Origin of the sequence: Streptomyces sp. NPDC017979 (assembly GCF_044328175.1) — a bacterium.
Classification (GTDB): Bacteria; Actinomycetota; Actinomycetes; order Streptomycetales; family Streptomycetaceae; genus Streptomyces.
Window position 1 is genome coordinate 786,079 of sequence record NZ_JBIRGU010000002.1, and the last position, 44,864, is coordinate 830,942.

Consider the following 44,864-nt stretch of genomic DNA (forward strand, 5'->3'; position numbering starts at 1 on the left):
CCCGCAGGGAAGCGGCGGGTAATTCGGGGGCGCTGGGGGTCCCTCCATGCCCTCATAGGGGGCGGAACTGCGCGAACAGCCCACCACCGGGCCGCACAAGCCAACGCTCCCGCAGGGAAACCGCGGCTTCGCCCGGAGGCGCATGGCCGCGTGGCCTACGGCGACGGGACGGGGCGCGGACTCACGATGCCCGGCTCCCAGCCGCGGTTCGGGGGCGTCTGGGACTCCTCCAGGAGGCGGAGCGCCAGCGCCTTGCGCTGGGCGTCGGCCTCCGCCGCGTTGCCGGCGTCGAAGGGGGGCCGGGGGTCGTACTCCAGGGCGAGTTGGATCGCCTCGGCCGTCACGTCGTCGGCGAGGAGGGACGCCAGGTAGAGGGACATGTCGAGCCCGGCGGAGACCCCCGCGGCGGTGATGATCCGGCCGGAGCGCACGTAGCGCTCGGGGAGGTACGTCACGTCGAACGTGGCCTCCAGGTACGGCGCGGACGCCCAGTACGTCGTGGCGTCCCGGCCGTCGAGCAGCCCGGCCGCCGCCAGGACCAGGCTGCCGGTGCAGACGGAGGTCGTGAAGCGGCTGGTGCGGTGGATGCGGCGGATCCAGTCGAGCAGGGCGCGGTCGTTCATCGCGGCGACCGTGCCCCGGTTGCCCGCGCCGGGGACCACCAGCACGTCCAGGCGGTCGACTTCGGACAGGGCCCGTTCCGCCATCACGCGGACGTCGCCGGTGTCGGTGCGGACCGGGCCCCGGCGCGCGGCGACCATCGTCACCTCGGCGCCGGGGAGGCGGGACAGGACCTCGGCCGGGCCCGTCGGGTCCAGCAGGCTGTAGCCGTCGTAGAGCACGATGCCCACGCGGGGGCCGCCGGCCCGCCGCGGCCCGGGGCGCTCCGCGGCCCACGCCTGCGGCCCGACCGCGGCACCGGCCGCCAGCGCGGCCCCCGCGCCCACGGTCGTACGGATCAGGGCCCGGCGCGAGGCCGCGGCAGGGGGAACCGGCTCTGGTGCAGGTGGAGTCGTCATGCCTCCGGAGTCTCACGACCGGACGCCGTCCGCACCGCCGGCATGTCCGGCATCCTGCGGATCGTGTCCCCGCTCGTGCCGTACCGGTCCACGAACGCCTGCCGCAGCGTCTGCGCCGAGCGGAACCCGCAGCGCCGGGCGACCGCGGCGAGGGAGAGCCGCGAGGTGCGCACCAGGTGCGCCGCGGCCTCCGTCCGCGCCGCCCGCACCGCCCGCGCCGGCGTCGTCCCCGCGTGCGCCGCGAACAGCCGGCTCAGATGGCGGGTGCTCACCCCGGCGCGGGCCGCCAGCGCGCCCGGGCTCAGGTCCGCGGTGAGGTGGCCGGCCACGTACGCCATCAGGTCGCCGACCGCCCGGCCGCCCGACGGCGGCGCCGACAGGTACACGCTGATCTGCGCCTGGTCGGCGGGGCGGTGCAGATGGGTCACCAACTCCCGGGCCACCGCCCGCGCCAGCGAGGCCCCGTGGTCCTCCTCGATCAGCGAGAGCGTGAGGTCCAGGGCGCTGGTGACGCCCGCGGACGTGTAGACGTTCCCGTCCCTGATGTACAGCGGCGCCACGTCGACGGCGACTTCGGGGTGCCGGGCGGCCAGCCCCTCGCCGTACCCCCAGTGCGTGGTCGCCCGACGGCCGTCCAGCAGACCGGCCGCGGCGAGGACGGACGCCCCGGTGCAGACGGACGCCACCCGGCGGCTGCGCTCCGCCAGCCGCACCACCTGGGCCAGCAGCCGCGCGTCGGCCGCGGCCTCCTCGGAGCCCGCCCCGCCGACCACCATCAGCGTGTCGAGCCGGCCCGTCACCCCCTCCAGCCGCCGGCCCGCGCCGAGCACGATCCCGGTGGAGCTGCGGACGGCCCGCCGCCCCAGGGTGCCCAGCTCGATGGAGTACGGGGGATCGGCCCCGTACCGGTTGGCGATGTCCAACGCCCCGCTGGGGCAGGCGATGTCGAGGATCTGGGCGCCGTCGTAGGCGACGACGAGCATCCGCCGGGTCTTCTCCGTGCTCTCCATGCCGCGATGCCATCACGCGGCCCGCCCGGGCCGCGGACCGCGGTCACCAAGGGCGCACCTGGTGGAAGAACGGGTCCGCCACCGCCTTGCGCAGGGCCCGCCACGACGACTCCCGGGCGAGCGAGAGGTCGCAGTGCGGGCCGGGGTCGCGCCAGTTCCACTGGAGGGCGGCGTGCACCCCGTCCATCTTCTTCACCACCCGCGGCACTTCCTCGTACCACTCGGCCTGCCGCTGCGGCCGGTCGGGATCGTCCGCGGTGCCGAACTCGGCGAGCATCAGCGGCTTGTCGGCGGACAGGTGCTGCCGGATCCAGCGGTGCACGACCTCCTGCGTCTCGGCGAAGCTCTCCCACTCGGTGTCGTGGCAGCGGTAGTAGTTGTAGCGGTCGTACGCGATCCAGTCGACGTACGCGTCCCCCGGGTACAGCTTCGGGAACAGCTCGTTGTTGCCCGGGTAGCCGGTGATCGTCCACGTCCACACCACGTTGGTGACGCCCAGCTTCCGGAACCGGTCGTGGATGTGGCGCCAGGCGGCGACGAACTGCTCCGGCGTGCCCTCGTCGGGCACCCGGGTGTCCATCTCCAGGTCGAAGGAGAGGAACAGCGGCCTGCCGTACTCCTTGATCCGCCGCGCCTGGACGTCGATCACGGTCGCGTCCAGCGCGCCGGCGGAGATCTGCGTCCAGCGCGGCTGCTGGGCCGCCGTGCCGCCCCACCACTTGCTCTCCCACGACAGCAGCAGCATCCGCTCCTGGCCGACCGCGCGCTCCTGCTCGGTGACGAGTTGACCCTCCAACCCGTCCGTGGACATGTCGTGGTACGCGTAGACGATGTCCAGCTTGCGGCCGATCCGCCGCTCGTACGCGGCGACCTTCTCCACCAGCTCCGGCTTCTCGTGCCGCACGTAGGCGCCGAACCAGGCGCCGCACGGCGGCACCAGGAGCTCCGTCACCCGGCACTCGGGGGAGTCGGCGGGCGGCCGGGCGCCGTCGGAGGGGGCGGCTTCCCGGCCGAGCGCCACGGCGCCCAGGAGCAGGGCGCCGGCGAGGACCGCGGCCCCGAGGGCCCGCCGTCTCGTACGGGATCTCGGCTGCGGGCGCTCGGCGGGGGGCGTGCGGTGTGCGGACGTCTCGGCGGGGCCGGAGGGCACGGAGGTTCAGCCTCCTTCGGTCACCCCTGGCGGGGTGGTGGTGCGGCGGGGTTCTCGTAGCGATGCTTCCCCGCGGGGAGCTGGGGACAGCACGCGGCGGCCGCGGTCACCCCCGTGAGGAGTACCAACAGGCCCGTACCGGTCAGCGACTTGACGGCGATCAGCGCGGTCGCGCCGAGGACGGCGAGGCTGACGCTGAGGAAGACCGCGAGCATCGCCGCCTCCAGCCGGTCGGAGTCCCGGCCGAAGTGCGGGTCCCAGTCCTCGACCGGGCCGACCGCGGGGTGCCGGCCCAGGCGCGGGGCACAGACCCGCAGCACGGCCGCGCCGGGTCCGACGAGCAGGAAGAGCACGACGGGCAGCCAGCGCAGCGGATTCCCGTCGGGCAGGAGGGTCACGAGGAGCGCGAAGGCGCCCGCGGCGGGCGGGGCCCAGCGCAGGGCGAGGGCCGCGCGGGAGCGGGACTGCTCGGCCTTGGCGGCACGGACGGCGGACCGCAGCCGGTCGACCTGCGGTTGCGGTTGCGGTTGCGACTGCGGTTGCGGCTGGGCTTGCGGCTGGGGCTGTCGGGCCGGTGTCGCCGGCCAGTGCGACGGGGGCTGCTGCTCGGAACTCATGACGTCCTCCCCGCGGAGCTCTTCAACCGGTAGACGACGCCCGCGTCATTGCTCGCCACCTTCTCGAACAGCGGCGACGCCGCCACGTCCTTCTCGATGTCGGCCATCTGCTCTCCCGTGAGCAGCCCGTTCATCTCCGAGTTCGCCACCTGACCGCGGGTGTAGAGGAAGTACGCCTCGCCCGGCGGCTCCACCGCCGACATGTCGCTGGCGAGGGTCTTCGCCGGGGCCGCCACGATCTCGTCGACGTGCACCTTCGAGTCGTCCAGGAACCAGTAGTGGTCCACGTCCCAGTATCGGTCGTACGCGGCCGGGTAGTTGCGGTGCGGCGCGACGACCAGGGAGCCCTCGGGCGCGGTGCTCAACAGGTCCTTGACCAGCTCCACCTCGTCGGGCCGGAAGTAGCTGAGCCGGTCCTTGCCCGAGTAGCTGGGGACGAACAGGACGGTGAGGACGGTCAGGGCGACGGCGGGCGCGACGCCGTAGCGGAAGCCGGTCGCGAGCCGCGGCCAACGGTCGGCCGCGGCCGGTGCCGGTGCTGCGGCTGGTGCCGTGGCCTTGGGGAGCAGCGCCGCCGCGGCGAAGAAGCTCAGGAACGGCAGCATGAACATCAGCACCCGGAACACCATTTCGCTGCCGTAGCCGTTGGCCACCGCCAGCAGCGGCGGCACCGCGGCGAGCAGCAGCAGCGGCCGGGCCCGCAGCCGCAGCGCCTTCCCGCCGCGCACCAACCCGACCGCGGCGAGCAGCACCACCAGCGCCGACAGCAGCCGCGCCGACCAGGACGCGAACAGCGCGCCCGTACCGGTGGGCACCGCGCCGTAGCCCCGCTCCAGGTTGCTCCCCAGGTCGCCGAAGGTCTTGATCATGTCCGGCACCGCTTCCCTGAGGTACGGCAGCGAAGCCGTCAGGTTCCAGGCGGCGAAGACCAGCACGAGGACGATCGGCAGCGTCCAGTCCCGGTAGCGCCCCATCAGGCACAGTGCGGCCAGACTCACCACCAGCATCACGGGCGTCAGTTGGTGCGTGACGACGATCGCGGCGATCAGCGGTATCAGCAGCGCCGTCCACACCACCTGCCGCGCCCGGCGGCCCGGCGTCGGCGCCTCGGCGCGCCGCAGCGCCACCGCGAGCACGCCCAGGTACAGCACGAACGCCGTCGACTGCGGCGAGAAGTAGTCCTGGCCGACCCAGTTCGCGGCGCAGAAGATCCACACCGCGGTCCAGATCAGCCGGCGGTCCTGGGTGAAGGTGCGGAAGAGCAGCAGCAGCGGAAGGAGCAGCAGCAGGCTGGAGAACAACGGCCACCAGGCCATGAACGCCAGCGCGTGCTCCGCCCCGGTCAGCTCCACCACCGCCGCCTGCACGGCGAAGAACCCGGGCCACTGGTCGTACACGGCCATGTCGCCCAACTCGGCGCCGCGCTGGAGCCGACCGGCGTCGATCAGGTGCTCGATGACCGCGTCGTGCTTCCACGCCCAGGCGTACAGCGGGGTCGGATAGACGACGGCCTGGGTGGCGCGCTCCATCACCAACAGGCCGACGGTGTACGCCAGCGGCCACCAGTGGCTGCGCCGCGGATCGCGGGCGCAGTGCCAGAAACCGGCCGTCAGCACGGCGAGGCCGAGCCAGAAGACCACCGGCAACTCGGCGGTGAGGCCGAAGTCCGTGAGGTCGGAGACGTCGGTGGTGGCGACGGCGATCGCCCACAGCACCAGCGCGAGCGCCAGCGGGGCGACCAGCGCGACGAGGGTGCGCCGGTCGGGTCCGGCCGGTGCGGCGCCGCGGCCGCGGCCGGCCGCGCGACGGGCGGCGCGCGGCCCGGGCCCGCCCCCGTCGTCGGGCGCGGGGGCGCCGGCGCGCAGCCCCGAGACGTCGAGGCCCATCGTCGGCCGGTCCACGCCGGTGGCCGCCGGGTCCCGGTCGGGCCGACCGGGCGGCGGCACGGGTCTGCCGGAATCGGTGGCTGGTCGTCGCACGGATCACCTCGGGTGGCTCAGGACGTTCGGATCGCTCGGGTCAGTCGGGGTCAGTCGGGTCGTTCAAGTTGCCGTGAATTGCTATGAGTTGTTTCGAGTGCTTCGAGTGCTTCGAGTGCTTCGAGTGCTTCGGGTCGTGCTGTTCGTTCGGGCCGACCGGTTCGGGCCGACCGGTTCGGACCAGCCGGTTCGGGTCGGCCGCTCGGGTCGCTCTCTTGCGTTCGGCGGGTCCGCTAGTGGGGCTTCGACGCTTTCGTCCGGGGCTTCGCCCGTGACCCGCGCGCCGGGCGGCGCTGGAACAGCACGAGCCCCAGCGCCACGGCCGTCAGGACGAGCTGGAGCGGCAGCGCGACGGGCGCCAACGGCCGTTGCAGGGCCCAGCCCAGGACCGCGAGCACCCACACCGCCCCCCACTGCGCCGGCGCCGGCAGCCCCAGCGTCCGGCCGATCGCCAGCACGGCCAGCAGCGCCAGCAGTTGGCACGCGGTCGGCAGCCAGCGCAGCAGCCCGTCCGCGTCCTCCCACCCGGCCGCCGCCGCGAGGAACCGGGCCAGCGTCTCGTACCAGGCGCCCGTCACCGGCTCCGGCTCCCAGCCGAGCACGGCCGGCGCCGTGTGCAGCGCGGCGAACGTGACCAGCATCCCGGCCGCGAGCAGCCCGGTGCGCGGCCGCAGCAGCGACAGCGCCGCGCTCTGCACCACGATCAGCAGCACCACCGCCGTCACCGTCACCGGCGGCAGCGCCTTCAGCAGCTCCTTGCCGGACAGCGCGTCCAGCGCGAGGTCCGGCGCGGACAGCAGCGGACCCCAGAACAGCACGACCGCCAGCCCCAGCAGCCCCCACAGCGCGAGCGCGATCCGCCGCTCCACCCCGTTGACCGTGCCCGCACCCGCGCCCGCCGCGCCGACCTGCGGCTCCGGCTGCTGCTGCGGCGGTACGAAGACGGGGATGCCGTACGCCGGCGTCGCCGTGTCGTGCCCGCTCCACACGTACGCCGGCGCGGGGCTGGTGTACTCCTGCTCGTGCCGGGCCAGCCGCTCCCGCCGCTCCGCCGCCCGGCGGGCCCGGTCCGCGTCCCGGGCGGTCTCCTGCTTCGAGCGCCGGGCCGTCAGCCGTGCCCACAGCTTCGACGGCTTCGGGTCCCGGCCGGCGAGCGCGGCCCGCAGCCCCGGCGCGGACGCCAGCGCCATCACCGTCATCGACAGCACCATCGCCCAGCCCGCGCCGGAGATCCCGGTCGGCCCCAGCAACAGCGCGGCGCTGCCCAACACCAGGGCGCACATGGCGCTCTGCACCACGGCGAGCGCACCCGTGCGCCCCTGCACCCGCAGCACGGCGAGGTACAGCTCCACCGCGACGCGCGGCAGCGCGGCGGCGGCCAGCAGCCGCAGCACGGTGGTGCCGTTCTCCGCGTACGCGGCGCCGAACGGCGCGAGGATCAGCGGCGCGAACAGCACCAGCACCAGCACCACCGGCACCAGCAGCAGCGTCATCCGCCGCAGCGCCCCGCGCACCCCGGCCGCCAGGGTCTCCGGGCTGTGGGAGGCGTGCGCGGTCAGCGAGGCGGCCATGTTGATGGCCATGACCTCCATCGTCGCGCCGACGGTGTACGCGATGTAGAAGTAGCCGTTGTCGGCGGCGTCGAAGCGGACGGCGACCATCACCGGCAACAGGTTGACCATCGCCAGCGTGAACAGCGAGCCCACCGAGTCACCGGCGAGGAACCGCACGATCTCCCGCAGCCGCGGCGGCTCCCGGTCCCGGTCGGCGGCGGCCTGTTGGGGGATCAGCCGACGGAAGACGAGCCAGCCGAGCGGCAGCACGGACAGCGCGATCGCCGCCGCCCAGGACACGAAGACGCCCAGCACCGGCAGCGCCGTGGCGAACGCGGCGAGCAGCAACAGCTTGGCGATCGAGAAGACCGCGTTGCCCACGGGCACCCAGAACGCCCGCCGCAGCCCGGTCAGCACCCCGTCCTGGAGGGTGAGCAGCGCCCAACTGACGCAGGCGGTCACGAAGCACACCCCGGGCCAGAAGCCGGCGAGCGGTTCGTACGACTCGCCCCACAGCGGCAGGGTGAACAGGAAGCCGACCGAGACGACCGTGACCACCACCGAGCTGGTGAGGTACGTGCGCCACACCAGCGGCCCGGTGCGGCGGCCGGCCCGCGGCACGTACCGCACCACGGCGCCCGTCATCGTCGTCGCGGTGACGGAGGCCAGCAGCCGCATCGCGGCGATCGCGGCCGAGCCCTCGCCGACCGCCTCCTGGGTGTAGTAGCGGGCGGCCACCAGCCAATAGCCGAGGCCGAGTGCGGCGGAGACGCCCGTGGAGAGCATCAGCGCGTACGCGTTGCGGAAGAGCGAGTCCCCGGAGTCGGAGCCCGCGCCCTCCTGGCCGTCGCGGTCGTCCTCGTCGCCGGCCGGCTCCGGTTCGGGGCGCCGGGCGGCGGACTCCGGCAGGGCGCGCAGTCGGGTGGTGTCGACGTCAGACACGGGGCTCGCCGTGGGGGTACGCCCGCAGTTGCACGGTCTCGTCGACCGCGGCTGCGCCCGGCGTGCCCGTACGCCGCCCGGCCGGTCTCCCGGTCGTGAACGGCGGCGCCGGCGCCACCCCGCTCCGCTCCAGCACGGCGAGGACGCGCTCCGCCTTCAGCGGGTCGACGGGCAGCGCGTGCCGGGCGAAGTAGCGGGCGGCGTCCGGCGAGGGGGAGGCGTCGGTGAGCCACTCGCCGGCGTAGTCGTCCAGCGGCGGGTCGTAGAGGTAGCCGGTGGCTATCCGGTGCTCGGCGAGCAGCGCGATCGCCGCGTTCCGGTCGGCCACCAGCAACGGCACCCGGAACAGCGGCTGCGGCCGGTCCGGTGCGGGGCCGGGGCGGCGCACCGCCCACCGCGACGCCAGCAGCTTCGCGGTGCCGGCGCGGTGCGCGGCGAGGCGGTCGTCGAGCCGGGCGACCATGCGCTCGGTCCGCCGCAGCCGCAGGCCGCCGGGCCGCATCCGGTAGTCGTGCATGTCCACCCGGATCCAGGAGTCGAAGTCGGCGAGGGCGCGCGGGAAGCCCGCGGCCGGCATCGCCCGCCGCAACTCGTCGATCCGCAGCGACTGGCGGATGTCGGTCCGGTCCACGAGCCCCAGCAGGCGCACCGCGGCGCGCGCCGCCGCGGTCAGCCGCAGCCCCCGAACGCCGGCCTCAGCATAAGGGCGGACGCCGTACGCCAGTTCTGACGGCAGACTTCCGGCCGTGAGCAGTTCGTCCCTGGCCCGTTCGAAGCCGGGGCGCAGCGCGGGGTCGGCGATCGCGAGGACGCCGCCCGTCCCGGCGCCGGGAAGCTTGGAGAGGCTGAAGACGGACGCCTCGCCGAAGGTGCCGACGAGCCGCCCCTCGATCTCGCTGCCGAGTGCGTGCGCCACGTCCTCGATCAGCGGGATGCCCAGCAGGTGGCAGCGGGAGCGCAGTTCGGGGGCGGGGTCGGGGTTCCCGTACAGATTGACCGTCAGGACGGCGGACAGGCCGTGCCACACGGACTCGGGGACGGCGGCGACGTCGATGGAGCCGTCCTCGGGGCGCAGCGGCGCCTGCACCGGGCGCAGCCCGGCCGCGAGCACGACGAAGAAGATGACGTCGTCGTTGACCGGCGACATCAGCACCCGGCCGCCCGGACGGCACCAGTGCCGCAGCGCCAGGTACATCGCGAGCCGACACGACGGCACGTACAGACAGTCCCGGCCCAGCCGTTCGCGCATCAGCCCTTCGATCGCTGCGTACGCGGACGTCGACCGGCCTTCCCCAAGGCCCATTGAGTCCCCCCAGAAAACCCCCGCCCCCAAATGTGGACCTAAGCGGACTCCGTCGTCAATCACGGCACAGGGCCCACCCCCTGAGGGGGTGGGCCCTGTGCGGAGTCATCGGGACGCCGGTCTCACTCCTCCAGCGTCAGCCCTTTTCGCAGCCTGACGAGGGTGCGGGAGAGCAGCCGGGAGACGTGCATCTGGGAGATGCCCAGCTCCTCGCCGATCTCCGACTGGGTCATGTTGGCGACGAAACGGAGGGAGAGGATCTTGCGGTCCCTGGGCTGGAGGCCGGCGATCAGCGGCTTCAGGGACTCCACGTACTCGATTCCTTCGAGGCCGTGGTCCTCGTAACCGAGGCGGTCGGCGAGCGCACCCTCGCTGTCGTCCTCCTCGTGCTGGGCGTCCAGCGAACTCGCGGTGTACGCGTTGCTCGCGGCCATGCCCTCGACGACCTCCTCGCGGGAGAGGCCGAGGTGCTCCGCCAACTCGCCGACCGTGGGGGAGCGGTCCAGGCGTTGGGCGAGTTCGTCACCGGCCTTCGCGAGGTCGAGCCGCAGCTCCTGGAGGCGGCGCGGCACGCGCACGGACCAACTGGTGTCGCGGAAGAAGCGCTTGATCTCGCCGATGATCGTCGGCATGGCGAAGGTCGGGAACTCGACGCCGCGGCTGAGTTCGAACCGGTCGATCGCCTTGATCAGGCCGATGGTGCCGACCTGGATGATGTCCTCCATCGGCTCGCTGCGGGAGCGGAAGCGGGAGGCGGCGAACTTGACCAGGGCGAGGTTGAGCTCGACGAGGGTGTTGCGTACGTACGCGTACTCGTGCGTGCCCTCCTCCAGCTCCTGGAGCCGGGCGAAGAGGGTCTTCGACAGGGCGCGCGCGTCCAGCGGCGCCACCTCGTCGAAGGGGATCTCGGGAAGGTCGAGGTCCGCGAGGGGGTCGTGCGTCTCGGGTTCGGTCCCGAGGTGGGTCTGGGGGGGTGCCTGCAGTGCCTGTGCCGACGGCGCGGTGGTGGGGGTGCGCGATTCGTCGAGCCGGGGTGACATGGATCTCCTCCGTCGTTCTCGGCATATGGCTGCCGATGCCCATACATGAGCTCTGGGGGTGAGCGGCGCCTCCAAGCCGGTCGTGGGACGGTCCCGTTGCGGTTGCTACAAGCCCTACCCGCTTCTCGCGATCGAATGCAAATGCCAATTACGATATATGTCCTTTTTGTTGCGCTTGTTGGGGGGTGGCCGCATGGCCCGGGAGCGGGGAAAGGGCGTAATGTTCGAGGCAAACCACGGCGCGAAGGGACGTGCATGGACGGCGGTACCGCCGCAGGCAGCGTGAACCAGGGCCGCCTTCGGGTCGACGTCAGGACCGAGGGCCCCAGTGCAGTGCTGAAACCGGCGGGTGAGCTCGATCACCACACGGCCGGCCTGCTGGAGACGCCCCTCGACGCAGCCCTCGCCGACGGCCGCTCGCGGCTCGTCATCGACTGCTCCCAACTGGACTTCTGCGACTCCACGGGCCTCAACGTGCTGCTCACCGCCCGGCTGAAGGCCGAGGCCGCCGGCGGCGGCGTCCACCTGGCGGAGATGCAGCCCGTGGTGGCCCGGGTCCTGGAGATCACCGGGGCGGGCGCCGTCTTCACCGTGCACGAGACGGTGCACGCGGCCCTCGACGGCTGAGCCGACGGCCCAGCACCCCCGCGGCGGATCCGCAGCGCTTTCCGCTTGCGGCGAGGGTGAGTGTTGTCACTGCCGCATGGGGCAGGAGAGTTTCCACAGGTCCCGCGCGCAGCGTCGGGCGTCGGGCACTCTGAGTACGGACCGGCGGGCGAGCCCGAGCAGATCCGGACGTGTGAAAAGCGACTGCGTGAGCAGGACTCCATATATGCGGGGCACATATGTCACGCACAGGCGATCTGGTGATTCGGTGAGGTGAAGCGCTGATGAGCACCACCCGGCGACAGCCGGGCGACCTCGGTCGTGAGCCGAGCGACGCCCGTGGCAACGGCACCTTTGCCGTGCCGCGCACCGCCGATGCCCCCGAGGGCCCACGGTCGCCGGTGCGCTCCCTCGCGCTGGCCAACGCGAGCGGCATCGTCCCGCTCGCCAGGGACTTCACCCGGCAGGCGCTGTACGACTGGGGCTGGCTCCCGGCCGCGACGGCGGACCGCCGGGCCGCCGCGGAGGACGTCCTGCTGGTCGTCTCCGAACTGGTGACGAACGCCTGCCTGCACGCGGAGGGCCCGGACGAACTCCGCGTCGGCTGCGACGGCAAGGTGCTGCGCCTGGAGGTCACGGACCGCGGCGCGGGCCAACCGGCCCCCCGCACCCCGCACCGCGCGGGCCGCCCCGGCGGCCACGGCATGTTCATCGTCCAGCGCCTGTGCCTGGATTGGGGCGTCCAGCGGGTGCCGGGTGCTCCGGGCAAAACGGTCTGGGCGGAACTGGCCGCGCCGTCCTAGCCACCCCTCGGCGCGGGTCGCGCTCCGCGCGGGGTGCGGGGTGCGGGGTGCGGCTGAGCATCCCGCCGTTGCTCTGCGGGAACGCTGTTGTCCACCGGCCGGTGGTGGGCCGTTCGCGCAGTTCCGCCCCCTACGCCCAGAGGGCGTGGGGGGCCCAGCGCCCCTGAAAACCCGTCCTCCACCCCGCAGACATATGACGGGGGAAGCAAATCAGGGGCGCGGGGAACTGCGCGACAAGCCCACCACCGGGCCGCGGAGGTCATCGCTCCCGCAGGGGTGCGGCGGAGGTTTTTAGGGGTGCTGGGGTCCCCCCCACGCCCTCTGGGCGTAGGGGGCGGAACTGCGCGACAAGCCCACCACCGGGCCGCAGAGGCCATCGCACCCGCAGGGGAACGGCGGATGCGCCCCCAGGGCGCCAGGGGGCGCGTCCCGAGGCGCAGGCGGGCCCCGCCAACTCGCTCGCGGTCAAGAAGGCGTGCGCATTGTCTTCCTTCCCCAAGGGCCCCGGCGTACCTTGGCCGCCGATCTGATGTGCCGTCAGTAAAAGGTGAGGGGAGCCTTGAGGTGACCTACCAGAAGCGGACAGCTCTCGCACTCGCGGCAGCGACGACGGTGGCGGTGGCGACCCCGGTGGCCCTGCTCACCGCCCCCCTCGCCCACGCCGCCGTCGTCGACGTCAACTACCAGTGTCAAACGCCCATCGGCCCCAAGGGCGCCGTCTCGCCCGTCGACATCAAGGCCGTCAAGAGCGGTGGCGGCTACGACGTGACGATGTCCTTCGAGAAGGGCGTCTCGTCCAGCCCCATCGAACTCGGCAAGGGCGCCATGAACCCCAGCGCGAAGATCAAGCTGGGCGGCGCCGACTCCGGCGAGCTCGCGGTCGTGGGCAAGCCGAACGACGCGGCCGTGCCCGCCAACACCCCGATCAAGATCGGCAAGCTCACGGGCAAGTACGCCCCGAAGAAGAGCGGCAAGGTCACCTTCACGGCCGGGGTGCTGACCATCAAGGCGCTCGGCACGACCACCACGTGCACCCCCTCCAACAGCCCCAAGCCCTCCCTGGAGCTGGACGTCACGGGCGCGGGCGGCTCCGGCGGCGGCACCGACGGGGGCGCCACCGGCAGCGCCACGGGCTCCGGCGGCGGCTCCACCGGCGGCAGCGCCCCCGACGGCGGCGCCGAACTCCCCAAGACCGGCCCCCTCGACTCCGTCGTCGCCCTCGCCACCCTCGGCGGCACCGTCGTGCTCACCGGAGCCGCCGGAGTCCTCTGGCTCACCCGCCGCGGCGCCCGACGCACCGCGAGCTGAGACGTGCCGGCCCGCCTGCGCACCGCCCTGGTGGGCCTGGTGGCGCTGCTCACCACCGCAGCCACCGTCGTCGCCGCCGCGCCCTCCGCCGCCACGGCCCCCGCAGCACCCGGCGAGCAGCGCCCCGGGTGGACCGTGCGGCCCGCGCCGGGGGACGGCAGCCGGCCGTACGCGTACGCCGAGGGCGCGCCCGGAGCCGTACTGGAAGACCGGCTCACGGTGACCAACCCGGGCACCGCGCCGCTGACCGTACGACTGCGGCCCGCGGACGAACCCGAGCCGAACCCGGCGCGGGGCGCCGCGAAGGGCGTCGGCCGGTGGATCGCGCTCGCCGCGACCGCCGTGACCGTCCCGCCCCGCACCCGTGCCGACGTCCCGTACACCCTCACCGTGCCCGCCGACGCCGCCCCCGGCGACCACCCGGCCGCGGTCCTGGCGACGGTCGTGGACGACGCCGAGGAGCACCCCGCGCAGACGACGGCCCTACGGATCCGACTCCGCGTCACCGGGCCCGCGCTCGCCGCGCTCGCCGTCGAGGGCCTCGCCGCCGAGGGCGCCACCCTCCGCTACACCCTGGTCAACCGCGGCAACACGGTCCTGGAACCACGGGTCCACCTCACCGCGGACGGCCTGCTCGGCACCGCCTTCCGGCGCGCCGCGCGGGGCGTGCCCGCCGAGTTGCGGCCCGGTCAGCGCGTCGCCGTCAGCGAGACCTGGCGCGGTGCGCCGGCGCTGGACCGGGTCGACCTGCGGGTCAGCGCCACGGCCGCGGGGGACGCGCGCGCCGCAGCCGCCGTCACCGTGACCTTCGTGCCCTGGGGCCGGCTCGCGATCGCGGTGCTCCTCGCCGCGGCGCTCGCCCTCCTCGCCCGCCGCGCGGTCCGCCACCGGCGGGGCCGCGCCGGACCCGTCCCGTCCGCACCGCACCCCGGCACCGAACGGCACCCGACGAGGACAGGCACATGACGACGCACCAGCCCGGCGCACGGACGAGCCGCAGCGCGGCGCCCCCGCGGACGTACTCCGTACTCCTCCTCGCCTTCCTCGCCTTCCTTCTCGGTCTGCTTCCTCCCTCCGCGGCAGCCGCGGCCGAGGACGGGCCGAAGGTCAAGCTGGACCAACAACAGGCGGCCAAGGGCGGGAAGGTCACCGTCAGCGGCGACGGCTGGCCGGCCCGCACCCTGCTCATGCTGCTGCTCTGCGGCGAGAACATGCTCGGCGGCACGAACTCCTGCGCCAACGCCGACGGCCGCGCGGTCACCACCGACGACCGGGGCGGCTTCCGCAAGGAACTGCCCGTGGTCGCGCCGCCGAAGCCGTGCCCCTGCGTGGTGCACGTCGCGACGGTGACGGGCGGGCCGACCGCCGCGGACGCCCCGTTCGCCGTCGCCGGCCACCCCACCGCGCCGCTGCCCGCCCCCACCGGCACGGGCAAGCTGGCCGTCCTCGCCACCACCCGCCTCGAAGGGGACTCCGGCGTCCTCGTCTTCTTCGGCGCCGCGCCCGCCCGCCGGCTCGTCTTCACCGTGGGCAACCTCGGTACGACCCCCGTCAAGGACCCCGTCTTCCAGGTCGGCACCGCGCACGGCGTGTACGCGCCGCAGTGGGACGAGCGGCAGTGGCGCGGCACCATCGCGCCGGGCCAGAAGGCGAAGGTGACGCTGCCCGTCGAGCTCTCCGCGGGCGCCCACGGGGACTACGAGGTCTCCGTCAAGTACGGCGGGAAGGTCATCGCCTCCCAGCCGTGGGGCGTGGGCCGGCCGTGGGGCGTCACCGTCTTCTGGGTGCTGCTCGCCGTCGTCGTCCCGGCGGCGCTGTTCCGCATCGGCATGGCGGTGGTGGACCGGGTGCGGCCGTCCCGACCGGCCCGCGCGTCAGCGGCCCCTTCCAAGGCCCCGCCCGAGGCCGTGTCCGAGGCCCCGCCCGAGGCCCCGTCCGAGATCGCCGCCACGGCGACGCTGCCGTGGTTCACCCCCGACTCCGCACCGGCCAAGAACCGACCCACGACGAAGGGACCACCGTGAGGACGCAACGGAGGCTGGGCGCGGCCGGGGTCGCGCTGCTGCTCGGCGGTGCGGGGACCTGGCTCGCAGCCGGGTCCGCGCAGGCCGCGGAGGTGGCGTACGCGACGGAGTGCATCCCGCCGTCGATCTCCGGGCTGCCGCCCGTGCAGGGCACCACCAAGGCGCTGATCACCGCGCCCGCCGAGGCGAAGGTCGGCGACGAGGTCGAGGTCGTCTGGAAGACGGTCCAGGCCGCGTCGAAGAACCCGGACGTGCTCGACCTGGCCGAGGACACCGTCAAACCCACCGGCACCGTCAAGCTCGGCGGCGCGGCCACCGGCACGCTGACGGTGGAGGGCCCCCGGCAGAACCCGGCGATCCCGAAGAACAGCCCGATGCTGCTCTCGGACATGAAGGGCAAGCTGAAGCTGGAGAAGGCGGGCGAGATCACGCTGACGCCGGACAAGTACGCGATCAACGTCTCCAAGCCGATCTCGACGGACACCAAGTGCGCGCCGAAGGAGGCGGTGCAGGTGGCGGCGAAGATCAAGGTGACGGCGGGCGGCGGTACGACGAGTGGCGGCACGACGGCCGGCTCGACCGGTGGCACGGCGGCCGGTGGCAGTTCGGGCGGCAACGGCGGGCAGACCGACTTCCCGGGCAAGACCGTGGAGACGACGTACGCCTGTACGTCCCCCGGTCCGGCCAGCATCAAGGCGCCCATCACGATCAACGCGAAGAAGGACGGAGGCAACTACGCCCTCACGGTCAAGACCGGCGACTCGGTGATGAACAGTCCGGCGCCGCTGCCGGCCGGCGCGATGAAGGGCTCCATGAGCATCGCCGTCGGCGGCGCGGACAAGGGCGCGGTGTCCGTCGTCGGCCAACCGAACAAGGACCCCATCGAGGCGGGCAAGCCCGTCGGCATCGGCGAGCTGAAGGGCACGTACAAGCCCGGCGCGACGGGCAAGTCCACGCTCAGCCCCGGCAAGCTGACGATCGACGTCAACCTCGGCGGTCAGAAGATCGTGATCCCGTGCGAGGTGAAGGGCGCGGCGGGGGTGTCCCTGGAGCTGACGACGGAGGCGCAACCGGGCGGTGCGTCCGGCGGGTCGGCGGGCGGTTCGTCGGGCGGTGGCGCGTCCTCGGGCGGCGCGTCCACCGGCGCTACGAACGGCGGCCTCGCGGACACCGGCGCGGACGATTCGGGCTCCCTGCCCGCGCTGGCCTTGGCGGCCGGCACGACGCTCCTCCTGGGCGCGGCGGTCTTCGCCCTCACCCCCTGGTCCCGCCTGCGGGACCGCGCCTGACCCCCCACGGCTTCCCTCCGGGACCGCTGCCCCCTGCGACCCGGTGGCGGGCTGCTCGCGCAGTTCCGCCCCCTACGCCCGAAGGGCGTGGTGGTACCCCAAGCGCCCCTGATTCGCTGCCCCCGTCACTCATCTGCGGGTGCAGGCAGAGGTGTTTAGGGGCGCTGGGGGTCCCCCCCCACGCCCCCTGGGCGTAGGGGGCGGAACTGCGCGACCAGCCACGTTCTACCCGCAGACAACAGCGTTCCCGCAGGGCTACGGCGGGTGGGGCTGTTAAAGGGGGTGGAACTGCGCGAGCAACTCACCACGGGACGCGCCCGCAGGGCCACGGCGGGTACGTCAGGGACACCGGGGGCACCCAGCAGCCCGCAGCCCCCCAAGCCCCCCGCACGGGGAAGGGGCGCCCCGTGAAAACGGAGCGCCCCTTCAGGCGAACGAACGCGTCGCGCTAGTGCACGCCGCCCATCATCGCCTTCACCTTGCGGCGGTACATGAAGATGGCCACACCAGCCAGCGCCGCCACCGCGCCCTGGCTCGCGAACCACCCTTGCGTGTCCGTCGGCGCGCCGATCAGCTGGAGCAGGGCGATGACCGAGTCGCCCGCGGTGACCGCGAGGAACCACACGCCCATCATCTGCGCCGCGTACTTCTGCGGCGCCAGCTTCGTCGTCAGCGACAGGCCCACGGGGGAGAGGCACAGCTCGCCGACCGTCTGGATGAAGTACACCGAGACCAGCCACATCGGCGAGACCTTCGCGTCGCCCGCGGCCATGCCCTGGGCGACCATCATCACGCCGAAGGAGACGCCCACGAGCACCAGCGCGCCCGAGAACTTCGTCAGCGTGCTGGGCTCCTTGTTCCGCTTGAACAGCGCGACCCACAGGATGGCGAACAGCGGCGCCAGCGCCATCACGAACAGCGGGTTCAGGGACTGGAACCAGCTCTCGGGGAAGTCGAAGCCGAAGAGCGTCGACTCGGTGTTGTCCTTCGCGAAGAGGGAGAGGACCGAGCCGGTCTGGTCGTAGATGCCCCAGAAGACGGCCGCGGCGACGAAGAACCAGATGTAGCCGGACATCCGGGTCTGCTCCAGCGGAGACAGGTCCTTGTCGCGCTTGATGCGGAACAGGTACCACGCCGGCAGCACCAGGCCCAGGATCGTCAGCGGCCACAGCACCCAGTCGATGCTGAACGCGCCGGCCAGGCCCACGACCGCGTAACCGGCCGCCGCGACGCCCAGCCAGATGAGGCCCTTCTTGACCAGCGAAGACCGCTCGTCCGCCGGCAGCGGGTTCGGGATCTTGGAGGACTCGGGGCTCAGGTGGCGGTAGCCGAAGTAGAAGCAGACCAGGCCGATCGCCATGCCGACGCCGGCCATGGCGAAGCCGAGGTGCCAGTTGACCTTCTGGCCCACCGCGCCGATCGACAGCGGAGCGAGGAAGGCACCCAGGTTGATGCCCATGTAGAAGATCGTGAAGCCGCCGTCGCGCCGCGGGTCGTTCTTGTCCGGGTAGAGCTGGCCGACCATCGTGGAGATGTTGGCCTTCAGCACACCGGAACCGGCCGCGATGAACGCGAGGCCGATGAAGAACGAGAACTCCGCGGGCACCGCCAGCAGGAAGTGACCGGTCATGATCACGGCGCCGGCGATGGCGACGGACTTGCGCGCGCCCCAGACCCGGTCGCCGAGCCAGCCGCCCGGCAGGGCGAGCAGGTACACCATGGCGTTGTAGACGGAGTAGATCGCGACCGCGGTCGCGTCCTTCATGCCGAGTCCACCGTCGGCCACGTTCGTGGCCAGGTAGAGCACGAGCAGGGCCCGCATTCCGTAGAAGCTGTACCGCTCCCACATCTCGGTCATGAACAGATAGGCCAGGCCGCGGGGGTGGCCGAGGAAGGTCTTCTCGCCGCCGGCGGGGCCGGCGGGGGCCTTCGTCAGGCTTGACGCCATGGTCGTTCCTTGCGTTCGGGACGCACCGCTTCGTGTGCGGCTGCTGCGCCCGGTGGGGGGTGACCGGCACCGGCGGGGACGCGACCCACCCCACGCCTGGGGGGCTTCGCTCCGGCGTGGGGGCCGAAGCGGGGGACGTGCCCTCACCGGGATCCACACCCAGGGCGCTTCATTGCGCTCGGGGCCCGGTCCACAGGTCATTCACTGTCGTCGGACCGGTGTCACCGGTCCTCACACGCAAGGAGACCCGTGGGCTGCTGATGCTGCTCCGCAGGCCAGAGGTCTCCGAATGGTGCTACAGGCGTACACGCCACCATACGACACGACACCTTGTCATTAGGAAGGATTTGAGACATGGATCACAGGAGGAAGTGGAACATGATCCCTGATTCGAAGGCTGGAGCCAGGATCGCACCTATGACCCACAGGTGCTGTGCAGGCCGCCCCTTTCCGTACCTCTTGCGGACTACCATCAGCCCATGACGCGTGTACTGCTCGCAGAGGACGACGCATCCATCTCTGAGCCCCTGGCCCGCGCGCTGCGCCGGGAGGGGTACGAGGTCGAGGTGCGCGAGGACGGTCCGGCCGCGCTGGACGCGGGGCTCGCGGGCGGCGTGGACCTGGTCGTGCTCGACCTCGGCCTGCCCGGCATGGACGGCCTGGAGGTCGCCCGTCGACTCCGGGCCGAGGGCCACACCGTGCCCGTCCTGGTGCTGACCGCGCGCGCCGACGAGGTCGACACCGTCGTCGGCCTCGACGCCGGCGCCGACGACTACGTCACCAAGCCCTTCCGCCTCGCCGAGCTGCTGGCCCGGGTCCGGGCGCTGCTGCGGCGCGGCGCCACCGAGCCGTCGGCCGCGCCCGCGACGCACGGCGTGCGGATCGACGTGGAGTCCCACCGCGCGTGGATGGGGGAGGAGGAGCTCCAGCTCACGGCGAAGGAGTTCGACCTGCTCCGGGTGCTGGTGCGGGACGCCGGCCGGGTGGTCACCCGCGACCAGCTCATGCGCGAGGTCTGGGACACCACCTGGTGGTCCTCCACGAAGACCCTCGACATGCACATCTCCTGGCTGCGCAAGAAGCTCGGCGACGACGCGGCGAACCCGCGCTACATCGCCACGGTCCGCGGCGTCGGCTTCCGCTTCGAGAAGAACTGAGGCGCCGCTCCCGACGCATAGGGTCGGGTGTGCATCCGTGCGAACGCGCGAACGCCAGCGCGCACCCGCGTGAGCCCGGACGCACGTCCATGCGAAGCCGGAACGGCCCGGAGGCCCCATGCGTCGGCGACTGATCAACTCGACCCTGGCGGTCGTCCTCGTCGTCATCGCCGTCTTCGGGGTCTCCCTCGTCCTCGTCGAGACCCGGACCATCGCCGAGACCGCCCAGCAGTCCGTGGACGCCGAGGCCGTCCAGCTCGTCAGCTACCTCGACGGCAAGCTGATCGCGGACCAGCCGGTGACCGCCGAGGTGGTCGAGGAGCAGATCGGGACGCAGCGGTACGCGTCGGTCCAGGTCCCGGGCCAGCCGCCGTTCGAGGTGGGGAAGAAGCCGTCGGGGCGGGTGATCAGCAAGACGGAGGTCGGCGAGCGCGGCGAGGTCGTCACCGTCGAGGAGTCGTACTTCGAGGTGTACCGGGAGGTCGGCCGCACGCTCGCGATCACCGGGGGCGTCGCGCTGCTCGCCGTCATCGCCGCGGTCGTGCTCGCCGTACGGCAGGCCAACCGGCTGGCCTCCCCCCTCACCGACCTCGCCGAGACCGCGGAGCGACTGGGCTCCGGCGACCCCAGGCCGCGGCACAAGCGGTACGGGGTGCCGGAGCTGGACCGGGTCGCGGACGTGCTGGACGCCAGCGCCGAGCGGATCGCCCGGATGCTCACGGCCGAGCGACGGCTCGCCGCGGACGCCTCGCACCAGCTCCGCACCCCGCTGACCGCGCTGTCGATGCGGCTGGAGGAGATCTCCGCCACCGACGACCCGGAGACGGTGAAGGAGGAGGCGAACATCGCGCTCACGCAGGTGGAGCGGTTGACGGACGTGGTGCAACGGCTGCTCACCAACGCCCGGGACCCCCGGACCGGCTCCGCCATCGTCTTCGACCTCGACGAGGTGGTGAAGCAGCAGATCGAGGAGTGGCGCCCGGCCTACCGCAGCGCGGGCCGCGCCGTGGTCCGCTCCGGCAAGCAGGGGATGTGCGCGGTCGGCACGCCGGGCGCGGTCGCGCAGGTGCTGGCCGCCCTGATCGAGAACTCGCTGATGCACGGCGGCGGCACGGTCGCCATCCGGACCCGGGTGGTCGGCAACCAGGCGGTGATAGAGGTGACGGACGAGGGCCCGGGCGTCCCCGCGGACCTCGGCGCCCGGATCTTCGAGCGGGCGATCAGCGGGCGGAACTCCACCGGGATCGGCCTCGCGGTCGCCCGTGACCTCGCGGAGGCGGACGGCGGGCGCCTGGAACTGCTCCAACTGCACCCGCCGGTCTTCGCGCTCTTCCTGAGCCGGGTGGCGCACAAGCGCAAGGACGAGCCGCCCACCGTCCGCTGAGCAGGCCCTAGTGGCGCGGGGCCAGTTCGTGGTCCGCGGGCGGGCGGACCGGGTCCAACAGCGACTCGGCGACCGGCCGCACGGGCTCCCGCGCCACGGACGCCGCCGCGGGGGAGGCGGGCGCGGACGACGGCGCTGACGACGAAGGAGCCGCCGGCGCCGGCGGCTCGGGCTCGGGAGCGGGGGAGCCCCCGGGATCGCTCACGTGCCGGAAGACCCAGGTGCGGAACGACCAGAACCGGAACAGCGTCGCGACGCCGATGCCGGCGAACTTGAAGAAGTTGCTCTGGAGCGGACTGTCCCAGTCGAAGCCGTACGTCGCGGTGTACAGGACGCCGTTCTCGATGACCAGGCCGATGACGCTGAAGAACAGGAAGAGCGAGAGCTCCTTCGTGCGCCCGCCCTTGTCGCGGTCACGGTACGTGAAGTACCGGAACCCCAGGTAGTTGAACCCGGTGGCCACGATCGTCGCGATGATGGACGCCCGGACCACCGGGATCTCGGTCGTCGCCCGGACGAGGTTGAAGACCCCGAGGTTGACGAGGACCCCCGCGCCCCCGACCGCCCCGTACTTCGCGACTTCGTGCATGAGCTGTTTGAGCTGTCCGCGCAACGCTGCGCCTCGTTCACTCATAGTGAGAGTTCAGTCCCGTCTCGTTGACAGCGTCATTTCAATCATGCTAACCAGCGCCCGCCCCGCTCGCCCGGGGGCACCGCCGACAACGTAGCCGGGCCGTGGGCCGCGCATGTGCGGAAGGAACGGAAAGAGACGACAAGGCGGCTAAGAATATCGATCACGCTCCGGAGCGCGGTCCGTGCGCACCCCGCTGGACGCACCTCCGGCGCCCGGGGTTGCGACGGATACCCTGTGAGGGTGACGTTCCCGGTAGTCGGCATGGTCGGTGGCGGTCAGCTCGCCCGTATGACCCACGAGGCGGGCATCCCCCTCGGCATCCGTTTCAAGCTCCTCAGTGACACCCCGCAGGACTCCGCGGCCCAGGTGGTCGGTGACGTCGTCGTCGGCGACCACCGCGATCTGGCCACCCTGCGCGAGTTCGCCCGCGGCTGCGACGTGATCACCTTCGATCACGAGCACGTCCCGGTCGAGCACCTGCGCGCCCTGGAGGCGGACGGCATCCCCGTCCGCCCCGGGCCCGACGCGCTGGTGCACGCCCAGGACAAGGGCGTGATGCGCGCCCGGCTGAACGAACTGGGCGTGCCCTGCCCCCGCAACCGCATCGTCGCCGACCCGGCCGATGTCGCCGCGTTCGCCGCGGAGGGCGACGGCTTCCCCGTCGTCCTCAAGACCGTGCGCGGCGGTTACGACGGCAAGGGCGTGTGGGTGGTGCGCTCGACGCAGGAGGCCGCGGAGCCGTTCCGCGCCGGCGTCCCCGTACTCGCCGAGGAGAAGGTGGACTTCACCCGCGAGCTGGCGGCGAACGTGGTGCGCTCCCCGCACGGCCAGGCCGTCGCCTACCCCGTCGTGGAGTCCCGCCAGGTCGACGGCGTCTGCGACACGGTGATCGCGCCCGCGCCCGACCTGGCCGAGGCGCTCGCCGGCGAGGCGCAGCGGCTCGCCCTGCGGATCGCCGCCGAACTGGGCGTGGTGGGCCACCTCGCGGTCGAGCTGTTCGAGACCGCCGACGGCCGCATCCTCGTCAACGAACTCGCCATGCGCCCCCACAACTCCGGCCACTGGACCCAGGACGGCGCGGTCACCTCCCAGTTCGCCAACCACGTGCGGGCCGTGCTCGACCTCCCCCTTGGCGATCCCCGCCCCCGCGCGCCGTGGACCGTGATGTGCAATGTGCTGGGCGGCGACTACCCGGACATGTACGCGGCGTACCTGCACTGCATGGCCCGCGACCCGCAGCTCAAGATCCACATGTACGGCAAGGACGTGAAGCCCGGCCGGAAGGTGGGGCACGTCAACACCTACGGGGACGACCTCCCGGACGCCCTCGAACGGGCCCGCCACGCCGCCGACTACCTCAGAGGAACGATCACCGAATGAGCAGCACCACCCCGCTTGTTGGCATTGTGATGGGCTCCGACTCGGACTGGCCGGTGATGGAGGCCGCGGCCCAGGCCCTCGCCGAGTTCGAGGTGCCGTACGAGGTCGACGTGGTCTCCGCGCACCGGATGCCGCACGAGATGATCGCGTACGGCGAGAACGCCGACTCCCGGGGGCTGAAGGTGATCGTCGCGGGCGCCGGCGGCGCCGCCCACCTGCCGGGCATGCTGGCCTCCGTCACCCCGCTGCCGGTCATCGGGGTCCCCGTGCCGCTGAAGTACCTCGACGGAATGGACTCGCTGCTGTCCATCGTCCAGATGCCCGCCGGCGTGCCGGTGGCCACCGTCTCCGTCGCCGGCGCCCGCAACGCCGGGCTGCTGGCCGCCCGCATCCTCGGCGCCCACGACCCCGAACTGCTCGCCCGGATGCGCGACTTCCAGGCCGAGCTGAACGACCAGGCCACCGAGAAGGGCAAGCGCCTGCGGGCCAAGGTCGAAGGCTCGCCCGCGTTCGGCTTCGGCAAGTAACTCCCGGGGGAAGTGAGCAGTCATGGAACATTCCTCCACCACGGACGACGGACAGGGCCGGGACGACCGGCTGGCCAGGGCGCGGGAGATCCTCGCCGCCCACCCCGTCGTCGACGGCCACAACGACCTCCCCTGGGCGCTGCGCGCCAACGTGCGCTACGACCTGGACCGGCTCGACGTCGCCACCGATCTGACCGGCCGGCTGCACACCGACATCCCCCGGCTGCGCGCGGGCGGCGTCGGGGCGCAGTTCTGGTCGGTGTACGTCCCCTCCGACCTGGCCGGCGACGGCGCGGTGACCGCGACGCTGGAGCAGATCGACGTCGTACGCCGACTCCTTGAGCGCTATCCGGCCGACCTGGCGCCCGCCCTGACCGCGGACGACATGGAGGCGGCACGGGCGCAGGGCCGCATCGCGTCCCTGATGGGCGCCGAGGGCGGGCACTCGATCGACAACTCGCTGGGCACCCTGCGGTCGCTGGCCGCGCTCGGGGTCCGGTACATGACCCTCACCCACAACGACAACAACGACTGGGCGGACTCGGCGACCGACGAGCCGCGGGCCGGCGGGCTGACCGCCTTCGGCCGCGAGGTCGTGCGCGAGATGAACCGCTGCGGGATGCTCGTCGACCTCTCGCACGTGGCGGCGGAGACGATGCGGGACGCGCTGGACGCCTCCGCCGCGCCGGTCGTCTTCTCGCACTCGTCGGCGCGGGCCGTCTGCGACCACCCGCGCAACGTCCCGGACGACGTCCTGGAGCGGCTGGCCGACAACGGCGGCGTTGCGATGGCGACGTTCGTGCCGAAGTTCGTCCTCCAGGCCGCGGTGGACTGGACCGTCGCTGCGGACGAGAACCTGCGCGCGCACGGCTTCCACCACCTGGACACCACCCCCGCGGCGATGGAACTGCACGCCGCCTTCGAGCAGGCGCATCCGCGGCCGATCGCCACGGTGGCCACCGTGGCGGACCACCTCGACCACATGCGCGAGGTCGCCGGCGTGGACCACGTCGGCATCGGCGGCGACTACGACGGGACGGCCTTCACACCGGCCGGCCTCGACGACGTCGCCGGCTACCCGAACCTGATCGCCGAGCTGCTCGACCGCAACTGGTCCGAGGCCGACATCGCCAAGCTGACCTGGCAGAACGCGGTCCGGGTGATGCGGGACGCGGAGGCGGTGGCGCGGGAGGAGCAGTCGCGGCGGGCGCCGTCGAACGCGACGATCGAGGAGCTGGACGGGTAGGTCGCGCGCGAGCTGAGCAAAGAGGGAGGGGGTGCCGTGCGCACCCCCTCCCTCCTTTTCTGTTCCTCAGTCCTTGCAGAGGCAGAAGGGGTGCCCCACCGGGTCCGCGTACACCCGCCAGCTGCGGGACGGGTCCCCGGCGTCGAGCACCCGCGCCCCCAGCGCCAGCACCTGCTGCTCCGCGGCGTCCAGGTCCGGCACCGACAGATCGAGGTGGAACTGCTGGGAGTCGTCCGGCGCGGGCCAGTTCGGCGGTACGAAGCCGGGCGCGCCCTGGAAGGCGAGGTCGGTGCCCGACGGCAGCGTCAGATGCGCCCAGTCGTGCTCCTCCCGCTTCAGCTCGCCGCCCACGAGCTGCTGGTAGAAGCGGCCGAGTGCGTCCGGGTCGGGACAGTCGAGTACGACGGTGCTCAGCGTGGCGATGGCCATGGCTCTCCTCATGCAGGAACGTGCCTGTTACCGGTATAGCGGCTTCTTCCAGTAACCGTTACTGCATGCTCCCGCATCAGGGGTAACGTCGCAACCATGAACGAGAGGCACCCCGCGCCAGGCGGCCTCGCACTGATCGAGTCCCTGGTGAACACGGTCGACCTGGCGTCCGGGGTGGACCTCCTGGACACCGAGGACGGGCGTGCCCCCTTCGGCGTCACCGCGGCCGAGCTGCCCGCGGTGCGCGAGCTGCGCGAGGCCCTGCGCGCGGCGTGCCTCGCGCACGCCGGCCACGCCCTCCCCGACGGGCCCGCCCCGTCCGCCCTCGGCCCCCTGCTCGCCCGGGCGCCGCTGCTGGTCGACGTCGCCGACGACGGCACGGCCGCGCTGGCGCCCGCCGACGCCGCCTCCCTCCACGCGCGCGTCGCCGCGGCGATCGCGACGGCGGTGGCGGACGGCACCTGGCACCGGCTGAAGGGCTGCGAGGCCGAGGACTGCCGCTGGGCGTACTACGACCGCAGCCCCGCGGGCCGCCGGCGCTGGTGCTCGATGTCCGTCTGCGGCGCGCGCGCGAAGATGCGGGCGTACCGGGCCCGCGGCGGGGGCAGGGCTCCCGAATGACCGCCCGTACGGAAACGCCCTTCGGCCCCTGGGAGCCCGCCGAGCCCGCGGAGGTGGCCGCGCTCTTCGCCCCCGCGGCGGCTGCGCGGCGCGCACCGTGGTGGATCGCCGGCGGCCACGCGGTGGAGCACGCCGTCGGACGCGCCTTCCGCGCCCACGCCGACGTCGACGTCCTCCTCCTCCGCCGCGACCAGCACCTCGCTCAGGAAGCCCTGCCCGACTGGGAGTGGTGGGCGGCGGACCCTCCTGGCAGCCTGCGGCCCTGGGCCCGCGGGGAGTTCCTGGCCCCCGGCGTCCACGACGTCTGGTGCCGGCCGGGGGCGGGGGAGCCGTGGCGGATCCAGCTCATGCTGGACGAGGCGGAGGGGGACGAATGGGTCTCGCGTCGCTGCGAGCGGGTGCGCCGCCCGATCGCCTCCCTCACCGCGCCCCGGGGCCGGGACGGCGTCCCCTACCTCGCGCCCGAGGTCCAGCTCTTCTACAAGGCGAAGTCCCCCCGCCCCAAGGACGAACAGGACTTCGCAGCGGCGGCCCCCCTGCTCACCGCCCCCCAACGCACCTGGCTCCGCACCGCCCTGACCGCCGCCTACGGCCCCACCCCCTGGCACCCCGCGCTCACCTAGCCCCCCGGGAATGCTGCGGCCCGCACCCCGACGGCGGGTTGCTCACACATGCCCCGCGCCCCCTGCAAGCCCACTCGCCGTGGCCCTGCGGGCGCAATCCCTTCTGCGGCCCGGTGGCGGGCTGTTCGCGCAGTTCCCCGCGCCCCTAAATACCCCTCCGTAGCCCCGCAGGTACATCGGTCACCGCGGCCCGATGGAGCTTGTTCGCGAAGTTCCGCCCCCTATGCCCAGAGGGCATGGGGGACCCCAGCGCCCCTGGTGCCACGCCCCGAAGCTCTGATGGGTGCGGGGCCTGTGGTCACGTACTGCACCCGCAGTCAGTCACGCAGGTGAGCTACCTCAGGGGCGCTGGGGTCCCCCCCCATGTAGGGGGCGGAACTGCACGGGTATCCCACCACCGCCCCGCGGTGAGTAGGGTTCCGGGCAGGGCTACGGAGGTGTATTTAGGGGCGCGGGGAACTGCGCGGGTAACCCGCCACCGGGCCGCAGAGGCCAACGCTCCCGCAGGGCTACGGCGGGAGTGTCAGGGGCGCTGGGGGTCCCCCACGCCCTCTGGGCATAGGGGGCGGAACTGCGCGAACAGCCCACCACCGGGCCGCAGAGCCAACGCACCCCGCAGGGGAACTGCGGACTTCCACGGAGCGACCCGCAGGCGCGGGCGGCCAGCAGAAGCGCGGGGTTACGCCGACGGCCGCCCCATCGCGCGGTACTGCCACCCCGCCTCCCGCCACCGCGCCCCGTCCAGCGCATTGCGGCCGTCGAGGACGATGCGCTCCACCGCCGCCTCCCCCAACACCCGCGGGTCCAGCTCGCGGAACTCGCGCCACTCCGTCAGGTGGAGCACCACGTGCGCCCCCCGCACCGCCGCGAGCGCGGAGTCCGCGTAGCCGAGGGTGGGGAAGATGGTCCGCGCGTTCGCCATGCCCTTGGGGTCGTACACCGTCACCTGGCCGCCCTGGAGGTGGATCTGGCCCGCCACGTTCAGCGCGGGCGAGTCCCGTACGTCGTCCGAGTCCGGCTTGAACGTCGCGCCCAGCACCGCGACCCGCTTCCCGAGGAAGGACCCGCCGACCGCTTCCCGCGCCAGCTCCACCATGTGTCCGCGGCGCCGCATGTTGATGGAGTCGACCTCGCGCAGGAAGGTGAGCGCCTGGTCCGCGCCCAGTTCGCCGGCGCGGGCCATGAACGCCCGGATGTCCTTCGGCAGGCAGCCGCCGCCGAAGCCGATCCCCGCGCGCAGGAACTTCGACCCGATGCGGTCGTCGTGCCCGATCGCCTCCGCCAGCTTCACCACGTCGCCGCCGGCCGCCTCGCACACCTCGGCCATCGCGTTGATGAAGGAGATCTTCGTGGCCAGGAAGGAGTTCGCGGAGGTCTTCACCAGCTCCGCCGTGGGGAAGTCGGTCACCACGAACGGCGACCCCTCGCCCACCGGCGTCGCGTACACCTCGCGCAGCAGCTTCTCCGCCCGCTCGCTCGCCACGCCGACCACGATCCGGTCCGGGTGGAGCGTGTCCTGGACGGCGAAGCCCTCCCGCAGGAACTCGGGGTTCCAGGCCAGCTCGACGTCGCCGGGCGCCAGCTCGCGCAACACCCCGGCCAGCCGTTCCGCGCTGCCGACCGGCACGGTCGACTTGCCGACGACCAGCGCCGACGCCGTCAGGTGCGGGGCGAGGGAGGCGAACGCCGCGTCGACGTAGCTCATGTCGCAGGCGTACTCGCCGTGCTTCTGCGGGGTGTTCACGCAGACGAAGTGGACGTCGCCGAAGGCCCCGACCTCCTCCCAGGAGGTGGTGAAGCGCAGCCGCCCGCTGGAGCCCTCGACCCCGGCGACGTGCCGGGCGAGCAGTTCTTCGAGCCCGGGCTCGTACATCGGCACCCGCCCGGCCGACAGCATCTCGATCTTCTCGGGCACGACGTCGAGCCCCAGCACCTCGAAGCCCAGCTCGGCCATGGCCGCGGCGTGCGTGGCGCCGAGGTAGCCGGTGCCGATCACGGTGATCTTGAGGGCCATCCGTACTCCTAAGACGTACTGCTGAGATGTGCTGCAAGGACCGCACGGGCCGCAGGGCCGCAGGGCCGCAGGGCCCGTGCGCCCGACGGGCGGAACGCGCCCGAGCATAGTCGCGCCCCGACCGCCGCCGACCGAGCGCTCCCCGGTGCGGTCTTGCGGCTGTCGCGCAGGTCACGTATGCCGGAGCGGGACAGCCCGTCTAAAATTAGTTACTTAACGGTAATTAGCAGCTTGGGGAGTGAGTGACCGTGGCCGGATCGGCTGACTTCGACCTGTACCGCCCGTCCGAGGAGCACGACATGCTCCGTGAGACCGTCCGCTCCCTGGCCGAGGCGAAGATCGCTCCCTTCGCCGCCGAGGTGGACGAGCAGGCCCGCTTCCCCCAGGAGGCGCTGGACGCCCTGGTCGCCAACGACCTGCACGCCGTCCACGTGCCCGAGACCTACGGCGGCGCCGGCGCCGACGCGCTCGCCACCGTGATCGTGATCGAGGAGGTCTCCCGGGTCTGCGTCTCCTCCTCCCTCATCCCGGCCGTGAACAAGCTGGGCTCGCTGCCGGTCATGCTCTCCGGCTCGGAGGAGCTGAAGGCCCGCTACCTGGCGCCGCTCGCCAAGGGCGACGCGATGTTCTCGTACTGCCTGTCCGAGCCGGACGCCGGCTCCGACGCGGCGGGCATGAAGACCCGCGCGGTGCGCGACGGCGACCACTGGGTGCTCAACGGCGTCAAGCGCTGGATCACCAACGCCGGCGTCTCCGAGTTCTACACCGTGATGGCCGTCACCGACCCCGAGAAGCGCTCCAAGGGCATCTCCGCCTTCGTCGTCGAGAAGTCCGACGAGGGCGTCTCCTTCGGCGCCCCCGAGAAGAAACTCGGCATCAAGGGCTCGCCGACCCGCGAGGTGTACCTGGACAACGTCCGCATCCCCGCGGACCGCATGATCGGCGCCGAGGGCACCGGCTTCGCCACCGCGATGAAGACCCTCGACCACACCCGCATCACCATCGCCGCCCAGGCCCTGGGCGTCGCGCAGGGCGCCCTCGACTACGCCAAGGGGTACGTCCAGGAGCGCAAGCAGTTCGGCAAGCCGATCGGCGACTTCCAGGGCGTGCAGTTCATGCTCGCCGACATGGCGATGAAGCTGGAGGCGGCACGTCAGCTCACGTACTCCGCCGCGGCCAAGTCCGAGCGGGTCGACTCCGACCTCACCTTCTTCGGCGCCGCGGCCAAGTGCTTCGCCTCCGACGTGGCCATGGAGGTCACCACGGACGCCGTGCAGCTCCTCGGCGGCTACGGCTACACCCGTGACTACCCGCTGGAGCGCATGATGCGCGACGCGAAGATCACCCAGATCTACGAGGGCACGAACCAGGTCCAGCGCATCGTCATGGCGCGCAACCTCCCGTAGCCCCCACCCCTCCCGCGAAGAGCACCGTGCAGCGAGCCCCGGCCGACCGGTCGGGGCTCGCTCGCGTCCTGACGGTTCGTCATCGATCATGGGTGTGGAGGAGCCGTGAAGGGCGTCCGATGGTCCGATGTGCCGGGGAATCGCCGGTCGTCGGGGTAATCACGCAATAAATTCGGATACTCGGGCGAAGAATCCGTGTAGCATCTGTGGCACATAAGGCGGGGGGAACACGCTTTAGTTTCAGTTGGCACGCGCCCGTACGCATTCGCGAAGGCCGCTGCCATGTAGGGATGCCCCTCTTCTTAACCACTCTTCTCAGCAGGAGCGCGCTCTTTCGCGCCCGCTGACGTAGCACAGGAGATGTGAGTGACATCCATTTCTCAGAAGGTCCGCAAGGCCCTTCCCGCGGCGCTCGCCGCGACGATGCTCGGTAGCGCCGTCCTGGCGGCCGCCCCGGCCCAGGCCGCCGGCACCACCCCGAGCACCACGACCAACGTTCCGGTCGACGTGCGCAAGCTCGCCGAGGACGTTCGGGAGCAGAAGAAGACCGCCATCACCCAGGGGAAGCTCGACAAGGTCGGCGGCCGTTCGGTCGGCGCCAAGTCGCACTTCCTGGAGGGTTCCTGGAACGGCGACTCGAAGGCCGACCTGCTGGCCACCAAGCCGAACGGCGACGCGTTCGTCTACTACTCGAAGGGCACCAGCTTCGAGAAGGCCAAGTTCTGGGACAACGTGCCGGACGTCAACGTCCTCAAGCAGGTCGGTGACCTCGACGACGACGGTTACATCGACCTCCTGTACCGCACGACCGACGGTTACATCTTCACGGACGCCCTGCACCCCGACAACGCCGAATGGTTCAGCAGCGGCTGGGGCGGCTTCAAGAACCTGAACGTCCCCGGTGACGTCACCGGCGACGGCAAGGCCGACCTGGTCGCCAACGACACCGCCGGCAACTTCTACATGTGGCGCGGCAACGGCAACGGCACCTTCGGCGCCCGCAACCTCATCGGCTCCGGCTGGGGCAAGTACACCACCATCGGCCGCGGCGACTACAGCGGCGACAAGAAGCCCGACCTGCTCGCCCGCGACGGCGTCGGCAACCTGTGGATGTACAAGGGCACCGGCCGCTCCGAGCTGCCCTTCAAGTCCCGCGTGCTGGTCGGTTCCGGCTGGAACTTCACCGCGTACGTCTCCACCGGCGACATGACCGGCGACAGCATCTCGGACTTCCTGGTCCGCGACAGCAAGGGCACGCTGTACGTCTACCCGGGCCGCGGTTCCGAGACCGTTCCGTTCAAGACCTCGCAGCGCGTCACCATCGGTGGCGGTTGGAACGCCTTCAGCCACTTCGGCTGATCGTCGGCCGCGAGGCCGACAAGCAGACAACGGGAGTGCGAGAAGGACGGCCCCCGGGGTACCCACCCCGGGGGCCGTCCCGCGTCCGGACCCGGGGCACGGATACTGGACGGGCCCCGACGACGAAACGACCTGGACGCTGGCGTGACACTCACCAACCCGGCCACCCCGGACGCGGCGGACCGCCCCCGCCAGGCCCACCCGGCCGACCGGCTGCGCGCCGCCGCCCCCGCCCTGCTCACCTACGCCGCGATCCGCGCCCTCGGGCTCCTGGTCCTCGCCGGCTGGGCGCACCTGGCGGACCGCAGCGCCCGCCAGCTCCTGTCCCAGCGCTGGGACTCCCTCTGGTACGTCCGCGTCGTCGAGCACGGCTACGACTTCACCCTCACCGCCCCCGACGGCCGCGTCCTGTCGAACATGGCCTTCTTCCCGCTGCTGCCGTGGCTGGAGGAGGGCGTCTCCACGCTCACCCTGCTCGGACCCGCCGACGCCGGCCTCGCCGTCAGCGCCGTCGCCTCGCTCGCCGCCGCCTGGGGCGTCTTCCAGGTCGTGGAGCTGGTGTACGGGAGACGGGCCGGGCTGTTCGCGGTCGCGCTGTGGGCGGCGCTGCCCGTCGGCATCGTCCAGTCCATGGCGTACAGCGAGTCCCTGTTCGTCGCCCTCGCCGCCTGGGCGCTGTACGCGACCCTGCGCGGGAACTGGATCGCCGCGGGGCTGCTCGCCGCGCTCGCCGGGCTGACCCGGCCGGTCGGCCTCGCGGTCGCCGCGGCGGTGTGGGTCGGCGCGCTGCTCGCCCTCCGCACGGGAACGGCTGCCGGGCCCAGGTGGCGGCTGGTGCTCGGCGTGGTGCTCGCCCCGCTCGGGGCGGCCGGATACGTCCTGTGGGTGGGCGTCCGCACCGGCAGCCCCTTCTTCGGCTACCTCGACGTGCAGGGCGCCTGGGGCAACGGCTTCGACGGCGGCCTCGCCTTCGTCCGCTTCATCGGCGACCTGGTCGTCAGCACGCCGGCCGCGGGCCTCGCGCTCGCCGCGGGCGTCCTGGTGGTGCCCTGGCTCTACTGGCGCGGCGTGCGCCAGGGGCAGCCGGCGCCCCTCCTCACGTACTGCGGCATCGTCGTCGCGCTCGCGCTGTGCTCGTCCGGCTACTTCGGCTCCAAGCCGCGGCTGCTGATGCCGGCGTTCCCGCTGCTCCTGCCGCTCGCGCTGGCGCTGGCCCGGGCGAAGGCACGGCTGGCGTGGACGGTGATCGCCGTCGCCGCGGCGGGCGCGGCGGTGTACGGCGCGTTCTGGCTGCACGGCTCGGGCCCGCCGTGACGACGCCGCCGGCACCCGCGAGGGAACCGGCGGCGCTCGACGCCGTCACTTCTCGGTGACTCCCGGCGTCACTTCTCGGTGACGGTGACCTTCTGGTCCTTCTGGATCTGCTCCACGAGGTCCTGCACCTTCGCCCGGTCCCAGGTCAGGTTGCCGCCGCGGGTGCCGGAGATGGGCATGTTCATCGAGGTGCCGTCGCCGCCCGTGACGCCCTTCATCGCGAAGAACATCTGCCCCAGGTCCCACAGCGACATGTCCTTGTCCACGATCAGCGTGTCCAGGCCGGCGCCCATCGTCGGGTACAGCTTGAAGGGGTTCAGGATCGTGCTCGGCGTCGCGGTCTGGCTGGCCAGTGCCGCGAGGAACTTCTGCTGGTTCTTGGTGCGCGCCAGGTCCGCCTCGGCGAAGGCGTACCGGGTCCGTACGAACGCCAGCGCCTGCTCGCCGTCGAGCGTCTGCTTGCCCGCCTCGAAGTCCGCGCCGGACTTCTTGTCCTTGAACCCCTTCGGGATGTCCATCTCGACGCCGCCGATCGCGTCCACGATGCTCGCGAAGCCGGCGAAGCCGATCTCGGCGTAGTGGTCGATCCGCAGCCCGGTGTTGTGCTCGACGGTGCGCACCAGCAGCTCGGGGCCGTCCTCCGCGTACGCCGCGTTCAGCTTCGTCCGACGGCCCTGGGCGGGGAAGAGCTTGCCGGACTCGGAGCCCTTGTACGACGGTATCTCCACGTCCGAGTCGCGCGGCAGGGAGACCATCACCGGGCCGCTGGAGCAGTCGGCGAGGATCATCATCGAGTCCGTGCGCTTGCCGTCGGCGGAGCCGGTGTGCAGCTTCTTCTTCTCCTCGGCGGACATGCCCTCGCGGCTGTCGGAGCCGACGATCAGATACGTGGTGCAGTCGCCCTCCTTCGGCCGCTCGATGACCTTCGAGAGGTCGACCTCGCGGCGGACCTTGGAGTCCGCCCAGAAGTACGTGCCGATGGTGACGGCGACGAAGGTGACCACCAGCACCAGCGCGCCGATCTTTATCCGCCGGCGCCAGTTCGGCGGCTGCCGGTAGGGCGGGGGCCCCGGGGGGGTGGAGGGCGGCGCGGGCGGGTTGCCGTAGCCGTCGTGCCCCTGGCCGTGCCCGTACCCCTGGCCCTGCGGATGCCCCGCGTCCTGGCCGCGCTGGTTGGACGGCGTCCCGTAGACCTGGCCCGTGTTGTACCCGCTGTCGTAGGGGGCGGGCGAGCCGTGGTCGTCGTACCCCTGCGACTGCTGGTGCGGGACCGGAGGGCGCTGCACGTGGCGCATCGCGCGGGCGCCTTCGGGTTCGGAACCCTGGCTGCCGCGTCCGTATCCATCGGGCCATTCGTTCATGCGACAAGTGTGCCGGCTCACAATCGCGGTGGGACAGGGCGGGTGGGGAATCGGGGCGTCCCCGTAGCGAACCTGATGCATTTGCGCTCCGCTCCGGGCTGGTTGCGGTCTGTTGCGGGTTTCCGCCTGTGGTGCACGGTTTGTACGGGTCCGTGGTGCCGCGAGCGGCGTGCGGTGCCGCGTGTGACGTGCGGTTCGCGGGGGCGCGCTGTTTCGCCTGCGGCGTGCGGGTTTGTACGGGGCCCAGCGCCCCTAAACCCTGCGTCCCGCAGGTAGGCGACGGGGGCAGCGAATCAGGGGCGCTGGGGGTCTCCCCACGCCCTCTGGGCGTAGGGGGCGGAACTGCGCGACAAGCCACAGACGGGCCGCAGTCGCACAACGACAGGTCGTGGGGTTTCTCGGGCGCGGGCCAGACGCAGGCGCAGGTCGCGAGTGGGGCGCGGGTGCGGGGAACGTCACCCGTAGAGGGGGCCTACGCCCGCTTAGGGTGGAGGACATGACAGACCAGGTCCAGCCATCGGAAACGTCGGCGATCCCGACGAAGCCGACCTCCGCCTCCCGCACCACCCTCAGCCACATCATGACCGGCAGCGACACCAACCTCCTCGGCACGGTGCACGGCGGTGTGATCATGAAGTTGGTGGACGACGCCGCGGGCGCGGTCGCCGGGCGCCACTCCGGCGGGCCCGCAGTCACCGCCTCCATGGACGAGATGGTGTTCCTGGAGCCGGTCCGGGTGGGCGACCTGGTCCATGTGAAGGCGCAGGTCAACTGGACCGGCCGATCCTCCATGGAGGTCGGCGTGCGGGTGCTGGCCGAGCGGTGGAACGAGTCCACCCCGGCGCAGCAGGTCGGCTCCGCCTACCTCGTCTTCGCCGCGGTGGACGCGGACGGCCGTCCCCGGCCCGTACCGCAGGTCGCCCCGGAGACCGAGCGCGACAAGCGGCGCTACCAGGAGGCGCAGATCCGCCGTACGCACCGGCTCGCCCGCCGCCAGGCGATCAGGGAGCTACGGGAGCGCCGCGCGGCCGAGGGCATCGACGACTGAGGCGACGGAGGCAACAGCGGCGGCGGAGGCAGCCGAGGCGGCTGAGACGACGGGGCTTACGGGCCCGGAAGGCGCCCCCGCCTCACGGACACACCACCTCGTCCCCGGTCACCGTGCCGAACTCGCCCTGGAAGGCGTCCTCCGCCCGCACCGGCACCACCCCTGCGTAGTCCTCGCCCGCCGTCACCTTCAGCGTCGGCCCCTGCCCCTTCACCGGCCGCATCTCGCAGCCCTTCAGCGCCGTCGACAGGCTCCGCGCCGAGCGGTCCCACCGCGGGTCGTACGAGATGAAGGTGCGCGGCACGGCGGTGTCGGTGCCGTTGCGCGGCGCCCGGGTGGTGGCGAAGCCCGTACTGCGCAGGTCCGCGTCGACCCGCCGCCCCAGCCCCTCCGTGGCCGTGCCGTTGAGCACCTGCACCCGGATCTGCTGCGGGGAGACCTCGACGAGCTTCTTCTTCTGCGCCGACTTGGTGCGCCCGCCCGCCAGCGGCCGGTCCTCGCGGATCATCCGGAACAGCCGCTCCGACTTCTCCGGGTCCCACTTCAGCGCCGAGCCCAGCCCCTGCACCTGGCCCATGGGGGTGACGGGTACGGAGGTGAACTCCGACGACGACGGCGAGAAGCCGCGCATCGCCCGCCCGAGCGCCAGCATCTCGTCCGTGCCGAACTTCTCGTCCGCGCGCACCGAGCTGACCATGGTCGTCGCGACCTCCCGGAACCGCACCGGGTTCAGCAGCACCCCGCTGCTGGTCACCTGCTTGATCAGGGCCGCGATGAAGCGCTGCTGGCGCTGCATGCGCCCCAGGTCGGAGCCGGCGTCGACGTGCCGGGAGCGCACGTACTGGAGCGCCTGGCCGCCGTTGAAGCGGTGCGTGCCGGCCGCCAGGTCGAGGCCGGTGTACTTGTCCTTCATCGGGCTGGTGGTGCACACCTCCACCCCGCCGACCGCGTCCACGGTCTTCATGAAGCTGGTGAAGTCGACCTCCAGGTAGTGGTCGATCTTCACCTTGGTCATCTGCTCCACGGTCCGCACGGTCAGCGCGGGGCCGCCCTCCGCGTACGCCGCGTTCAACTTCACCGGGTGCGGCTCGTGCGACCGGCCGCTGTTCTGGTCGGTGTGCGCGGGCAGCTCCGCGTAGCTGTCCCGCGGCAGGCTCACCACGCTCGCCCGGTCCCGGTCGCGGGAGAGGTGCACCAGCATCATCGTGTCGGTGCAGTTGCAGGGCGCGCCGCCGAGGCGGTACTTCTCCTTCTCCTCCTTGGTGATCTTCTCGCGGCCGTCGGTGCCGACGACCAGGATGTTCATGCCGCCGCCGCTGACCGGGCGGTTTTTTATGTCCCGGAACGGATCGACCCGGGTGATGCCGCTGTCCAGCCCCGTCATCAGCGCGTGGCCGATCGCACCGGCGCCCAGCACCGCCATCGAGAGCGCGGTCGCCGCCCGCAGGCCCCAGCGCGGTCGCCCTCTCCCCGGCGGTGCTGGGCGTCTGCTCCCGGTCCTCGCCGGGGGGCCTGGGGGGCGCGGCCGGGGACGGGGGGAGCGGGCCGGCGTGGGCACGAGGGGGACACCTCCGCGGGGTGCGTACGGGGAACGGTTCCGAGCGCTGGTGCACCCGGGTGACGCGGTCGGTCACGGGTGAAACGAGCGAGGAGCAATAGGGTGACGAAATGGTTACCGTGGGTGACGCGTTGGGGTGACGGGATTCTGCCGGGTCCGGACGACCCGGGAGGTTCCCGGACGGGTGAGGGCGGATGCGGCTACAAGGGCGAATCCAGCACACCGTAGGCCCATACGATCTGCGGTCGGTCGCACCGACCGGCCGCCGCGCGTCCGTGTCCCCCGTTCGCGGTAACGCCCCGCCGTGACCGTTCCGTCCGCGCCGACCCCGCCGTCCTTGACGTTTGGGTCAAGCCCCCGTGCGCACACGTGGAAGGGCCCCGGGCAACTACTCGCCCGGGGCCCTCCTCGCGTCCGTACCTGAGCGCCGTGCGCTACCAGGTGAAGCCGGGCTGGACCGGCATGCACGCGCCCTCGTCGTCCCCGGCGAGCGGGTTCGCCGCCTCGGGCGCCTTGCCGTCGCCCGTGTCCTTCGGCTTCGGCTGGGGGAAGGCGTCGCCCGTGCGCCAGTCAGCGCCGACGATCAGCGTGATGCCGCTGGCCCCGCTGCCCGGCGCGGCCTTCTTCACCGCCGTCAACGGGATGCCCAGCGCCTTGGCGACCGCCTGCGCGTCGCCTTCGAGGTCGTTCGTCTCGTACCGGACGATCGTCTTCTGCCGCGGGTTCTTCACGGACGTCGCCACCGCCTGGGTGAAGCCCTTGGCGCCGAGGGCCGAGGTGATCTCGGCGGCCCGGCCGCGGGCCGCGGGCGCGCCGTCGCCGTCGGTGCCGTTCTGCACCCGGACCGGGATCTGGTCGGCGGGGGCCGCGGGGTCGTCCGAGGTGGGTTCGGCCGGCTTCTCCGTCGACGGCTTCGGCTTCGCCTTGCCGGTGCTGCCCCGGCCGTCGAGCGGAACGTCGTCGCGGATCATCTGGAACAGCTTCTCCGCGTCACCGGGCTTGGGCTCGACCTTCGCCTCGAAACCCGGCCGCTTGGAGTACTCGTTGGGCATCGTGGTCATCGTGATGCGCTCCGTCGGCACGCTCTTGAGGGAGTTGCCGATGTCGTACAGCGCCTTGACGTCCTCGATGGTGTCGCTGACGGTCAGCGAGTCGATCGCCGCCTCGGCCAGCTTGCGGAGCTTGTTCGGGTCGGTGAGCTTGGTGTTCTTCCGCAGCTCGCGGACCATCGAGTTCATGTACATGTGCTGGGCGCGGGCCCGGGACAGGTCGGTGCCGTCGCCGAAGCCGTAGCGCGTCCGCAGCCACTGGAGGGCCTGCTCGCCCTTGACGGGGGTGGTGCCCTTCTCCAGCCTCAGGTGGGAGCCCTCGCCCTTGTCGTTGCGGGAGTAGATGTTGTCCTGGACGCAGACCGGGACGCCGCCTATCGCGTCGGCCATGGAGACCACGCCCGCGAAGTCGATCATCATGAAGTGGTCGATGCGTATCCCGGTGAGCTTGTACCAGGTGGCCACCGTGCAGCCGGCGCCCCCGCGCCCCAGCGACTGGTTGGTCTGGGCGAAGCTGAGCGCCGGGTAGGTCTTGTCCTTCTTGGTGTCCCGGCACTCCGGGATCTTCAGCATGGTGTCGCGCGGCATGCTCACCACGGAGATGTTGCTGCGGTCCGCCGAGAGGTGCACCAGCATCTGCACGTCGGCGAGCGGTGCGCTGCCGAAGGTCTTCTTCGCGCCGCCGAGCCGCTGGTTCTCCTTGGAGTCCCGGGCGTCGGAGCCTATGAGCAGGATGTTCAGCGGCGTCTGACCCGCGGCGTTGGGCTTGTGCTCGCCCATGTCCTGGCCGAGGTTCAGATCGTCCTTCTTGAGTTTTCCGTTGAGGTACTCGTAGTAGAGGTATCCGGCCCCGGCCGTGCCGAGTATGAGGAGCGAAAGCACGGAAGCGGTCCACCGGAGCGCGCGTATCTTGCCGCTCTTCACTTTTTTCCTGCTCTTTCTGGTCTTGCCGTCGTTCGAACCCGAGCGCGCGCCTTGGTGCGCCTGCGCCTGGGTGTGTGACTGTGCCTGTGAGTGCACGGGGTCCTTGGCTCCGCCCCGTGCCCCCTTCTCCCGCGTACTGCTCCGTCCCACCCCTTGCCCCCTGGTGTCACGCGCGCCGCGGGACCCGGAGCAACCGGGTCACTTGGCACACAGTTGCTTGTCCGCTTCGACCTTCTGAATGCCCTCCGGGGCCTTTGTCTTGCCGCCGGGGAGGGGGACGCCGGGCTCCTTGAAGTCCTCGCCGAGGACGAGCTTCATCGGCTCGGTCCCCACGGAGTCCGCCGCCTGCGGCTTGAGCGCGGTGGCGGGCAGCCCCAGCAGATCGGCGAGCGCGCGCGCCTGGTCGGCCTGGTTGGGGCCGTACTCCAGGGTCGTGGTCGCCTGCTTGGGCGCGTTGGACTCGTTGCTCGACTTGTTCACCTGCTTGCCCTGGAGCCAGGTCAGCGTCTCCTGCGCGGCGCCCTGCGGGCCGCCGCCGTTGTAGACCGCGACCCTGACGTCGGACGCCTCGGCCCGCGGGCCGTCGAGCGGTCCCGGCGTCTTCTTCTTGGCCGCCTTCTCCTTCTTCTCCACCTCGGTCAGCGACACGTCGTTCCTGATCATCGCGAACAGCGGCTCGGCCTTCTGCTCCTGGAGCAGGACCGCGGTGCGCTTGTCGTTGTCGACCACCGGCACGGTCGCGAAGGTGATGTTCTTCGGGTTGACCTTCGACATCTCCATGCCGAGTTCCTGGAGCTTCTTGATGCTCCCTATGCCCTTGTCGACGGTGAGCGCCTTGATGGCCGCGTTCGCCAGGTCCCACATCTTCGTGGGGCTGGTCAGGGTCTCGCTGGACTTCATCTCGCGGATCATCGAGCTGAGGAACTGCTGCTGGAGCTCGATCCGGCTCAGGTCGCTGGCGAAGCCCACGGACTTGCGGGTCCGTACGAAGGCCAGCGCCTCCTCGCCCTTGACCTTGTGCTTGCCGGCCGGGAGGTTGAGCTTGGAGTCCTTGTCGTTGATGGGCTTGGCGAGGCAGACCTCCACCCCGCCCACCGCCGTCGACAGCGTCTTGACGGCGTTGAAGTCCGCCATCATGAAGTGGTCGATCTCGATCCCGGTCAGCTTGGTGACCGTCTCCATGGTGCAGCCGGGGTTGCGGCCGTCGACGCCCAGGCTCTCGTTGAACTTGCGGCCCTGCACGCCGGGGATCGGCTGCCCGTCCGTCGTCTTGCAGTCCGGGATGTCGGTGATCAGGTCGCGCGGGATCGACAGCGCCGTCGCGTTCGACCGGTCCTTGGAGACGTGGAGCAGGATCGAGGTGTCCGCGTGGCCCTCGCTGTTGCGGTCGCCGTACGAGGTGTTGCCCTTGCCGGTCCGCTTGTCGGTGCCGAGCACCAGGATGTTGATGGCCCGGTCCTTCTTGAAGCCGCCGGTGCCCGCGTCGCCCACGTCGATGGTGTTGAGGCTGCCTTCGAGGCGCTGGTAGACGACATACGCGCCGACGCCGCCGGCCGTCATCAGCAGCGCGAGGCTGCCGCCCGTCCACATCAGGACCTTCTTCTTGCGGGACGCGCCGGGCTTGCGCTTGCGACGCCCCGCGCCCACCGGGGGCGCACCCGCGCCGTCGTCCCCGCCGCGCGCCCGGTGCGAACGCTGGCCCGGCACCGGTGCCTGACCGCGTCCCGGGGCGTCGGCGCGGCGGCCGTCGGAGGTTCTCGAACCGGGAACGGTCGGCGCCCCGGCGGGGTTCGCCGACGGCGACGACTGCGCTGGGGATTGGTCCAGTCGCAGTTCGTAAGTGCCGGTCTGCGGGTTGAGCACCCACTGGTCGGCGGGGTCGATGTCATCCGCCCGCCCGCGGCTTTGCGCATCCACGGTCTTCAGAGTCCTCCGTCGGTGCCACGCGTAACGCCTCCACGAAAGGCGCGCGGTCTCTCGTTCCAGCAGCGCACGACGCGAGCCGGGGTACCGGATCGCGTCACACTATCCGCCCAGTTCATTGCGGAGCGACGGGCGTGACAAAACCCACGCCCCTTACAACCGGGCATTCCACCCAATCCGTGTGGTGTGGCTCGATGCTTGGTCATCGCTTTACTCACACGTCACGGTTTACTCACATACGTTCACCGCCGCATTCGTGCCGGAGTAGCTGGGACTGGTGCTTGCGCTCGGCTCCCCGCTGGGGGACGAACCGGGCGCGCCCGAGGGGTTCGTGGGGGCCTTGGAGCGATGAGATCCGGCCACGTCAGGACTCCGGGAGCCCGCCGTGTCCCGCTGCGCATCACCGGCCTTCGGGTCGCCGCTCTTGGTGTCGTCACCCTTCGGGCCGTCGGTCTTCGAACCGTCGGTCTTCGAACCGGGCGGGCGCACGGTGATCGGCAGGTCCTCGCGCAGTTGCCGGAACAACCGCGACGCCTCCGGCTCCACCAATTCGTCCCGGTTCGCATTCGCCGCCCACGGCTGCCGCGGCACGGTCAGGAACTGCACCCGCTCCGTCGGGATGCTGCGCAGCGAACGCGTCAGGTCGTACAGGTCCTTGAGCGAAGCCAGCCCCGGATCGGTCGTCAGCGACTTGGTCGCCGCGTCCAGCACCGGGTAGAGCTTCGCCGGATTCAGCAGCACCCCGTCGCTCTGCACCTTCTTCACCAGCGAGCCCAGGAACTGCTGCTGGCGGCTCATCCGTTCGGTGTCGCTGCCGTCCCCGATGGACTTGCGGGCGCGTACGTACCCGAGCGCCTGCTCGCCGTCGAGCGTCTGGCGCCCGGCCGGCAGCTCCAGGTGCGCGGCCGGGTCGTCCACCGGCTCCTTCAGGCAGACCTCGACGCCGTCGACCGCGTCGACCATCTCCTTGAAGCCGCTGAAGTCCACCACCATGTGGTGGTCGATCCGCACCCCGGTCATCTTCTCGACCGTGCGGATCGTGCAGGCGGCCCCGCCCCGCTCGAAGGCGGAGTTGAACTGTCCGAGCCGCTCCTCGGACCGGCCCCCGTCCGGCGTGCGGCAGCTCGGGATCTTCACCATCAGGTCCCGCGGGATCGACACGGCCGTCGCACTCTGCCGGTCGGCGGCCAGGTGCAGCAGGATCGCGGTGTCCGCGCGCTGGCTGCCGCCGTCGTCCCGGCCGTACTTGCTGTTCCCCTTGCCGCGCCGGGAGTCCGAGCCGAGCAGCAGCAGGTTCTTGGCGTCCTGGGCGACCTGGACCGGCCGCTCCTTCTCGTACGTCTCCAGCTCGGCCGCGGCCTCGGTGTCCGGGGTGATGTTCGCGTCGAGCTTCCGGTAGAACCACCACGTCGTCGCCGCGCCGGCGAGCAGCACGACCGAGACGCCGAGCGCGGTCCAACGCAGCCAGTGCCGTTTGCCCTTGGTGCCGCCGCCCGCGCTCGGGGGTGCGTCGCCCTCAGCGGTGACCTTGGGCTCGACGGGGAGGGCGGCGTGGTGCTCCTGGCCGCCCCGGTCGTCCGGGCCGGGCGGTGTGCCGGCACTGTCCGTCACTTCTGCGTCCATCCTTCACGGTGTCGGCGGCGCGCTGGACCGCCGATCGCAGGACTAGACGGCTGAACCTCGCGCTTGGTTGTGCCTGAAAACACGGGTATCGCCGATCATCCAACGGAGTTGGGGGTCGAGCTCGGGGGCTCGACCCCATGTGCGCCATCTGGGGGTATTCCTAGCGCTTTGATGTTGGATGCACTTGTACGAAGGCTGCCGGCGGCTCCCACGGGGTGCCGTCCGTGACGGTGGCTACTGCGGCGCGCCGTCCACCACGGTGTGCGTCACCCGCTCGCTCTCGACCCGCTGGCGCAGCCCGTCCGCGGACAGCTTGTCCAGGTGCCGGCAGAGCACCACGGACGCACCGGCCGCCAGCGGTGCGTACAGCCCGGCGGCGAGCCCCGCCCAGGAGTCGTAACCCCGGTCCGTCAGCAGCCGCGAGCCCGCGCCGAGCCCCAGCTCCGCGGCGTCCGCCCGGGCCCGCTCCACCAGCTCCACGGCGCTGAGCCCGGCGCCGTCGACGAGCAGCGCGGGCGCCTGCGGGTCGACGGGTGCGTACGGGGCGAAGCGGTCGCCCTGGCCCGGGACCTCGACCGCGTAGTCCGTGAAGCCGGCCGGCGGCTGGGGGAAGCGCCCGCCCAGCGGACGCAGCGCCAGCGCGACCCGCTCACCGGTGCACGCCCGCGCCTCCTCCAGCGTGTCCGGGCCGCTCACCACCAGGTCCGCGTCCGCGGGGTCGCCGCCGACCTCGACCGTCACCCCGACCGAGGCGGCGGCGAGCAGCCAGACGGCGCTCTGCCAGTGCGCCGGCAGCAGCAGCGCGAGCCGGTCGCCGGGCTCGGCCGCGAGGTCGCCCTGGAGCAGATTCGCCGTCTTGGCCACCCAATTGGCGAAGGTTGCAACGGACAATTCCACGCGTTCACCGGTGGCGTCGTCGTAGAAAGTGATCAAGGGGCGCCCTGGGTCCGCGGAGAGGGCGGATCGCAGCAGGTCGGCGGGGGTGCGGTCGCTGGCGTTCACCTGGGCAAGGGTACGCGCGGCCCGGTCGCGCCGTCCCTCGTACCGGTGACGCGGTCCACCGGTCGGCCCGTTGCGAGCCCGCGGCGCGCGCGCCGTTCCAACGAGCGGAGACGGTGACGGGGCATCAAGATCTTCTGCATGCGTGGATTCCTGTCTTCTTCGACCGGTGTCGCGGCCTGTGCCGCGCTCGTGCTCCCGCTCTCGCTGTCGGCGGGCGCGCTCGCTGCGCCGGCGCACTCCGACCGTCCCGTGCCACCGGCGCACCCGGTGGAGGCGGGGCGCGCCGGCCCTCCGAACGTGGCCGTCCCCGATGCGCCTGACGCGCCCGGTACACCCGGTACGACTGGTACACCCGGTACGCCTGGCGTTCCTGATGTTCCTGATGTTCCTGGCGTCACCCAGTCGCTTCCGATCCCCGCCGCTCCCGACTCTCCCGCCACCCGCACCATCGCCCCGAACGCCCGCGAGCGGACTCTGCACCAGCGCGAGGTCCAGCCGTTCTCGCTGGTCGGCGTGGTGTGGGAGGACGCCGGCAGCGACCTTCACGGCACCGTCCAGGTCCGCACCCGAGACGTCCGCACCGGCGCGTGGTCCGGCTGGCAGGACCTGGAGACCCACACCGCGGACCACGGGGCCGACCCCGGCAGCGCGGAGGGCGCGTCCGGCCGGCTGCGGGGCGCCACCGCACCGCTGTGGGTGGGCGCGTCCGACGGCGTGGAGGTGCGGGTGCGCCCCGAGGGCGCGGCGCACGCCGGGGAGGGCGAGGCGGCACCCCTGCCGCGCGGGCTCCGCCTGGAACTCGTCGACCCCGGCGAGGCCCCCACTCCCGCCGACCCGGGTCCGGCTCCCGGGCCCCGGGCGTTCGCCCCGGCGGCTGCCGACGAAGGCGGCGCGGCGCCGCGGGACGCCACGGCCAAGTACGTCGGCCCCCGCCCGTCGATCGTCACGCGCAAGAACTGGGGCGCCGACGAGTCCCTGCGCGAGGGCGGCTTCGCCTACACCTCGACGGTGAAGGCGGCCTTCGTCCACCACTCGTCCACCGGCAACAACTACACCTGCAAGCAGGCCCCGTCCGTGCTGCGCGGCATCTACCGCTACCACGTGGTGAGCAGCGGCTGGCGGGACTTCGGCTACAACTTCGCCATCGACAAGTGCGGCACCATCTACGAGGGCCGGGCGGGCGGCGTGACCAAGGCGGTCCTCGGGGCGCACACCCTCGGGTTCAACTCCAACACCATGGGCGTCGCGGTCCTCGGCACCTTCACCGGCACGAACCCGCCCGCGGCGGTGCAGACCGCGATCTCCCGGCTGACCGCCTGGAAGCTCGGCCTCTTCGGCCGCAACCCCGCGGGCAAGGTGACGCTGACGTCCGGGGGCAGCGGCAAGTACAAGAAGGGCAGGAACGTCACCTTCGGCGTGATCGCCGGCCACCGCGACGGCGTCTCGACGGACTGCCCCGGCACGCGCCTGTACAACAAGCTGGGCTCCATCCGCACGGCGGCGGCGAAGTACCAGGGCCGCCCGTGAGGTAGCGCGGCGGGTCGGGCCGGGTCGCTCGGTGTGCGGGTTCCTCGTGGGGTGCGGGGCGGGTTGCTCGGTGTGCGGGTTCCTGTTGTGTGCGGGTGTGGGGGTCCTCCGGGCTCACCTCCTCGCGGTCGGCGGCATACAGGTCCTCCAAGACAGCGAGGCTG

General features: G+C 72.1%; 36 protein-coding genes. 18 read left to right on the forward strand and 18 right to left on the reverse strand.

Annotated features, from left to right (window positions below):
• Positions 1 to 155 precede the first annotated feature (155 nt).
• From ACH4E8_RS09490 to ACH4E8_RS09525, 8 genes are all read right to left on the reverse strand, one after another.
• Positions 156 to 1,019, reverse strand: a complete 864-nt coding sequence (locus tag ACH4E8_RS09490) for a DJ-1/PfpI family protein (RefSeq protein WP_398445964.1) — start codon at positions 1,017 to 1,019, stop codon at positions 156 to 158.
• Positions 1,016 to 2,029, reverse strand: a complete 1,014-nt coding sequence (locus ACH4E8_RS09495) for a GlxA family transcriptional regulator (RefSeq protein ID WP_398445965.1) — start codon at positions 2,027 to 2,029, stop codon at positions 1,016 to 1,018. The genes ACH4E8_RS09490 and ACH4E8_RS09495 overlap by 4 nt, the downstream gene beginning before the upstream one ends.
• 43 nt (positions 2,030 to 2,072) lie before the next feature.
• Positions 2,073 to 3,179: a glycoside hydrolase family 26 protein gene (locus tag ACH4E8_RS09500; protein WP_398445967.1), complete on the reverse strand. Its 1,107-nt coding sequence runs from the start codon at positions 3,177 to 3,179 to the stop codon at positions 2,073 to 2,075.
• Between the two features lie 20 nt (positions 3,180 to 3,199).
• Positions 3,200 to 3,796 (reverse strand): hypothetical protein, encoded by a 597-nt coding sequence (locus ACH4E8_RS09505; protein ID WP_398445969.1) that lies wholly within the window; start codon positions 3,794 to 3,796, stop codon positions 3,200 to 3,202.
• Entirely contained in the window at positions 3,793 to 5,775 is a 1,983-nt protein-coding gene (locus ACH4E8_RS09510; RefSeq protein ID WP_398445971.1) for a glycosyltransferase, read from the reverse strand. Before ACH4E8_RS09510 ends, ACH4E8_RS09505 begins: the two co-directional genes overlap by 4 nt.
• Positions 5,776 to 6,008: 233 nt before the next feature.
• Positions 6,009 to 8,270: a lipopolysaccharide biosynthesis protein gene (locus tag ACH4E8_RS09515; protein ID WP_398445973.1), complete on the reverse strand. Its 2,262-nt coding sequence runs from the start codon at positions 8,268 to 8,270 to the stop codon at positions 6,009 to 6,011.
• Positions 8,263 to 9,519, reverse strand: coding sequence for a DegT/DnrJ/EryC1/StrS family aminotransferase (locus tag ACH4E8_RS09520; protein ID WP_398446128.1), 1,257 nt, complete (start codon positions 9,517 to 9,519; stop codon positions 8,263 to 8,265). Before ACH4E8_RS09520 ends, ACH4E8_RS09515 begins: the two co-directional genes overlap by 8 nt.
• A gap of 176 nt (positions 9,520 to 9,695) precedes the next feature.
• Complete coding sequence (locus ACH4E8_RS09525; protein WP_398445975.1) at positions 9,696 to 10,613, reverse strand: RNA polymerase sigma factor SigF; 918 nt, start codon at positions 10,611 to 10,613, stop codon at positions 9,696 to 9,698.
• A 255-nt stretch (positions 10,614 to 10,868) separates the two neighbouring features.
• On the opposite strand from ACH4E8_RS09525, the gene ACH4E8_RS09530 reads away from it, so the two are divergent.
• From ACH4E8_RS09530 to ACH4E8_RS09555, 6 genes are all read left to right on the forward strand, one after another.
• The gene (locus tag ACH4E8_RS09530; protein ID WP_398445976.1) at positions 10,869 to 11,240 is read left to right on the forward strand and encodes an STAS domain-containing protein; all 372 of its coding nucleotides are present in this window, start codon (positions 10,869 to 10,871) and stop codon (positions 11,238 to 11,240) included.
• Positions 11,241 to 11,503: 263 nt separating this feature from the next.
• Positions 11,504 to 12,022: an ATP-binding protein gene (locus ACH4E8_RS09535; protein ID WP_398445978.1), complete on the forward strand. Its 519-nt coding sequence runs from the start codon at positions 11,504 to 11,506 to the stop codon at positions 12,020 to 12,022.
• A gap of 564 nt (positions 12,023 to 12,586) precedes the next feature.
• The gene (locus ACH4E8_RS09540; RefSeq protein ID WP_398445980.1) at positions 12,587 to 13,330 is read left to right on the forward strand and encodes a peptidase; all 744 of its coding nucleotides are present in this window, start codon (positions 12,587 to 12,589) and stop codon (positions 13,328 to 13,330) included.
• Positions 13,331 to 13,333: 3 nt separating this feature from the next.
• On the forward strand, positions 13,334 to 14,296 hold the full coding sequence (locus ACH4E8_RS09545) for a hypothetical protein (RefSeq protein WP_398445982.1): 963 nt from the start codon (positions 13,334 to 13,336) through the stop codon (positions 14,294 to 14,296).
• Positions 14,293 to 15,354 (forward strand): hypothetical protein, encoded by a 1,062-nt coding sequence (locus tag ACH4E8_RS09550; protein ID WP_398445984.1) that lies wholly within the window; start codon positions 14,293 to 14,295, stop codon positions 15,352 to 15,354. The genes ACH4E8_RS09545 and ACH4E8_RS09550 overlap by 4 nt, the downstream gene beginning before the upstream one ends.
• On the forward strand, positions 15,351 to 16,643 hold the full coding sequence (locus tag ACH4E8_RS09555; RefSeq protein WP_398445986.1) for a hypothetical protein: 1,293 nt from the start codon (positions 15,351 to 15,353) through the stop codon (positions 16,641 to 16,643). Before ACH4E8_RS09550 ends, ACH4E8_RS09555 begins: the two co-directional genes overlap by 4 nt.
• A gap of 448 nt (positions 16,644 to 17,091) precedes the next feature.
• Here the strand turns inward: ACH4E8_RS09555 and ACH4E8_RS09560 are convergent, their stop codons facing one another.
• A complete protein-coding gene (locus tag ACH4E8_RS09560) occupies positions 17,092 to 18,591 on the reverse strand; it encodes a peptide MFS transporter (protein ID WP_398445988.1) in 1,500 nt (499 codons plus the stop codon).
• Positions 18,592 to 19,070: 479 nt separating this feature from the next.
• On the opposite strand from ACH4E8_RS09560, the gene ACH4E8_RS09565 reads away from it, so the two are divergent.
• Together ACH4E8_RS09565 and ACH4E8_RS09570 are read left to right on the forward strand one after the other, a co-directional pair.
• Positions 19,071 to 19,748 (forward strand): response regulator transcription factor, encoded by a 678-nt coding sequence (locus ACH4E8_RS09565; protein ID WP_398445990.1) that lies wholly within the window; start codon positions 19,071 to 19,073, stop codon positions 19,746 to 19,748.
• Positions 19,749 to 19,866: 118 nt separating this feature from the next.
• Positions 19,867 to 21,132: an ATP-binding protein gene (locus tag ACH4E8_RS09570; RefSeq protein ID WP_398445992.1), complete on the forward strand. Its 1,266-nt coding sequence runs from the start codon at positions 19,867 to 19,869 to the stop codon at positions 21,130 to 21,132.
• A 7-nt stretch (positions 21,133 to 21,139) separates the two neighbouring features.
• On the opposite strand, the gene ACH4E8_RS09575 is transcribed toward ACH4E8_RS09570, so the two are convergent.
• Positions 21,140 to 21,766 (reverse strand): GtrA family protein, encoded by a 627-nt coding sequence (locus ACH4E8_RS09575; RefSeq protein ID WP_398445994.1) that lies wholly within the window; start codon positions 21,764 to 21,766, stop codon positions 21,140 to 21,142.
• Positions 21,767 to 22,006: 240 nt separating this feature from the next.
• Here ACH4E8_RS09575 and ACH4E8_RS09580 point away from each other — a divergent pair, with 240 nt between their 5' ends.
• Genes ACH4E8_RS09580 through ACH4E8_RS09590 form a run of 3 tightly spaced genes read left to right on the forward strand, consistent with a single transcriptional unit; the run spans position 22,007 to position 24,919 of the window.
• A complete protein-coding gene (locus ACH4E8_RS09580; RefSeq protein ID WP_398445996.1) occupies positions 22,007 to 23,146 on the forward strand; it encodes a 5-(carboxyamino)imidazole ribonucleotide synthase in 1,140 nt (379 codons plus the stop codon).
• Positions 23,143 to 23,673: a 5-(carboxyamino)imidazole ribonucleotide mutase gene (gene purE / locus ACH4E8_RS09585; protein ID WP_398445998.1), complete on the forward strand. Its 531-nt coding sequence runs from the start codon at positions 23,143 to 23,145 to the stop codon at positions 23,671 to 23,673. Before ACH4E8_RS09580 ends, purE begins: the two co-directional genes overlap by 4 nt.
• A gap of 22 nt (positions 23,674 to 23,695) precedes the next feature.
• Entirely contained in the window at positions 23,696 to 24,919 is a 1,224-nt protein-coding gene (locus tag ACH4E8_RS09590) for a dipeptidase (RefSeq protein WP_398446000.1), read from the forward strand.
• A gap of 66 nt (positions 24,920 to 24,985) precedes the next feature.
• Here the strand turns inward: ACH4E8_RS09590 and ACH4E8_RS09595 are convergent, their stop codons facing one another.
• Complete coding sequence (locus ACH4E8_RS09595) at positions 24,986 to 25,348, reverse strand: VOC family protein (RefSeq protein ID WP_398446001.1); 363 nt, start codon at positions 25,346 to 25,348, stop codon at positions 24,986 to 24,988.
• A gap of 96 nt (positions 25,349 to 25,444) precedes the next feature.
• On the opposite strand from ACH4E8_RS09595, the gene ACH4E8_RS09600 reads away from it, so the two are divergent.
• Together ACH4E8_RS09600 and ACH4E8_RS09605 are read left to right on the forward strand one after the other, a co-directional pair.
• Positions 25,445 to 25,969 (forward strand): CGNR zinc finger domain-containing protein, encoded by a 525-nt coding sequence (locus ACH4E8_RS09600; protein WP_398446003.1) that lies wholly within the window; start codon positions 25,445 to 25,447, stop codon positions 25,967 to 25,969.
• On the forward strand, positions 25,966 to 26,592 hold the full coding sequence (locus ACH4E8_RS09605; protein ID WP_398446005.1) for an amino acid transporter: 627 nt from the start codon (positions 25,966 to 25,968) through the stop codon (positions 26,590 to 26,592). Before ACH4E8_RS09600 ends, ACH4E8_RS09605 begins: the two co-directional genes overlap by 4 nt.
• Before the next feature lie 679 nt (positions 26,593 to 27,271).
• On the opposite strand, the gene ACH4E8_RS09610 is transcribed toward ACH4E8_RS09605, so the two are convergent.
• The gene (locus tag ACH4E8_RS09610; protein WP_398446007.1) at positions 27,272 to 28,606 is read right to left on the reverse strand and encodes a UDP-glucose dehydrogenase family protein; all 1,335 of its coding nucleotides are present in this window, start codon (positions 28,604 to 28,606) and stop codon (positions 27,272 to 27,274) included.
• A 248-nt stretch (positions 28,607 to 28,854) separates the two neighbouring features.
• Between ACH4E8_RS09610 and ACH4E8_RS09615 the strand changes: the two genes are divergently transcribed.
• The 3 genes from ACH4E8_RS09615 (at position 28,855) to ACH4E8_RS09625 (ending at position 32,685) form a co-directional block, all read left to right on the forward strand.
• Positions 28,855 to 30,012 (forward strand): acyl-CoA dehydrogenase, encoded by a 1,158-nt coding sequence (locus tag ACH4E8_RS09615; protein WP_398446009.1) that lies wholly within the window; start codon positions 28,855 to 28,857, stop codon positions 30,010 to 30,012.
• Between the two features lie 366 nt (positions 30,013 to 30,378).
• Positions 30,379 to 31,371: an FG-GAP repeat domain-containing protein gene (locus ACH4E8_RS09620; RefSeq protein WP_398446011.1), complete on the forward strand. Its 993-nt coding sequence runs from the start codon at positions 30,379 to 30,381 to the stop codon at positions 31,369 to 31,371.
• Between the two features lie 144 nt (positions 31,372 to 31,515).
• The gene (locus ACH4E8_RS09625) at positions 31,516 to 32,685 is read left to right on the forward strand and encodes a mannosyltransferase family protein (RefSeq protein ID WP_398446013.1); all 1,170 of its coding nucleotides are present in this window, start codon (positions 31,516 to 31,518) and stop codon (positions 32,683 to 32,685) included.
• 68 nt (positions 32,686 to 32,753) lie between these two features.
• Here ACH4E8_RS09625 and ACH4E8_RS09630 read toward each other — a convergent pair whose 3' ends face one another.
• Entirely contained in the window at positions 32,754 to 34,046 is a 1,293-nt protein-coding gene (locus tag ACH4E8_RS09630; RefSeq protein WP_398446015.1) for an LCP family protein, read from the reverse strand.
• A 496-nt stretch (positions 34,047 to 34,542) separates the two neighbouring features.
• Between ACH4E8_RS09630 and ACH4E8_RS09635 the strand changes: the two genes are divergently transcribed.
• The gene (locus tag ACH4E8_RS09635; protein ID WP_398446017.1) at positions 34,543 to 35,094 is read left to right on the forward strand and encodes an acyl-CoA thioesterase; all 552 of its coding nucleotides are present in this window, start codon (positions 34,543 to 34,545) and stop codon (positions 35,092 to 35,094) included.
• Positions 35,095 to 35,176: 82 nt separating this feature from the next.
• Here the strand turns inward: ACH4E8_RS09635 and ACH4E8_RS09640 are convergent, their stop codons facing one another.
• The 5 genes from ACH4E8_RS09640 to ACH4E8_RS09660 form a co-directional block, all read right to left on the reverse strand.
• Positions 35,177 to 36,517, reverse strand: a complete 1,341-nt coding sequence (locus ACH4E8_RS09640) for an LCP family protein (protein ID WP_398446019.1) — start codon at positions 36,515 to 36,517, stop codon at positions 35,177 to 35,179.
• A 569-nt stretch (positions 36,518 to 37,086) separates the two neighbouring features.
• Positions 37,087 to 38,775, reverse strand: coding sequence for an LCP family protein (locus tag ACH4E8_RS09645; RefSeq protein ID WP_398446021.1), 1,689 nt, complete (start codon positions 38,773 to 38,775; stop codon positions 37,087 to 37,089).
• A 48-nt stretch (positions 38,776 to 38,823) separates the two neighbouring features.
• Entirely contained in the window at positions 38,824 to 40,542 is a 1,719-nt protein-coding gene (locus ACH4E8_RS09650; protein ID WP_398446023.1) for an LCP family protein, read from the reverse strand.
• Positions 40,543 to 40,776: 234 nt separating this feature from the next.
• Entirely contained in the window at positions 40,777 to 42,171 is a 1,395-nt protein-coding gene (locus tag ACH4E8_RS09655) for an LCP family protein (RefSeq protein WP_398446025.1), read from the reverse strand.
• Between the two features lie 234 nt (positions 42,172 to 42,405).
• Positions 42,406 to 43,173, reverse strand: coding sequence for a TIGR03089 family protein (locus ACH4E8_RS09660; RefSeq protein WP_398446027.1), 768 nt, complete (start codon positions 43,171 to 43,173; stop codon positions 42,406 to 42,408).
• A gap of 138 nt (positions 43,174 to 43,311) precedes the next feature.
• Here ACH4E8_RS09660 and ACH4E8_RS09665 point away from each other — a divergent pair, with 138 nt between their 5' ends.
• Positions 43,312 to 44,700 (forward strand): peptidoglycan recognition protein, encoded by a 1,389-nt coding sequence (locus ACH4E8_RS09665; RefSeq protein ID WP_398446029.1) that lies wholly within the window; start codon positions 43,312 to 43,314, stop codon positions 44,698 to 44,700.
• The last annotated feature ends 164 nt before the right edge of the window (positions 44,701 to 44,864 follow it).

What these genes read in the sequence shown, in the direction of transcription:
- ACH4E8_RS09575 (WP_398445994.1), bottom strand. Translation starts at nt 21,766, where the DNA reads ATGAGTGAACGAGGCGCAGCGTTGCGCGGACAGCTCAAACAGCTCATG.
- ACH4E8_RS09640 (WP_398446019.1), bottom strand. Translation starts at nt 36,517, where the DNA reads ATGGCGGTGCTGGGCGCCGGTGCGATCGGCCACGCGCTGATGACGGGG.
- ACH4E8_RS09590 (WP_398446000.1), top strand. Translation starts at nt 23,696, where the DNA reads ATGGAACATTCCTCCACCACGGACGACGGACAGGGCCGGGACGACCGG.
- ACH4E8_RS09550 (WP_398445984.1), top strand. Translation starts at nt 14,293, where the DNA reads ATGACGACGCACCAGCCCGGCGCACGGACGAGCCGCAGCGCGGCGCCC.
- ACH4E8_RS09535 (WP_398445978.1), top strand. Translation starts at nt 11,504, where the DNA reads ATGAGCACCACCCGGCGACAGCCGGGCGACCTCGGTCGTGAGCCGAGC.
- ACH4E8_RS09505 (WP_398445969.1), bottom strand. Translation starts at nt 3,796, where the DNA reads ATGAGTTCCGAGCAGCAGCCCCCGTCGCACTGGCCGGCGACACCGGCC.
- ACH4E8_RS09595 (WP_398446001.1), bottom strand. Translation starts at nt 25,348, where the DNA reads ATGGCCATCGCCACGCTGAGCACCGTCGTACTCGACTGTCCCGACCCG.
- ACH4E8_RS09635 (WP_398446017.1), top strand. Translation starts at nt 34,543, where the DNA reads ATGACAGACCAGGTCCAGCCATCGGAAACGTCGGCGATCCCGACGAAG.
- ACH4E8_RS09610 (WP_398446007.1), bottom strand. Translation starts at nt 28,606, where the DNA reads ATGGCCCTCAAGATCACCGTGATCGGCACCGGCTACCTCGGCGCCACG.
- ACH4E8_RS09565 (WP_398445990.1), top strand. Translation starts at nt 19,071, where the DNA reads ATGACGCGTGTACTGCTCGCAGAGGACGACGCATCCATCTCTGAGCCC.
- ACH4E8_RS09655 (WP_398446025.1), bottom strand. Translation starts at nt 42,171, where the DNA reads ATGGACGCAGAAGTGACGGACAGTGCCGGCACACCGCCCGGCCCGGAC.
- ACH4E8_RS09520 (WP_398446128.1), bottom strand. Translation starts at nt 9,519, where the DNA reads ATGCGCGAACGGCTGGGCCGGGACTGTCTGTACGTGCCGTCGTGTCGG.
- ACH4E8_RS09495 (WP_398445965.1), bottom strand. Translation starts at nt 2,029, where the DNA reads ATGGAGAGCACGGAGAAGACCCGGCGGATGCTCGTCGTCGCCTACGAC.
- ACH4E8_RS09630 (WP_398446015.1), bottom strand. Translation starts at nt 34,046, where the DNA reads ATGAACGAATGGCCCGATGGATACGGACGCGGCAGCCAGGGTTCCGAA.
- ACH4E8_RS09490 (WP_398445964.1), bottom strand. Translation starts at nt 1,019, where the DNA reads ATGACGACTCCACCTGCACCAGAGCCGGTTCCCCCTGCCGCGGCCTCG.
- purE (WP_398445998.1), top strand. Translation starts at nt 23,143, where the DNA reads ATGAGCAGCACCACCCCGCTTGTTGGCATTGTGATGGGCTCCGACTCG.
- ACH4E8_RS09605 (WP_398446005.1), top strand. Translation starts at nt 25,966, where the DNA reads ATGACCGCCCGTACGGAAACGCCCTTCGGCCCCTGGGAGCCCGCCGAG.
- ACH4E8_RS09525 (WP_398445975.1), bottom strand. Translation starts at nt 10,613, where the DNA reads ATGTCACCCCGGCTCGACGAATCGCGCACCCCCACCACCGCGCCGTCG.
- ACH4E8_RS09600 (WP_398446003.1), top strand. Translation starts at nt 25,445, where the DNA reads ATGAACGAGAGGCACCCCGCGCCAGGCGGCCTCGCACTGATCGAGTCC.
- ACH4E8_RS09560 (WP_398445988.1), bottom strand. Translation starts at nt 18,591, where the DNA reads ATGGCGTCAAGCCTGACGAAGGCCCCCGCCGGCCCCGCCGGCGGCGAG.
- ACH4E8_RS09530 (WP_398445976.1), top strand. Translation starts at nt 10,869, where the DNA reads ATGGACGGCGGTACCGCCGCAGGCAGCGTGAACCAGGGCCGCCTTCGG.
- ACH4E8_RS09665 (WP_398446029.1), top strand. Translation starts at nt 43,312, where the DNA reads ATGCGTGGATTCCTGTCTTCTTCGACCGGTGTCGCGGCCTGTGCCGCG.
- ACH4E8_RS09570 (WP_398445992.1), top strand. Translation starts at nt 19,867, where the DNA reads ATGCGTCGGCGACTGATCAACTCGACCCTGGCGGTCGTCCTCGTCGTC.